The 57397-nt window shown below is 71.7% G+C and carries 52 protein-coding genes (2 of these 52 running past the window's edge); 26 read left to right on the top strand and 26 right to left on the bottom strand.

The window, feature by feature from the left end; genetic code table 11:
• The 3 genes from ACQP1N_RS28890 to ACQP1N_RS28900 form a co-directional block, all read left to right on the top strand.
• Positions 1-299, top strand: partial view of a helix-turn-helix domain-containing protein gene (locus ACQP1N_RS28890; protein WP_433227651.1) — the 3' portion only. 559 nt of this gene lie to the left of the window's left edge; the window shows 299 of its 858 coding nt (coding positions 560-858); its start codon lies beyond the left edge, outside the window; it ends in the stop codon at positions 297-299.
• Between the two features lie 13 nt (positions 300-312).
• Entirely contained in the window at positions 313-531 is a 219-nt protein-coding gene (locus ACQP1N_RS28895) for a DUF397 domain-containing protein (protein ID WP_433227652.1), read from the top strand.
• A gap of 66 nt (positions 532-597) precedes the next feature.
• The gene (locus ACQP1N_RS28900) at positions 598-813 is read left to right on the top strand and encodes a DUF397 domain-containing protein (RefSeq protein ID WP_433227653.1); all 216 of its coding nucleotides are present in this window, start codon (positions 598-600) and stop codon (positions 811-813) included.
• Between the two features lie 68 nt (positions 814-881).
• Here the strand turns inward: ACQP1N_RS28900 and ACQP1N_RS28905 are convergent, their stop codons facing one another.
• The 10 genes from ACQP1N_RS28905 to ACQP1N_RS28950 all read right to left on the bottom strand — a co-directional run bounded on the left by ACQP1N_RS28905 (position 882) and on the right by ACQP1N_RS28950 (position 9788).
• Complete coding sequence (locus ACQP1N_RS28905; protein WP_433227654.1) at positions 882-1760, bottom strand: protein kinase; 879 nt, start codon at positions 1758-1760, stop codon at positions 882-884.
• Complete coding sequence (locus ACQP1N_RS28910) at positions 1699-2556, bottom strand: radical SAM protein (protein ID WP_433227655.1); 858 nt, start codon at positions 2554-2556, stop codon at positions 1699-1701. The genes ACQP1N_RS28905 and ACQP1N_RS28910 overlap by 62 nt, the downstream gene beginning before the upstream one ends.
• A gap of 160 nt (positions 2557-2716) precedes the next feature.
• Complete coding sequence (locus ACQP1N_RS28915) at positions 2717-3565, bottom strand: helix-turn-helix domain-containing protein (protein WP_433227656.1); 849 nt, start codon at positions 3563-3565, stop codon at positions 2717-2719.
• Positions 3566-3586: 21 nt separating this feature from the next.
• Entirely contained in the window at positions 3587-4102 is a 516-nt protein-coding gene (locus ACQP1N_RS28920) for a DUF6879 family protein (protein WP_433227657.1), read from the bottom strand.
• Positions 4074-4328 (bottom strand): hypothetical protein, encoded by a 255-nt coding sequence (locus tag ACQP1N_RS28925; RefSeq protein ID WP_433227658.1) that lies wholly within the window; start codon positions 4326-4328, stop codon positions 4074-4076. Before ACQP1N_RS28925 ends, ACQP1N_RS28920 begins: the two co-directional genes overlap by 29 nt.
• A 148-nt stretch (positions 4329-4476) precedes the next feature.
• Positions 4477-5421: a LysR family transcriptional regulator gene (locus ACQP1N_RS28930; RefSeq protein ID WP_433227659.1), complete on the bottom strand. Its 945-nt coding sequence runs from the start codon at positions 5419-5421 to the stop codon at positions 4477-4479.
• A 285-nt stretch (positions 5422-5706) separates the two neighbouring features.
• Positions 5707-6666 (bottom strand): DNA-3-methyladenine glycosylase family protein, encoded by a 960-nt coding sequence (locus ACQP1N_RS28935; RefSeq protein WP_242608616.1) that lies wholly within the window; start codon positions 6664-6666, stop codon positions 5707-5709.
• A 5-nt stretch (positions 6667-6671) separates the two neighbouring features.
• Entirely contained in the window at positions 6672-7739 is a 1068-nt protein-coding gene (locus ACQP1N_RS28940; RefSeq protein ID WP_067805832.1) for a sugar phosphate nucleotidyltransferase, read from the bottom strand.
• A 32-nt stretch (positions 7740-7771) separates the two neighbouring features.
• Positions 7772-8920, bottom strand: a complete 1149-nt coding sequence (locus tag ACQP1N_RS28945) for a glycosyltransferase family 4 protein (protein WP_433227660.1) — start codon at positions 8918-8920, stop codon at positions 7772-7774.
• 163 nt (positions 8921-9083) lie between these two features.
• The gene (locus tag ACQP1N_RS28950; protein ID WP_067805834.1) at positions 9084-9788 is read right to left on the bottom strand and encodes a class I SAM-dependent methyltransferase; all 705 of its coding nucleotides are present in this window, start codon (positions 9786-9788) and stop codon (positions 9084-9086) included.
• 66 nt (positions 9789-9854) lie between these two features.
• On the opposite strand from ACQP1N_RS28950, the gene ACQP1N_RS28955 reads away from it, so the two are divergent.
• The gene (locus tag ACQP1N_RS28955; RefSeq protein ID WP_433232832.1) at positions 9855-10823 is read left to right on the top strand and encodes a lysylphosphatidylglycerol synthase domain-containing protein; all 969 of its coding nucleotides are present in this window, start codon (positions 9855-9857) and stop codon (positions 10821-10823) included.
• Entirely contained in the window at positions 10820-11143 is a 324-nt protein-coding gene (gene trxA / locus ACQP1N_RS28960; protein ID WP_067805837.1) for a thioredoxin, read from the top strand. Before ACQP1N_RS28955 ends, trxA begins: the two co-directional genes overlap by 4 nt.
• Here trxA and ACQP1N_RS28965 read toward each other — a convergent pair.
• The 3 genes from ACQP1N_RS28965 to ACQP1N_RS28975 all read right to left on the bottom strand — a co-directional run bounded on the left by ACQP1N_RS28965 (position 11124) and on the right by ACQP1N_RS28975 (position 15347).
• On the bottom strand, positions 11124-12206 hold the full coding sequence (locus ACQP1N_RS28965; protein WP_433227661.1) for a glycosyltransferase family 4 protein: 1083 nt from the start codon (positions 12204-12206) through the stop codon (positions 11124-11126). The two genes, trxA and ACQP1N_RS28965, sit on opposite strands and share 20 nt — an antisense overlap.
• Before the next feature lie 4 nt (positions 12207-12210).
• Positions 12211-13146, bottom strand: a complete 936-nt coding sequence (locus ACQP1N_RS28970) for a glycosyltransferase family 2 protein (RefSeq protein WP_242608622.1) — start codon at positions 13144-13146, stop codon at positions 12211-12213.
• Positions 13147-13286: 140 nt separating this feature from the next.
• A complete protein-coding gene (locus ACQP1N_RS28975; RefSeq protein WP_433227662.1) occupies positions 13287-15347 on the bottom strand; it encodes a hypothetical protein in 2061 nt (686 codons plus the stop codon).
• 137 nt (positions 15348-15484) lie between these two features.
• Between ACQP1N_RS28975 and ACQP1N_RS28980 the strand changes: the two genes are divergently transcribed.
• The 8 genes from ACQP1N_RS28980 (at position 15485) to ACQP1N_RS29015 (ending at position 27974) form a co-directional block, all read left to right on the top strand.
• Positions 15485-16327 (top strand): TIGR03089 family protein, encoded by an 843-nt coding sequence (locus ACQP1N_RS28980; protein ID WP_433227663.1) that lies wholly within the window; start codon positions 15485-15487, stop codon positions 16325-16327.
• 111 nt (positions 16328-16438) lie between these two features.
• Positions 16439-17860 (top strand): LCP family protein, encoded by a 1422-nt coding sequence (locus tag ACQP1N_RS28985; RefSeq protein WP_433227664.1) that lies wholly within the window; start codon positions 16439-16441, stop codon positions 17858-17860.
• A 12-nt stretch (positions 17861-17872) separates the two neighbouring features.
• Positions 17873-19033 carry an acyltransferase family protein gene (locus tag ACQP1N_RS28990; RefSeq protein ID WP_433227665.1) on the top strand — a complete coding sequence of 387 codons (1161 nt, stop codon included), beginning with the start codon at positions 17873-17875 and terminating at the stop codon, positions 19031-19033.
• 16 nt (positions 19034-19049) lie between these two features.
• Positions 19050-20204: an acyltransferase family protein gene (locus tag ACQP1N_RS28995; protein ID WP_433227666.1), complete on the top strand. Its 1155-nt coding sequence runs from the start codon at positions 19050-19052 to the stop codon at positions 20202-20204.
• 101 nt (positions 20205-20305) lie between these two features.
• On the top strand, positions 20306-22501 hold the full coding sequence (locus tag ACQP1N_RS29000; RefSeq protein ID WP_433227667.1) for a bifunctional glycosyltransferase/CDP-glycerol:glycerophosphate glycerophosphotransferase: 2196 nt from the start codon (positions 20306-20308) through the stop codon (positions 22499-22501).
• 97 nt (positions 22502-22598) lie between these two features.
• Positions 22599-26003, top strand: coding sequence for a bifunctional glycosyltransferase/CDP-glycerol:glycerophosphate glycerophosphotransferase (locus ACQP1N_RS29005; protein WP_433227668.1), 3405 nt, complete (start codon positions 22599-22601; stop codon positions 26001-26003).
• A gap of 46 nt (positions 26004-26049) precedes the next feature.
• Positions 26050-26796, top strand: a complete 747-nt coding sequence (locus ACQP1N_RS29010) for a hypothetical protein (protein ID WP_067801055.1) — start codon at positions 26050-26052, stop codon at positions 26794-26796.
• Positions 26793-27974 (top strand): glycosyltransferase family 4 protein, encoded by a 1182-nt coding sequence (locus ACQP1N_RS29015; RefSeq protein WP_433227669.1) that lies wholly within the window; start codon positions 26793-26795, stop codon positions 27972-27974. The genes ACQP1N_RS29010 and ACQP1N_RS29015 overlap by 4 nt, the downstream gene beginning before the upstream one ends.
• Here ACQP1N_RS29015 and ACQP1N_RS29020 read toward each other — a convergent pair.
• A complete protein-coding gene (locus tag ACQP1N_RS29020) occupies positions 27971-29455 on the bottom strand; it encodes a hypothetical protein (protein ID WP_433227670.1) in 1485 nt (494 codons plus the stop codon). The genes ACQP1N_RS29015 and ACQP1N_RS29020 overlap by 4 nt on opposite strands.
• A 130-nt stretch (positions 29456-29585) precedes the next feature.
• On the opposite strand from ACQP1N_RS29020, the gene ACQP1N_RS29025 reads away from it, so the two are divergent.
• Positions 29586-30590, top strand: a complete 1005-nt coding sequence (locus ACQP1N_RS29025; protein WP_067801061.1) for a CDP-alcohol phosphatidyltransferase family protein — start codon at positions 29586-29588, stop codon at positions 30588-30590.
• Between the two features lie 63 nt (positions 30591-30653).
• On the opposite strand, the gene ACQP1N_RS29030 is transcribed toward ACQP1N_RS29025, so the two are convergent.
• The 5 genes from ACQP1N_RS29030 to wecB all read right to left on the bottom strand — a co-directional run bounded on the left by ACQP1N_RS29030 (position 30654) and on the right by wecB (position 36221).
• Positions 30654-30821 (bottom strand): hypothetical protein, encoded by a 168-nt coding sequence (locus ACQP1N_RS29030; RefSeq protein WP_174548869.1) that lies wholly within the window; start codon positions 30819-30821, stop codon positions 30654-30656.
• A 60-nt stretch (positions 30822-30881) separates the two neighbouring features.
• On the bottom strand, positions 30882-32033 hold the full coding sequence (locus ACQP1N_RS29035) for an RNA-guided endonuclease InsQ/TnpB family protein (RefSeq protein WP_207393949.1): 1152 nt from the start codon (positions 32031-32033) through the stop codon (positions 30882-30884).
• 174 nt (positions 32034-32207) lie between these two features.
• Positions 32208-34337: a glycosyltransferase family 1 protein gene (locus ACQP1N_RS29040; protein WP_433232835.1), complete on the bottom strand. Its 2130-nt coding sequence runs from the start codon at positions 34335-34337 to the stop codon at positions 32208-32210.
• A 53-nt stretch (positions 34338-34390) separates the two neighbouring features.
• Positions 34391-35146: a hypothetical protein gene (locus tag ACQP1N_RS29045; protein WP_433227671.1), complete on the bottom strand. Its 756-nt coding sequence runs from the start codon at positions 35144-35146 to the stop codon at positions 34391-34393.
• Positions 35139-36221, bottom strand: a complete 1083-nt coding sequence (gene wecB, locus ACQP1N_RS29050) for a non-hydrolyzing UDP-N-acetylglucosamine 2-epimerase (RefSeq protein WP_242608617.1) — start codon at positions 36219-36221, stop codon at positions 35139-35141. The genes ACQP1N_RS29045 and wecB overlap by 8 nt, the downstream gene beginning before the upstream one ends.
• A 42-nt stretch (positions 36222-36263) precedes the next feature.
• Between wecB and ACQP1N_RS29055 the strand changes: the two genes are divergently transcribed.
• The 3 genes from ACQP1N_RS29055 (at position 36264) to ACQP1N_RS29065 (ending at position 40235) form a co-directional block, all read left to right on the top strand.
• Positions 36264-37706 (top strand): glycosyltransferase family 4 protein, encoded by a 1443-nt coding sequence (locus tag ACQP1N_RS29055; protein WP_433227672.1) that lies wholly within the window; start codon positions 36264-36266, stop codon positions 37704-37706.
• A gap of 19 nt (positions 37707-37725) precedes the next feature.
• Positions 37726-38988 carry a nucleotide sugar dehydrogenase gene (locus tag ACQP1N_RS29060; protein WP_433227673.1) on the top strand — a complete coding sequence of 421 codons (1263 nt, stop codon included), beginning with the start codon at positions 37726-37728 and terminating at the stop codon, positions 38986-38988.
• A 119-nt stretch (positions 38989-39107) separates the two neighbouring features.
• A complete protein-coding gene (locus ACQP1N_RS29065) occupies positions 39108-40235 on the top strand; it encodes a glycosyltransferase family 4 protein (RefSeq protein ID WP_433227674.1) in 1128 nt (375 codons plus the stop codon).
• Positions 40236-40242: 7 nt separating this feature from the next.
• Here the strand turns inward: ACQP1N_RS29065 and ACQP1N_RS29070 are convergent, their stop codons facing one another.
• Positions 40243-42114: a PQQ-binding-like beta-propeller repeat protein gene (locus tag ACQP1N_RS29070; RefSeq protein ID WP_433227675.1), complete on the bottom strand. Its 1872-nt coding sequence runs from the start codon at positions 42112-42114 to the stop codon at positions 40243-40245.
• A 138-nt stretch (positions 42115-42252) separates the two neighbouring features.
• Between ACQP1N_RS29070 and ACQP1N_RS29075 the strand changes: the two genes are divergently transcribed.
• The 5 genes from ACQP1N_RS29075 (at position 42253) to ACQP1N_RS29095 (ending at position 47507) form a co-directional block, all read left to right on the top strand.
• Entirely contained in the window at positions 42253-42849 is a 597-nt protein-coding gene (locus ACQP1N_RS29075) for an HD domain-containing protein (protein WP_433227676.1), read from the top strand.
• Between the two features lie 31 nt (positions 42850-42880).
• Positions 42881-43378: an SRPBCC family protein gene (locus tag ACQP1N_RS29080; protein ID WP_067801076.1), complete on the top strand. Its 498-nt coding sequence runs from the start codon at positions 42881-42883 to the stop codon at positions 43376-43378.
• Positions 43379-43426: 48 nt separating this feature from the next.
• The gene (locus ACQP1N_RS29085) at positions 43427-44155 is read left to right on the top strand and encodes an acetoacetate decarboxylase family protein (RefSeq protein ID WP_242608619.1); all 729 of its coding nucleotides are present in this window, start codon (positions 43427-43429) and stop codon (positions 44153-44155) included.
• A 145-nt stretch (positions 44156-44300) separates the two neighbouring features.
• Positions 44301-46736 carry a HelD family protein gene (locus tag ACQP1N_RS29090; protein ID WP_433227677.1) on the top strand — a complete coding sequence of 812 codons (2436 nt, stop codon included), beginning with the start codon at positions 44301-44303 and terminating at the stop codon, positions 46734-46736.
• A gap of 129 nt (positions 46737-46865) precedes the next feature.
• Positions 46866-47507: a TetR/AcrR family transcriptional regulator gene (locus ACQP1N_RS29095; RefSeq protein WP_067801081.1), complete on the top strand. Its 642-nt coding sequence runs from the start codon at positions 46866-46868 to the stop codon at positions 47505-47507.
• Positions 47508-47537: 30 nt separating this feature from the next.
• Here the strand turns inward: ACQP1N_RS29095 and ACQP1N_RS29100 are convergent, their stop codons facing one another.
• From ACQP1N_RS29100 to ACQP1N_RS29115, 4 genes are all read right to left on the bottom strand, one after another.
• Entirely contained in the window at positions 47538-48392 is an 855-nt protein-coding gene (locus ACQP1N_RS29100) for a glycosyltransferase family 2 protein (RefSeq protein ID WP_067801084.1), read from the bottom strand.
• 95 nt (positions 48393-48487) lie between these two features.
• Positions 48488-49339 carry a CDP-alcohol phosphatidyltransferase family protein gene (locus ACQP1N_RS29105; protein WP_433227678.1) on the bottom strand — a complete coding sequence of 284 codons (852 nt, stop codon included), beginning with the start codon at positions 49337-49339 and terminating at the stop codon, positions 48488-48490.
• On the bottom strand, positions 49329-50402 hold the full coding sequence (locus ACQP1N_RS29110; protein WP_067801087.1) for an iron-containing alcohol dehydrogenase family protein: 1074 nt from the start codon (positions 50400-50402) through the stop codon (positions 49329-49331). The genes ACQP1N_RS29105 and ACQP1N_RS29110 overlap by 11 nt, the downstream gene beginning before the upstream one ends.
• Before the next feature lie 46 nt (positions 50403-50448).
• The gene (locus ACQP1N_RS29115; RefSeq protein WP_433232837.1) at positions 50449-51180 is read right to left on the bottom strand and encodes a sugar phosphate nucleotidyltransferase; all 732 of its coding nucleotides are present in this window, start codon (positions 51178-51180) and stop codon (positions 50449-50451) included.
• Between the two features lie 371 nt (positions 51181-51551).
• Here ACQP1N_RS29115 and ispD point away from each other — a divergent pair, with 371 nt between their 5' ends.
• Together ispD and ACQP1N_RS29125 are read left to right on the top strand one after the other, a co-directional pair.
• Positions 51552-52253, top strand: a complete 702-nt coding sequence (gene ispD / locus ACQP1N_RS29120; RefSeq protein WP_067801090.1) for a 2-C-methyl-D-erythritol 4-phosphate cytidylyltransferase — start codon at positions 51552-51554, stop codon at positions 52251-52253.
• Positions 52250-52999, top strand: a complete 750-nt coding sequence (locus tag ACQP1N_RS29125; RefSeq protein WP_067801093.1) for a glycerophosphodiester phosphodiesterase — start codon at positions 52250-52252, stop codon at positions 52997-52999. The genes ispD and ACQP1N_RS29125 overlap by 4 nt, the downstream gene beginning before the upstream one ends.
• Before the next feature lie 3 nt (positions 53000-53002).
• On the opposite strand, the gene ACQP1N_RS29130 is transcribed toward ACQP1N_RS29125, so the two are convergent.
• Both ACQP1N_RS29130 and ACQP1N_RS29135 read right to left on the bottom strand, forming a co-directional pair.
• Complete coding sequence (locus ACQP1N_RS29130) at positions 53003-53743, bottom strand: hypothetical protein (protein WP_433227679.1); 741 nt, start codon at positions 53741-53743, stop codon at positions 53003-53005.
• 125 nt (positions 53744-53868) lie between these two features.
• Complete coding sequence (locus tag ACQP1N_RS29135; protein WP_131732393.1) at positions 53869-54921, bottom strand: glycosyltransferase family 2 protein; 1053 nt, start codon at positions 54919-54921, stop codon at positions 53869-53871.
• 270 nt (positions 54922-55191) lie between these two features.
• Between ACQP1N_RS29135 and ACQP1N_RS29140 the strand changes: the two genes are divergently transcribed.
• On the top strand, positions 55192-56859 hold the full coding sequence (locus ACQP1N_RS29140; RefSeq protein WP_067807356.1) for an LCP family protein: 1668 nt from the start codon (positions 55192-55194) through the stop codon (positions 56857-56859).
• Positions 56860-56909: 50 nt separating this feature from the next.
• Positions 56910-57397: the 5' portion of a thioesterase family protein gene (locus ACQP1N_RS29145; RefSeq protein WP_067807359.1), read on the top strand. It continues 343 nt past the right edge of the window; only the first 488 of its 831 coding nucleotides appear in the window; its start codon is at positions 56910-56912; the stop codon falls past the right edge of the window.

Genomic DNA, 57397 nt, shown 5'->3' on the forward strand with positions numbered 1-57397 from the left:
AGATCATGCGAGAACAACTCCGGCGGCTCGTCAGCGACGCCGACCGCCCGAACGTCACGATCCAGGTGCTCCCGGCATCGGTCGGCGAACACCCCGGCCTCGATGGCGCCTTCATCATTCTGAAATTCGCAGCGGAAGAGGACCCAGATGTCGCCTCTACCGAGGGGCTGCACGGGGTCGTCTACCTCGAAGATCAACGTCTGGTGACACGTTGTAATGTCGCTTTTGAGCGCCTTCGCGAGTTGGCGCTCGACCCGCAGGAGTCAGTGGCGCTCATCGGGGCCACTGCCGAACAGTAAAGGTCCAGTCCACATGCGCAGTCCGGTCGATCTGTCCGGCGCCGCCTGGCGCAAGAGCAGCCACAGCACCGGCGACGCCAACACCTGTATCGAGGTCGCCACTAACATCCCCGCTGTCGTAGCCGTCCGCGACAGCGTCGACCCCACCGGCCCAGCACTAGTCTTCAGCCCAACCACCTGGAGAACGTTCACCGACAAGCTCAAGAACAGCGAACTCCACCACGGCACCTGACCCTCGCACCGCAGGAGTCAATGGCGCTCATCGGAGCCACTGCCGAACAGTAAAGGTCCAGACCACATGACCCAGATCGACCTGTCCCGCGCTGACTGGTTCAAGAGCAGCCACAGCGGAGACATAAACAACGCCTGCGTCGAGGTCGCCACCAACATCCCCGCCATCGTCGCCGTCCGCGACAGCACCGACCCCACCGGCCCCGCCCTCGTGTTCTCCCCAACCGCCTGGAAGACGTTCACCCACAAGCTCAAGAACAGCGAACTCCACTCCAACGGCTGACCCTCGCACCCGAACGAACGAGGCCCCCGCCATCGTCGTGGCGGGGGCCTCCACATGCGAACGCGCGGCTATGGACGTGATCCATCGCCGATGCCCGCCCGGTGACGCGCCCACGCGCGGCTGGCCGTGGCCATCGCGCCGAGCCACGTGGCGTCGGGACGCCGGTCGGCGAGCGTCCCGTACATGGACGCGTTGGCGTCGGCGAACGCATCGATCCCCGCGGGATCGGCGCCTTTCCACGACGGACAGGCGGACGCCCATCCTTCGGCCTGCTCAGGGCTGTGCCCTGCCGCGACGAGTTGGATGACCAGGAGCGCCGGGTCGATGAAAGCGGCGCCCCGGGTGGGCCACGCCCAGTCGACCGCCCATACCCGGTCGCCGATGATGATGTTGGACGGGTGGATGTCGGTGTACAGCAGTGTTTCCCCGCGCAACAGCTCAGGCTGGTCGGTGTACCGGTCCCACCGGGTCTCATGCCAGTCTGCGGCGAGTTCCGGTAGTGGCAGATCACCGATGCGGTTCAGCAACTCCACCACCATGGGCAGGTCGGCCGAGCCCGCTGTCAGGTCGGCGTGACGGCCTCTGACGATCTCGAAGCCAAGCGCGATCCACTCCGGGCTCTCGGCCTGCCATTGCACAGCCGGGGAGATCGGATGCACCCACGGGTTGATGAGCCCTTCCCGGACCAGGGAATCGCGCCGGCCGCCGGGACGGTTGCGAACGGCCTTGACGAACCATGCGCCTTTCTCACCGGTCACCAGGGCGGTGAGGTCCGAGGAGAATCCGCGCTCGGTCGGCTCGACGGAGATGAGCGCGCCCGTGTGCGGGTACAGCGCCTCAGCGAGTCGGGCCGGGCCGGGAAGATCATTCAACTTGGATCTCCTGTCAGGTGCGCGGGTTGCATTCGCTTCCCGGATGTCCCGGGGTGCATTCCTGATCGGGGTCACAAGCACCCGTGCGGGGGACAGCGCGAATAGCGGCGATGGCCTCGGCCATAGCGGTCCCGCCGACGATAGTGGCCAGCGGTTCCTCATGGACATTGCCCACGCTCATCCACCCGGACATCGCGCACGGCGAGACCTCACCGTGCGGACCGATCGCGGCGCGGCCTTCCCCGCACCGGCCGCACAACTCGGCGGCGGTCGGCGCCTGGTCGGCGTCGGCACGGCCGAACGCCCGTACCCGGTCGACGCGGATCCGCGCGACACCGATCGCGTTCAGGTCGTGGCAAGCCCGCTCGGCCCGGTCGCGGTCGCCGGTGTCGATGACGCCGACGCGCAGCGAAACCCCGAGTTGGACGGCGCGGATGATGTTCGAGCGGGTACGAGCATGGGACGGACGCCGAGTGACGGCGTTGTGTTCGGCCGGGTCGGCGGAGTAGTACGACGTCGCCACCGATACCCCATCGCGCTGGAACAGGTCCCACCAGCAAGCGGACACGTGAACGAGGTTGGTGTACACCTCGACGGACAGACCGAGGTCAAGGGCGTGCTCGGCCAGGGAGACGGCGTCCGGGTGCATCGTCGGCTCGCCCCCGATGTACTGCACGCGGCGGACTCCCCAGGCGGCGGCCTGGTCAAGGACGCGAACCCAGTCGCCGCGGGCCATGGTGCCACGGTCGCCTGTCGGGCCGGAGTCGTTGAAGCAGTGAACGCAGCCGAGCTGGCACATGCGGGTCAGGTCGAGCCAGAGCATGTCAGGCGCCGTCCGCCTGGCCTGCCCGGGTTCCAGGGTGATGGTCACGATGTCCTCCAGCGGCGCGCCTCATCTGTGGTGCGGCGGCCCCGGGTGCGCGCCTCCAAGCCGGGGCTACAGAGATCAAGGCCGTCCATGTCGTCTGCCACAGAGCGTCCACCGGGCGCAGCGCCACAGGCCAGGAGTGTGACCGAGTGTGACATGCGAATCAGCCGAGCTCGCTGATCGCCGAAGTGATCAGGGCTCGTGCGTCCGCGCCGATCACCGCCATCTTGGCCAGTTCTTCGAACGCCTTCGCATAGATCGCGATCTCTCCTGGAGCGGTCACCGTGATGAGTGCGGAGGGGAGTTCTACCTGGACGTTCTCGGCGTCGAACATGGTGAAGTCGGGACGTGGAGCAGCGATGCGCGTCGTAGCGAAGGGGATGACGCCGAGCGCCACCGAGGGCAGCGCCATGGCGGTCAGCAGATGGCCGAGTTGCCCGGCCATGATCTCGGTGCCGCCGAGCCGGTAGCGCAGCACGCTCTCCTCGATCAGGAAGGCGAAGCGGTGGTCTCCCTCGGTAAGGACCTTTTGCCGTTCCATGCGCACCGCGACCGCCGACTCGACATCGTCCGGGAGGTCGCGGAACCGCTGGATCAACCCGAGGAGTGCGCGGGTGTACTCGGTGGTCTGGAGCAGGCCGGGCACGACCCGGGAACAGTAGACGCGCATGTGTCGGCACTCGTCGAACTCGGCCTGCGCCGACTCCTGGAGATGTCTGAGGCCAGTGCGCTGGAGCCGCTTCCATTCGACGTAGCCGCCTTGGACGTCACGGAGTCGGGCTATGAGGTCCTCGGCCTCGTCCGCGACGTTACAGATGCGGCACCAGGTGCGGATGTCACTCCTGGAGGGCGGGCGCGCCACGTGCTCGATCTGGGAGACCTTCGTACGGTGCCATCCGGCTTTGCCTGCCAGCGCCTTTCCGGTCAGGCCGGCTTCAAGCCGGATCTCACGCAGGCGCGCGGCCAGCTCTTCACGGGCGGCCTGTACAGAAGACGACGGTGAAAAGGACATCGGTCGTAACGACGGGCACCGTCACCGCGGCTCGAACTCGGCCTGATCAACGGCCCGCGACCAAACCGCTTCGAACGCGGCAAGGCACAGGTTGATGACCGACGGATCTTCGCTGAACTCCTCGTCGAGGGCGTGTCCCTCCCCTGAGAAGTGATGGAACCGCACCAGCCGGTCGTCGAACACCCAGAAGTCGTTGCCTGGCAGCGCCAGATCGGAGGCACGGCACCGGGAGAGCCAGCGGACCTGCTCCCCGGCCGGAACATTGTGCAGACTGGTCACGGCATGCTCGAAACGGATGTAGTCGGTGACAGGCTCCGACACGAGCCGGGCCCTGCGGACGGTCACGCCACGGGCGACCGCCCCACGGATGAGGCCGAACCACGCGGAGCCCGCGCCGAACCCTTCGAGGGCGCCTGTCTCCCGCCACGCCAGGAACTTGGGGTCATCCGGGGTGTAGGTGTCCCGCATCTCAAGATGGATCGCGGAGCCTTTCGTGGAAGTGAGCAGCTCAGCGAAGCTCGGGACGTTCCCTGGCATCAGGTACCTCCAGTGCCTGCAAGATGATCTCCCGCATCCGTGCCGGGAGTCTCACCACAGTCTCGTAGTCCGCGACCGTGGTGTGCTCGGCCACCTTGGCAAGCGTTTCGTGATCGGTCATCGTCCACCCCACGAGAACGAAGTCGCCGGTGTCGGTGTCCACGAACACCGCAGGGCACTTGTCCTCGTTGGTCTCGGGGTCGATGCCGATGCACAGTAATTCCATGGTGCCCTCCATGGTCGGTGGTGTGCCCAATGGTGACAGGTTCTTTGACCCTTACCCGCAGAGCCCGGCCGGTCAAGCGGTTCGGTGGCCGGATCGGGACCTTCGGCCGGCGCCTGCCGCTGATCGGAACCTGATGCCCGCGACCTGATCAGGGTGCGCCGCGGACGCAGCTGGGACGGCGTTCCACCAGGGCGTCCGCCGACTTGCGCAGTTCTTCGAGGACGGCCCGGACCGACGGCCGCACCTCCGCGCCGACGCGCGTCCACATGACCATGCGGCGGTCCACCGGGGCGTCGGCCACGTCGCGGACGACGATGCCCTCCTCCCGCTCGGCGAGCGCCAGGTCGGGGATGAGGCAGACGGCGCCGCCCGCCGCGACCATCGCGAAAACGATCAGCAGATCGTTCGACCGGTACCGGACGTCGGGCCGGAAACCGCCGAGCTCGACACAGGTCCGTTCCAGCAGATCGGCATGGTTCGTCCCGACATGTCCCGTGACCCACGGGCAGTCCGCGAGGTCGGCCAGCCGGACCGGCGCCCCGCTGCGGGCGAGCGGGTGATCCTCGGGCAGCGCGACCCGCATCATCTCGGTGACGAGCACCTCGGACGTCAGCTCGGGACGCCGGGGACGCGGCAGATGCGAGTACTCGTCCGTCAGCACGACATCGATCTCCTGGAGGACGAGCGCCTGCAGAACCCGGTGGAACTCCTCGTCCAGGACGTCCACCACGAGTTCCGGATACGCCTTCGCCAGCCGCGGCAGGGCGGGCGCCAGCACGTGCAGCAGCGCCGTCTGGAATCCCACGAGCCGCACCACCCCGGCGACCCGGCCGCTCGCCGCGACCGTCGCCTCCTCCGCGCGCTTGGCCTGCGCCAGCAGCGTCTCGGCGTGCTCGGCGAGCACCTCGCCCGCCACGGTCAGCCGCAGCCGCCGCCCGGCCCGCTCGACCACCGGGACGCCGACGTCCCGCTGCAACTGCGCGAGTTGCTGCGACACCGCGGACGGGGTGTATCCGAGGGCGTCGGCCACGGCACCGAGCGTCCCGCGCAGCTTGAGCTCGCGGAGCACGCGCAGCCGCCCCAGATCCAACATAGTGAAGCGATTCTTACACAATCCCTGCAGTAATCGTCGCTGGACCTGAATGTTGGACGGAGTCAAACTGTAGCTGCGGCGGAAAGGGCGGAGACCCCGCCTCACCCGATCGCACCGCGCGCGGGAACGCCACTGCGATCCCAAAGGACAAGAACATGCTGCTCGTGCTCGCCCTCATCATCGCCCTCGCCGTCCTCGGCCCGCTGTTCGGCGCGGACAGCCGCGACGGCCTCGACTGGACCCCGGACAACTTCTGGCTGCGCCGCCGCCGGGCCCCCGAGCCGGTCAGAACGACCGGTAGTCGCGGACCGGCAACCGGGGGCCGCGCCTCGGCGGGCGCCTCCCGGACGATTCCAGCAGCCGGATGACCCGGTACCGATGACCGGCGTAGGGCTCCAGCAGTTCGAGCATCCCGGCGTCGTCGACCTTCCGGCCCGCCAGTGCCAGGCCCACCAGGGCGGGCAGATGGTAGTCGCCGACGGAGACGGCGTCGGGATCACCGGCCGCCCGCTGCCGGATCTCGGCGGCCGTCCAGACCCCGATGCCCGGCAGCGACCGGAGCCTCGGCCCGCTCGGCTCCGCCTCCAGCCGCCCCGCGACCCGTGCCGCCCCGATGATCGTCCGGGCCCGGACGGCCTCCAGCCCGGACCGATGCCACTCCCACGAGGGAATCCGGACCCACACCTCCGGCGGCGGGGGCACCCGCATGCGCGGCGCCCCCGGCGCGGGCTCCCCGAACCGGCGCAGCAGATACCCCCAGCCCCGCCAGGCCTCCTCCGCGAGCACCTTCTGCTCCATGACGGCCGGCACGAGCGCCTCGAAGACCCGCCGGGTCCTCCCGATCCGCAGCCCGGGCCGCTTGCGCACCTGCTCCCGGACGACGTCATGCCGCGCGGCGAACTCCTCCGGGACGTCATCGGCCCCCAGTAGCTCCGGCACCCCGTCCAGGAGCCACTCGGCCCCCGCTCCCCAGGCGGTCGCCTCGACGGCGTCCCCCGCCCACCGAAGCCGCAGCGTCCCCGGCCCCCCGGGCGTATGGGACGCGCGCCAGACGGCCCCGTCCCGCTCGACCCGGAACGCCGGATCATGCGGCCCCCGCCGATGCGGCGACAGCGTGCCGAGAAGATCCAGCGGCCACGGCGGCCGCCACTCCCGGACCCGGCCGGGGAGACGCCCAGCGGTCTTCTCCCCGGCCGCCCCGGCCTTCGCCGGGGACCCGGCAACGGGGTCGCTCCCCTGCCTCATCTCCGTCAGGTGTCGGTGGAGAAGCGGATGGCGGTCGGGGGGAGTTTTATGCCCGGCCACACGCGGAGGCCGGTGCGGAGTTCGTTGCCGGGGCCGACCACGGCGCCGTCGCCGAGGACCACGCCGTCCAGCACCGCGCCGGGACCCACGCGGGCGCCCCGGCTGAGGACCGAGTCGCGGACCGTGGCGCCCTCGGCGACGAACGCGTCCTCCAGGAGGACGCTGCCGAGGACGGTGGCGCCCGCTTCGATCACGGCGTGGCGGCCGACCGTCGTACCGCCGCGCACGACGGCGCCCGGAGCCACGCGGGCGCCGGGGAGGGTCAGGCGCTCGCCCGGTTCGCCGGGCATGGCGGGTGAGGCCAGGGCGCCCAGGACGAGGTCGCGGGAACCCTGGATGAACGCTTCGGGCGTGCCGACGTCCAGCCAGTAGGCCGACTCGACGTGGCCCATCACGGTGACGCCGGACGAGATGAGCGACGGGAACGTCTCACGTTCGACGGAGACGACCTCGTCCTCGGGGATCGCGTCGATGGCGGAGCGGCGGAACACGTAGCAGCCCGCGTTGATCTGGTTCGTCACCGGGTGGGGCGTCTTCTCCAGGAACGCGGTGACGCGGCCGTCGGCGTCGGTGGGCACGCAGCCGAAGCGGGACGGGTCGTCGACCTCGGTCAGGTGGAGGGTGACCGCCGCGCCGGACTCCTCGTGCAGCTTCACCTGGGCGCGCATGTCGTGGCCGGACAGGATGTCGCCGTTCAGGATCAGGACCGGGTCGTCCGGGCCGCAGGTCAGCGCGCGGGCGGCGTTGCGGATGGCGCCGCCGGTGCCGAGCGGTTCCTTCTCGCTGACATAGGCGAGGTCGACGCCGTACGCGTGGACGCCGAAGGCCGCCTCGAACATCTCGGCGCGGTAGGACGTGGCGAACACGATCCGCTCGACGCCCGCCGCGTGTGCGCGCGCCAACTGGTGGGCGAGGAACGCCACGCCGGCGGTGGGGAGCAGGGGTTTCGGGGTGGAGATCGTCAGGGGGCGCAGGCGGGTGCCCTGGCCTCCCACCAGGAGGATCGCTTCCACTCGGTTCCTTTCTCCACGCGGTTGGAGCGAGCCTAGTGGGTGCGGGAGGCGGCGTACTGCTCGACCGCGCGCCGGTATGAGGCCATGTGCGCCGCCGCGGACGCCGACCAGGAGAATTCGCGGGCGCGGGTCTGCGCGGCCTCGGCGAGGTCGGCACGGCGAGCCGGGTCGTCGATGAGGGAGGACAGGGCGTCCGCTATGTCGGCCGGGTCCGGTTCGGTGTAGGCGACGGCGTCACCGCCGACCTCCGGGAGGGGGCCGCGGCGCGTGGTCAGGACGGGCGCGCCACAGGACATGGCCTCCAGGACGGGCAGCCCGAAGCCCTCGCCCCGGCTCGGGAGCGCGACGACGAGGGCGCCGCCGAACAAGCCCCGGAGGGACGGCCACGGCAGGTAGCCGGGCCGCACGACGCGCAGGTCCAGGGGGACGGTGGCCAGGGCCGCGTCGACCTCGTCGTCCCAGCCGCCGGCGCCCGCGAGGACCAGCGCCGGGGCGTCCGGGCGCCCCGCGCAGGCCCGGACCCAGCCGCGGATCAGGTTCGGGACGTTCTTACGCGGCTCCAGCGCCCCCAGGTAGGCGATGTAGGGGCGGCCGTGCAGGCCGAGACGGCCGGAGACCTGCTTGATCTCCGCCTCGGACGGACGGTGGAACACCTCGTGGTCGACGCCGTGGTAGGCGACGTCGATGTGCGCCGGGTCGGCGCCGAGGACGCGCACCAGTTCGTCACGGGTCGCGCGGGACGGCACGATCAGCCGGGTCGCGCGGCGCGCCGCGGTGCGGGTCGCCGACTTGACGTAGGACGTGCGAACCGGGTCGTGCGGCTCCGGCTCGGCGAACAGCGTGACGTCGTGGATCGTCACGACCGTCGGCAGGACGGCGCTCACCGGCATCGTGTAGGTGGGCAGGTGGATGACGTCCGCGCCGACGCGTTCGGCGACGTGCGGCAGCCCCGACTGCTCCCACGCGAGCCGGGTGGCGCGGTGCGCCAGCGCCGCCGGGCCGGCGACGACCCGGGCCCCGGGAACGAGGTCCCGGTAGCGTTTCTCGTCCGCCCGCTGGCAGGCGACGGCGAGGTCGGCGCCCTGCGCGTGCAGGGCGTACAGCAGCCCATCGACGTACCGGCCGAGCCCGCCGCGGTCGGCCGGCACGGCGGTGGCATCGAGCAGAATCCGAGGCGCCACGGTCCACTCCCCCATCCAGCGCGGTGGCGTAGATCACCCTTTACCCTCCGAGCCTACGCCCGCCGGGGACACGCTCGGGTGATCTCATTCCACGTAAGTCACAGGGGCCCCTACCCCATGGTCATCGCTTCATTGTGGGGACCGCCCCCCACACCCCCGGCAACTACCTCTTACGCGCCTGAACAAGCACGATGCTGCCGCGCTCATTCGGGGCCGTGCGGTCGGCGAGCGCGACGAGCGGGGCCAGCGGCGCGGCGGCGTTGAAGCCGACCTTCCCGCCGTGGGCGGACAGCGACAGGTAGAGCCGCTCCGTGGCGGCCGTACGGAACTGGTAGCTGTACCTGACCAGGTCCAGGCCGCGCTCGTCCATCAGCTTGCGCAGGCTCTCGTGGGTGTAGGTGTGCTGGACGTGGTACTTGGCCTTGTGCGCGTCCCGCAGTTTCGGCCAGGCGTCGGCGCGGCTCAGCACGTCCGCGGACATGAAGATCTGGCCGCCGGGCTTGAGCACCCGCGCCATCTCGTCCAGGGACCTGCCGCCGTCGTCGAAGTGCTCGATCGCGCACACCGACAGGACCGCGTCGAACGAGCCGTCCGCGAACGGCAGCCGCAGCGCGTCGCACTCGATGAGCGCGGGTGCGTTCGCGAGCGTCCGCCCGTAGGTCATCTTGCCGCGGGCGAGGTCGATGGAGACGGCGTCGGCGCCGCGTTTGCGCGCCCGCCCCGCCCAGTAGCCGTCGCCGCCCGCGACGTCGAGGACCCGCTTGCGGCGCAGGTCCCGGCCCATCCAGCCGAGCAGCGTCCCCGCCTCGCGGTACCGGCACACGTGCACCTGGTGGCCCATGAAGGCGACCACATCGGAAATCTTCATCGTCCCCAACTGTAGGCGGAGCGGACGGCCGCAAGGTCACGTTCGCCTACGCTGGGGCCCGTGAAGATGAAGGTCGTCGCCGTCCGGGGCCTGCGCGTGTTCCTGGTGATACTCGCGCTGGCGTTCTGCGGCTACAGCGTGGCCTCCCAGTGGGACGCGACGGTGCGGGCGTTCCAGCAGATGTCCTGGGCCGCGCTGGCCGGGGCGCTGGCCGCGGGGCTGGCGGGCCTCTTCGTCTGGATGCTCGGATGGCGGACGTTCCTCGCCGGTCTCGGCTCGCCGCTGCCGGTGCGCGCCATGTTCCGCATCTCCGGCATCTCCCAGCTCGGGAAGTACGTCCCGGGCAAGGTGTGGGCGCTGGTCACGCAGATCGAGATGACGCGCGAGCACAAGGTGCCGCCGGAGCGCAGCTTCGGGTCCACGATGCTGGCGGTGGCGACGTCCACGGCGTGCGGGCTGGCGGTCGCGGCGGTGACGCTGCCGCTGACGTCCAGGGCGGCCCGCGACGAGTACTGGTGGCTGTTCCTGTCGGCGCCCGTCCTGATGATGCTGCTGCATCCGAAGATCGTGACCTGGGCGCTCGGGACGATGCTCAGGCTCATCCGGCGCCCGCCGCTGGAGCACCCGGTGAGCCTCGGCGTCACGCTCCGCGCCATCGGCTGGACGGTCCTCGGCTGGGCCCTGTTCGGCGTGCACACCTGGCTGCTGTGCGTGGCCGCCGGCGGCGACGGCAAGGGCCTGCCGTTCATCGCGACCGGCGCCTACGCGCTGGCGTTCGTCGCCGGCTTCGTCGTCTTCATCGCGCCGGGCGGCATCGGCGCGCGGGAGGCCGCCCTCACGCTGGTGCTGACACCGGTGCTGCCGGCCGGCGCCCCCGTCGTCGTCGCGATCGCGTCCCGGGTGCTGCTGACCGGCGCCGACCTCATCAACGCCGGTGTCGCGCTCCTGCTCGGACGTACCGCGCCGGACACCGGGAATGAACAGGACTCCAAGGAGCTTGTGCGGGGGACGCAGCCGACGAAGGAGGCACCATGACGGCCCCGATCACCGTGACCGACGCGACGTTCGCGGACGAGGTCCTGAACAGCGACATCCCGGTGCTGGTCGACTTCTGGGCGGACTGGTGCGGGCCGTGCCGCATGATCGCGCCCATCCTGGAGCAGATCGCCGAGGAGCAGGGCGGCAGGATCCGGATCGCGAAGCTCGACTACGACGCGAACCCCGTCACCCCGAACAAGTACGGCGTGCTGGGCCTGCCCACCCTGCTGCTCTACAAGAACGGCGAGGTCGTGGAGCAGATCGTCGGCGCCAAGCCGAAGCGCGCACTGCTGAAGGTCATCGAGCCGCACCTGTGAGCGCGTCGATATAGGCGGTCCAGAGCGGGCCGTGGTCGACCGGGCGGACGCCGGAGCGCAGGCGCTCCGGCTCCCCCGGAGCGTAGAAGCGGCGGAGGGCGGCGGCCAGGGACGCGGCATCGTCCGGTGCGCAGATCAGGCCGTCCACGCCGTCGCGGATCTGCGTGCCGAACCCGCCGACATCGGTGGCGATGACCGGCAGGCCGTGCTCGTGGGCCATCCACACGTTCTGCGAGGAGGTGGCCGACCGGTAGGGCATGACGAGCGCGTCGGCCGCGGCGAACAGTCCCGGGATGTCGGCCGCCGGGACGTATCCCGGACGCAGTTCGACCCGCGAGGTCAGGTCCAGGGAACCGATCAGCTCGCGGGTCTCGTCCAGGCCGCCCCAGAACTCGCCCGCGACGGTCAGTGCCACCTCGTCCGGGCCTTCGGCGAGGGCGCGCAGCAGGACGTCCAGGCCCTTGTACGGGCGGACGATCCCGAAGAACAGCAGCCGCCGGCGCACCTTCCCGGCGGCCGGCGCGGAGGCGGCGGCGACCGGCAGGTGCGCGGCCATCTCCGCGACCCGCACGGGACGGGACGTGAGCGTCCGCGCGATGTCCGCCTGCGCCTCGGTGTGGACGAGGACGCCGTCCACCTTCCGCAGCAGCCGCCTCATCAGCGGCTCGTCATACGGCTTGCGCTCATGCGGCAGGACGTTGTGGCACAGCGCCACCACCCGCGTCCTCCCCCGCAGACCGGCGAGTATCCCCAGGTAGGACGGCACCTGAACGGTGCTCAGCAGCACCAGCACGACCAGGTCGGCCGAGCGCAGCGCGCGGCCGGTGCGCCACCAGCCGTCCGGGCGGCGCCAGTCGAGCCGGTGCCGGGTGGCGGGGAACGGCTCGCCCTCCGGTTCGGCGATCGTCTGCCGCCCCGGGTACAGGAACCTCGGATACTGGGCGCGCCACGACTCGATGACGACCTCGTGCCCGGCCGCGGCCAGCCGGTGCGCCAGCTCGGTCGTGTGCCGGGCGCCGCCGCCCTTGTACGGGAACGCCGGCCCGACGATCGCGATGCGCATGCCGCTAGACGTCGCCGCGCGAGCGGACGATCAGGTCGGCGAGCAGCGCCAGCGACGCGATGATCAACCCGGTCACGAAGATCATGATGGTGTTGTTGGCGAAGTAGCCGAAGTGCACCACCATGTCGAACACGCCCTTGAGCAGCCCGATCACGATCAGCCACAGCGCGGGCGGCATCAGCACCTTGAGCGGGTTGAAGTACATGACCATCCGCAGCACCTGCAGGATGTAGCGGTAGGCGTCCTTGGTGAAGTGGAACTTCGACTTCCCGGCCCGCTTGGCGTAGTCGATCGGCATGTACCGGACCGGGTGCTGGTTCGACAGGAACGCGATCGTGATCGTCGTGACGCAGGAGAACCCGGGCGGCAGCAGCCGCAGGTACGGCAGCGACACCTCGCGGCGGAACGCGCGCAGCCCCGAGTTCAGGTCCGGGATCTTGGTGTTGGTGAGCCGCTCGGCGACCTTGCGGATGAACCACTTGGCGGGGACCCGCAGCACCTTGTGCGTCCCCTCCTCGGTGGTGCGCGCCCCGACGACCTGGTCGACGGACGGGTCGGTGTCCAGCACGTCCACGAGCTCGGGAATCCGCTCGTTCGGGTAGGACATGTCGGCGTCCGTCCACACGACGATGTCGCCGCGGGCCTGCTGGGAGCCGATGCGCCGGACGGTGCCCGAGCCGCTGTTGTGCTGGAACGCCACGATCCGCATGTTCGGGAAGCGGGGCTCCGCCTCGCGCAGCCGGGCGAGCGTCTCGTCGGTCGAGCAGTCGTCGACGGCCAGCAGTTCGTAGGTCTTGCCGCTGGCGTCCATCGCCTCGCAGATGCGCTCGACCTCGTCGATCACATGGTCCTGCTCGTTGTAGCAGGGCAGGACGATCGTGACGTGGACGGGTCCGGACGCCGGCTCCGCGGGCTCGGGCTCGGCCGCGGGGGCGGGCACCGAGGCGGGCTCGGCGGGCGCGGTCTCGGACGTCGGCTCGGCAGACTGGGTGCTCACGCAGCGCGAGGATACTCGCCCTGGCTCACCTAGGCAGACGTATCCCTTCCGGGAGACGGCCCCCAGAGCCCCCGGACGGGCCGTCAAGACGCGGCGGGCTCGGCGATCCACACTTCCATGAACAGTCCCCACGTCGCGCCCGGCGGCCCGGTGAGAGTGCGGCCGTCCTGCCGCGTCCGCACCGAGAGGACCCGGTGCGGCGTCCCGTACGGCGCGACCTGCTCCGGTTTCGCCGCCATGAGCACCGGACGGCGCCCGGCCGCGAACACGCCGGCGACGACCCGCTTCACGTCGGCGGACGTGGTGCCCCCGGCCGTACGCGCCGCGGGCAGCCCGCACATCCCGCGCACGACCTGGAGGAACCGGTCGGCGGTGGACTGCTCGATCACCACGACCGAGCCGCGCGCCGGCAGTTCGTCGCACATCTCCTCGACGGCGCCCACCTCGTGCTGCTCCGTGCGGGTCATCAGGAGGCCGCTGGACGTCAGCACGATCGGCACCAGCATCAGCGCGACACCGGCGACCGCGCCCCCGCGCACCAGCCCCGGCCCGTACCCGAGGCGGCGGACCCGCCGCGCCGCCCAGGCCGACGCGAACATCGTGAACAGCAGGAGGCCGGGGATCACGAGCCCGATCAGCCGCCGGGACGCCCACGGATGGTCGGGCGTGATCCCCGGCCGGATCAGCACCTGCGCGGTCGTCCAGACGATCACCGCGTAGGGCAGCAGCCATTCCGGCGACCGCCCGCGCAGCAGCCGCCGCGCCAGCACCGCCGCGCCCAGCGTCGCGAACAGCAGCGCGGGAAGGCCGATGTACCAGATGACCCAGTACAGGGACAGCTCGGAGTACTGCCGGGTTCCGTCCAGCGGGAGCCGGTGGACCCCCTGGACCAGCTCGATGAACCGGACGTTCAGCTCGTCGTCCTTCGTGGCCGGCACCCGGCGGACGGTCTGCACCAGCGGCCGGACCGCGAAGCCCGCCATCACCAGCACGGTGAGGACGGCGGCGGCGCCGGGCAGCCGGCCCCGCGCGACCGCCGGGCCCGTCCGGCGCAGCCACGCCCCCGTCCGGTCCCAGCGCAGCAGCACGACCATGGCGGCCGTCGCGGCGAACACCGCCGCGCTGATGGCCGCCAGCGGCCTGAGCGACGATCCGAGGTAGGCCAGGTACGGCCGGGACAGCGTGAGGCCCTCGGCCAGCCCGGCGCCGGCGCCGAGCAGCAGCCCGCCGGCGAGCCAGTACCCGGTGCCCCGCCGGAGCCCGATGAGAAGGCCGGCGAACGCGAGCACCGGCAGGATGTCCCGCAGCCCGTCGATGCGGACGAGCACGATGAGGCCGAGCGCGGCGCCCGCCAGGAACGCCTTCAGGCCGGCGCGCCGCCCCTCCTCCCGGCGGACGTCGTACATCAGCGAAAGCCCGCCCAGCAGCAGGATGATCGCGGGCAGTTCGCTGAACGTGCTGCGCGAGACGTAGAGCATCGGCAGTGTCAGCGCCAGCAGCAGCGCCCCGGCGGGCGCCCAGCGCGGGCCGGCGAGCCGCGCGACGAGCCCGGCGAACGCGAGCACGCCGCACGCGCCGAGCAGCGGCGCCATCAGCAGGATGCCGTGGGTGCCGCCGAGCCAGCCGCCGAGCGCGAGGACCAGCGGCATCCCCGCCATGAACTGCGGGACGATCGCGCCGCCGTCCTGGTAGAAGGCGGGGCTCGCGAACCGCAGTACGCCGTCCGCGCCGCCGAACGCCTCCCGCGCCTGCGGGATCGGCAGCGACCCGTGCTCGGTCAGCCAGACCGCGAACTGGACATAGGACGCCGGGTCGCGCCGGACGACGATCTGCTCTGCGCACATGACCACCTGGAGCACCAGGAACGCGGCCGTGATCGCGAGCACGCTCCCGGTCGTCCACCACGGCACCGCGTCCACTCCGCCGGAAGCATTGAGGCCGCCGCGCGGTCCGGGCGGCAGGTCACGCGGACGTGACCGCAGGCCGAGCCACAGCGTCACGGCCGCGGCCGGCACGAACAGCGCGATCGCCGGGACCGGCCGGAACACGCCCGCCATCAGCAGCGGCAGCGCGACCGCCAGCCACGCCACGACGAGCAGCGCCGGGGCCACCGTGACCCGGACGAGCAGCCGACCCGCGTTCATCGTCCCGTCCCGTGCTCGTCGGCGCAGTGCCCCGTGGCCTGCGGTTCGTTCAGGGGGTGGTCATCCACTCGTGCGGAGCGTAGCGGCACCGGCCGGGTGCTGGACCCCCGGCGATCACGCGGGCATACGCTCTGGCCATGAGCGCACACGTCGACGGCGCGGCCACGCCCGCGGAGCTGCTGCGGCGGCGGGTGGCCGGCGACCCGTCCAACCCGTTCGTCACCTTCTACGACGACGCGACCGGCGAACGCGTCGAACTGTCCGCGCGGACGTTCGACAACTGGGTCGCCAAGACGGCGAACTTCCTGGTGGACGGGCTGGGCGCCGAACCGGGCAGCCGCGTCGTGCTCGTCCTGCCGCCGCACTGGCAGACCGCGGTGTGGCTGCTGGCGTGCTGGTCGGCGGGGCTCGTCGCCGAGCCGGTCGACCCGGAGGCGGTCAGCGGACGGGACGGCGCCGAACCGATCGGGTCGTCCGGACCGTACATCCTGGCGGCGGCGCAAGAGGTGCTGGACGATGTGGTCGCCGATGAGGCGGCGGAGGAGATCGTCGGGCTGTCGCTGCACGCGCTGGGCGGTCCGCTGGCCGACTGCCCGCCCGGAGTGACCGACTACGCCGACGAGGTCCGCACCTACGGCGACAGGTTCACTCCAGGGCCGGAAGTGACGCCCGATGCTCCTGCGCTGAGTGTGACAAAGGACACATTGAGCGGGGCGGACCTGGTGGACACCGCCCGCAGGGCCGTCGAAAAACACGAGCTGGACGCGCGCGACCGCCTCCTGGTTGACGTGCCGTTCACCACACTCGACGGGGTACTGATGGGCTTGCTCGCACCACTAGCCTCGGGTGCTTCCGTCATAATCCAACGAAACTTTGATAAAGCCGCCCTAGATCGACGTCTGACCGTGGAGCATGTGACGGTGGTGGCCGGTCCACCCGGACCGAATCACGCATCCGGCTCCCCGTACCGGCTCGCCTGACCTACGCTCTCCTTGCCCTTGTCCCGTAACCCGACCCCTGAAAGCGGGCGATCCCCGTGTGGGGCTGACCCCCACACTCCCAAGAACCGCTGAGACCCGGACCACGGAGCGATGAACAGCAACCCGATGTACATGGAGTACGTCGACGACGCCGATCCGCAGCCGGCGCCGCGACGCGGCTGGCGCATCCTCGGATGGGTGTGCATCGGGCTGTCGGCGGTCATGGTGGTCGGCTCCCTCACCGCCTACGGCCTGTACCGCCAGGCGTTCGGGAACATCTCGCACGAGGACGTCAACGCCCAGCTCGGCCCCAACCGGCCGAAGAAGCTGAACAACGCGATGAACATCCTGGTGCTCGGCTCCGACACCCGCGCGGGCGCCAACGCCAAGTACGGCCGCTCGCTGAAGAACGAGCCGCCGCGGTCGGACACGATGATCCTGCTGCATCTGTCGCCCGGCGGCGGGCAGGCGATCGGCATCAGCTTCCCCCGCGACCTGATGGTCCGGATGCCGTCCTGCAAGAGCCGCAAGGGCACCGTGATCCCGGCGCAGACCCGCGCCCAGATCAACTCGTCGTTCACCAACGGCGGCGCGGCCTGCGTCATCAAGACGATCGAGAGCCTGTCCAACATCCGCATCGACCACTTCATGCAGGTCGACTTCAACGGGTTCAAGACCATCACGAACGCGGTCGGCGGCGTCCCGGTGTGCCTGCCGAAGGACGTCAACGACCCCAAGTCCGGGCTCCGGCTGAGCAGGGGCAAGCACGTGATCAAGGGCGAGACGGCGCTGTCGTACGTGCGCGTCCGGCACGGCCTCGGTGACGGCTCCGACACCGACCGCATCAAACGCCAGCAGAAGTTCATGGGCGCCCTCGCCAACAAGTCGATGAGCGCGGGCACGCTCAGCAACCCCAAGCGCCTCCTCTCGCTGATGAACGCGGTCACCAAGTCGCTCACCACCGACAAGGAACTGACGCCGCAGGTCATGATGGACATCGCCCAGGAGATGCAGGGCATGACCTCCGGCAAGCTGCGGTTCGTGACCGTCCCGTCCGGGCCCGACCCCCTCGACCCGAACCGGGTGGCGCTGAGCGCCGCCGCGCAGCCGTTCTTCAACGCCGTCCGCAACGACAAGACCGTGCCCAAGGAGCCCAAGCCGGGCACGTCGAAGATCCCGCCCAGCCAGGTGCGGGTGCGGGTCTACAACGGCAGCGGCATCGACGGGCAGGCCGGGCGCGTCGCCGACGACCTGGAGTCGCAGGGCTTTCAGGTCACGGTCGGCGGGAACGCTCCCGCCCCCACCGCGACCACCAAGGTGCTGTACGGCACCGGAGCCGACCAGCAGGCCCAGACGCTGACCGCGCTGATCCCGAGCAAGCCGCAGCCGGCCGTGCGCACCACGGGCGGCACGCCGGGCGTCGTCGACCTGGTCGTCGGACGTGACTGGACGAACCTGAAGAGCGCCGGCGGCGGCATCCCCAAGCAGCAGGGTGAGATCCGCGCCAGCGACGACATCTGCAAGGAGAGCTGACCGGGCGGCCCCATGACCTACACCTCCAGCCCCTCCGGAGCCGACACGGCCCCGCCCCCCGCACCGCCGGCCGGCACGGACCCGGCGCCACCCCCCGCCCCGGCGGCGCCGGGCACGCCGGCCGCCATCGGCGCCGCGGCGGCCGCGCAGGCGGCGCGCCCGCGCAGGCAGCGCGACCCGTTCTTCGACAACGCCAAGTACTTCGCGATCCTGCTGGTGGTGGCGGGCCACTCCCTGGCCAACCTGCTGAACGTCCCGATGGCCAAGGGCCTGTACATCTTCATCTACACGTTCCACATGCCGCTGTTCATCGTGATCACCGGCTACTTCTCGCGGAACTGGACGTTCTCCGGCGGCAAGGCGCGCAAGCTCATCATCAACGTCGGCGTCCCGTACGTGGTGTTCGAGGTCGCCTACTCGCTGTACGACTGGCTCGCCGGCCGCAACGAGCTGGAGATCAGCCTGCTGAACCCGTACTACCTGACGTGGTTCCTGATCGCGCTGTTCATGTGGCGGCTGTCCACCCCGGTCTGGCAGCAGATCCGCTGGCCGCTCGCGGTGGCGGTGCTGTTCGCGCTGCTGTCGTACATGAGCGACCTCGGCGGGACGTTCGACATCCACCGCGTCTTCGGGCTGCTGCCGTTCTACGTCCTCGGGCTCACGCTGCGGCCGGAGCACTTCGAGCTGCTGAAGAAGCCGATCGCGCGGCCGATCGGGGCGGTGGTGCTCGCCGCCGGCCTCGGCGGGACCTACCTCGTCATGGACCACATGTCGCGGAACTGGATCTACTGGAAGCACGCGCACTTCGAGCTCGGCGTCGGCAACTTCTACGGCACCGTGATGCGGCTCACGATGTTCGTCTGCGCGACCGTGTTCGTGGCGGCGTTCCTCAGCCTGGTCCCCCGGCGGCAGTACTGGTTCACCCAGCTCGGCGCCTACACCCTCTACGCCTACCTGCTGCACGGGTTCGTCACCCGGCTGCTGAACTTCACCGGCTGGTGGGGCGCGGACTGGATGCACACCCCGCCCGGCGTCATCATCGTGATCTGCGGTGCCCTGGTCGTCGGGACGGCACTGTGCTCCAAGCCCGTCGTCCGGTCGATGAGCTGGGCGCTGGAACCAAAGATGACCTGGGCCTTCACCCCCCTCCGGCGGCCGGGCCGACCGGGCTAGAACGGCGTTCTCCACCATGACCGACCTCATCCCGCCCCCGCGCACCCCCGAGTCCGCCTCGGCGCCGGGCGCCACCCCGCCGTCCGCCGCCCACCCCGGCGTCACCGTCCCCGACGGCACGACACCGGCGGGCGGGGCGCGGGCGCCCCGCGGCCGCGACGCGTACTTCGACAACGTCAAGTTCTTCCTGATCATGCTGGTCGTGCTCGGGCACTTCTGGGAGGTGTTCCGGAACGACAGCCATGCGGCGAACGCGGTCTACACCTTCGTCTACGGCTTCCACATGCCGGTATTCGTTTTCGTCTCCGGCTACTTCTCCCGCGGATTCATGCGGTCGCCAGAAAAATTCCGGGGTATTTTCCCGACACTGGTCGTGCCGTATGTGATTTTCAACGTGCTCTACCGCTTGCAGCTGGTGTTCATCAACGGCAATGACTTCCGGCTGCACGAGCTATTTCGCCCGCAGTTCCTGATGTGGTTCCTGGTCGCCCTCGTGCTGTGGCGGCTGAGCGCCCCGCTGTGGACGCACCTGCGGCACCCGGTCGCCGTCGCGATGGCGCTGAGCCTGATCGCCGGCAGCTGGAGCTTCAACTCCGACTCGACGCTGTGCCGGGCCGCGGGGCTGCTGCCGTTCTTCGTCCTCGGCCTGACGATCCGGCGCGACCGCGTCGAGGCGCTGCGCGGCCCGGGATGGACCCGCTGGGCCGGCACGGCCGTGCTGGTGGCGGCGCTGCCGATCGCCTACGTGTGGCAGCTCGGCAGCGTCGTCCCGAAGGTGGAGCGCGGTGTCCTGCTGTGGAACCGCGGCTACGAGCACATGGGCTTCAACGCCGTCGAGGGCATGGCGTACCGGCTTGCCGCGCTCGGCATCGCCGTCGTCCTCGGCATGGCGTTCCTCGCCGCCGTCCCGCGTGGCCGGGCCTGGTACACCAAGCTCGGAACGCGGACCATGTACGTCTATCTGATGCACGGCCTCGTGGTGAAGACGCTGGACTATGGCGGCTTCTTCAACGGTCACTTCTTCCAGACTCCGCTCGGCCTGGTCTCAGTCACGGCCGGCGCCCTCGCGCTCGGCCTCCTGCTCGCCACCGTCCCGGTGCAGCGCCTCACCCACTGGGCCGTCGAGCCCAAGGGGCGCTGGCTGCTCAAGCCCTCACATGGCGGGACATAAGATCTACCTAAGATCTGCGGGTATAGTCCAGATTCACCGAATAGCTGATTGGCCCACGCGTGAGCATTGATGACGACATCTCCTTGAGCATCATCGTGCCCGTGCACAAAGTGCAGGGGTACCTCCGCCAATGTCTGGACTCGATCCTCGATCCGGACCTGCCGAACCTTGAGGTCATCGCGATCGACGACGCCTCACCGGACGGCTGCGGGGAGATCCTCGATGAGTACGCCGAGCGCGACCACCGCGTCCGGGTGCGGCACCTCACCGAGAACGTCGGTCTGGGGGAGGCGCGCAATGTCGGCTTCGACATGGCGACCGGCGACTACGTGTGGTTCTTCGACAGCGACGACCACGCGACCGAGGGCGCCGTCCGGGCGATCCTCGACCGGCTCGCCGAGACGCGCCCGGACGTGCTGATGTTCGACTACGCGCGCTCCTACTGGAACGGGCGGGTCAAGCGCAGCATCATCAACCACCTGTTCCGGGAGCCGCCCGCGCCGGAGGTCTTCACGCTCGCGGACCGGCCGAGCCTGCTGGAGATGTTCACCTCGATCTGGAACCGGGCGATCCGCCGCGAGTTCATGATCGAGCACGGGTTGCGCTTCAACAGCGGCTACTACGAGGACGTCAGCATCACCTACCCGGTCCTCATGGCGGCCGAGCGGGTCAGCTTCCTCGACCGGGTCTGCTACATCTACCGGCAGCGCCGCCGCGGCGCGATCACCAAGACGGCGAGCGCCAAGCACTTCGACGCCTTCGACCAGTACGACCGCATCTTCGCGTTCATGGACCGGCTGGGCCCGAAGATGGATCCGTTCCGGCCGCTGATGTTCAACCGGACGATCTGGCATCTGCTGGTCATCCTCGAGCGCGCCGACCGCGTGTACCCGTCGGAGAAGCCGCGCTTCTTCGCCGAGATGTCCAAGACCTACAACCGGTACAAGCCGGCGGGGCACGTCCCGCCGGACGACGAGCCGAACCTCGCCGAAAAGCACCGCGCGATCGAGCGGAACGACTTCAAGGCCTGGGAGCGCATCAACTCCCCGACGCTCACCGCCAAGGCGAAGAAGAGCGGGCGCAAGGTCCGCAAGCTGCAGAAGCGCAGCGTCGTCCGCTCCAAGGAGCTCGCCAAGGAGCGCTACTACCGGCTGCGGCGGCGGATGCCGATCGAGGAGGACCTCGCCGTCTTCGCCGCCTACTGGTACCGGGGGTACGCCTGCAACCCGGCCGCGATCTACGAGAAGGTCCGCGAGCTGGCCCCGCACATCCGCTGCGTGTGGATCGTGAAGCCGGGCGCGCGCAAGACGATGCCCGAGGGCGTGGACTACGTGGTGGCCGGGTCGGCCGACTACTACCGGACGATCGCCGCCGCGAAGTACTTCGTCAACAACGTCAACTTCCCCGACTACCTGGTCAAGCGGCCGGGGCAGATCCACCTGGAGACCCAGCACGGCACGCCGCTGAAGAAGATGGGCCTCGACCAGATGGAGTACCCGGTCGGCGCGAACGACATGGACTTCAAGGCCCTGATCGAGCGGTCGGACCGCTGGGACTTCCTCGTCTCGGCCAACCCGCTGTCCAGTGAGGCGTGGGAGCGGGGCTTCCCGTGCCACTACGAGATGCTGGAGATCGGCTACCCGCGCAACGACCGGCTGGTGCGCGCCACCGCGCAGGAGCAGGCGCGGCTGCGCGACGAACTCGGCATCCCCGAGGGCAAGACGGCGATCCTGTACGCGCCGACGCACCGTGACTACCAGCGCCACTACAACCCGATGTTCGACATCGGGCGGTTCGTCGACCAGCTCGGCGAGAACCACGTCCTGCTGCTGCGGGCGCACTACTACTACAAGATCAAGAACATGGCGGCGGACCTGGGCTGGCCGGAGGGCCGGGTCCTCGACGTGTCCAAGCACCCGTCCGTCGAAGACCTCATGATCGCCTCGGACGCGCTGCTCACCGACTACTCCTCGATCATGTTCGACTACGCCAACCTCGGCAGGCCGATCGTGATCTACGCCAACGACTGGGAGACCTACAAGCTCACCCGGGGGGTGAACTTCGACCTCACGGAGTTCCCGCCCGGCGTGGTCACCTATACCGAGCCCGACCTCATCGAAGCGTTCGTGTCCCGGGCCCCCTGGGGGAGCGCCGCGGAGAAGAACCTCGCGGCGTTCCGGGCGCGGTTCTGCCCGTGGGACGACGGGCACGCGGCCGAGCGGGCCGTGCGCCGCGTGTTCCTCGGTGAGACGCTCGCGCCGGTGGCGTCCGGCTCCGGGGCGTCCGGCACGCCGTAGCGGCGGCGTACCGGACGCACATCACCTTCTCCCCTACCCCCTACCATCCCGCGACCGGACCGCCGTTTCCGGTTCGCCAGTGCTCGAAGGAGTGGGCATGGCCCCCCGCAGGATCAGTGTCATCGTGCTCGCGCATGGCGCCGGGGAGGGCCTCGGCGACGCCCTGGAGTCACTCGCGGCCCAGACGTTCCGGGACCTGGAGGTCCTGGTCATGGACGACGGCACCGGCGCGGCCGCGCAGGCACCGCTGCCCGACGACCGGTTCCGGATCGTCCGGCAGGGCGCGCTGAGCCGCGGTGCGGCCCGCAACCTCGGGGTGGCCGAGAGCGAAGGCGAGTTCCTGCTGTTCGCCGACGACGGCGACCCGATGCCCCCGGAGGCGATCGAGACGCTCCTCACCGCGCTGGAGAAGTCCGGGTCGGAGCTGGCGAAGGGCCCGGACGCGTTCCGCAAGTGGACCGGCCAGGTGTCGCAGTGGAAGGCGTGGAGCGACACCGCGGCCCCCGCGACGGGCACCGACCTGCGCCGCAGCCCGGACCTGCTGAGCGACCGCAGGATCACCGGGACGCTGCTGCGCCGCTCGTTCTGGGAGAGCGCCGGGCTGGAGTTCCCCGACCTGACCCGCCACGACGACCTGCCGGTCATGGTGCGGGCGCTGCATCTGGCGAAGTCCGTCGACGTGGTGCCGGACGTCGTCCTGCACCGCCAGTCGAAGCGCCATGAGCCGACCACCGAGCCGCAGGAGATCGCGGACGGCTTCGGCGCGGCGACCCTCGCGACGACGTGGGTCGCCGAGCGCGGCGATGCCAAGGACCTGCGCCGGCTTCAGCTCGCGCTCGTCTCGACCGAGCTGAAGATGTTCCTGGACGTCATGCCCGACCTGTCCGGCGACGAGCGCGAGCAGGTCGTGGCGCAGGCGGCGGCGTACGCCAAGGGCGTCTCGCCGAAGGTGTTCGCCGAGGCGCCCGCGCTGACCCGGCTGAAGTGGCACCTCGCCCAGGCCGGTCACACGATGGAGCTGGTGAAGGTCGTCCGGTACGAGCGCGGCAAGTCCTCGCCGTCGATCGTCCGGGACCCGCTGCGCCGTTACGTCGTCTACCCGTACTGGAAGGACGCCAAGCTCGACGTCCCCCGTGACGTGTACCGGGCGCGCGACGAGGTCAAGATGCGGGGCCGGGTGCACGCGGTGCGCTGGGAGGGCGACCGGCTCGTCGTCACCGGCGAGGCGTACATCAACTCGGTCAGCTCGCGCCGCCGCTGGACGTCGATCAAGACGGTGACGCTGCGCAACGGCCGCCGCAAGATCGTCATGAAGGCGCGGCAGACCCCGAAGCCGGGCAAGTCGTCCGGCGGCTGGACCGGCTTCGAGTTCTCGCTCGACGCCGGGAAGCTGAAGGAGCACGGCGACTGGACCGAGGGCACCTGGGAGGTGCACGCCTCGGTGCTGAACGCGGGCGTGTTCCGGCAGGGCCCGGTGCGCGGCGGCGGCTCGGGGACGGGCGCGCACCCGCCCTACCGGTACGTGGCCGACGATGTGCGCATCGTCCCGAAGGTCGTGGACGGGCTTCTGGTCGTGCAGGTGGAACGTGTCAGGGAGCGGGCGACGGAGCTGCGCTGGGAGGACGGCGCGCTGCTCATCGAGGTCGAGTCGGCCGGTGTCCCGCCCGCGGAGCTGCTGCTGACGCTGGGCGACTCGCGGGTGCCCGTCCCGGTGGCGGCCCGGGCCGGCGGCTGGACGGCCCGCATCGACCCGGCCGCGCTCGACGTGGACATCGAGCCCGACTCGATCGACGACACCCGTGACTGGACGCTGTCCGCGGACGGCCGGCCGCTCGTCCTCGCGGAGGGAGTCGAGGAGGCACGGCGCACGTTCGGCGCGCTGGAGGTGAGCACGGGCCGCGACGCGAGCGGGTACGTGCGGGTGCGGCGGACGACGGTGCGCCTGTCGGTGGACGACTGCGTGCTGCGTCCCGACGGGACCCTGTCGCTGACGGCGACGCACCCGGCGCACGCGTCCGGGCAGATCGTGGTGCGCGGCCGCGGGCGCCGCAAGGAGTACGCGTTCGACCTCCTCCCGGACGGTTCGGGCAGGCTGCGCGCCGAGGTCCCGGTCGCGGCCGTGCCGAGCGTCGCGGGCGTCCTGCCGCTGCGCCCCGGCCGCTGGGACGTGCTGTTCCGCCCGCCGGGCGAGCAGGCGCTGACCGTCCGGCTGACGGACGCCGCGCAGCGCGCGCTGCCGGGCCCGCTGGAGGTGGCGCGGCGCGGCTACGCGCTGGAGACCAAGGACGGCCGGCTCGTCGTCGCCGTCACCGGGGACGTGTCCAGCGAGGAGAAGAGCGCGGGCGTGAAGTACCGGGAGGAGGCGCGGCGCGGCGTGGCCCGCGAGGGGCTGCGCGACGCGGTGCTGTTCTCCTGCTTCAACGGGCGGCAGTTCTCCGACAGCCCGAAGGCGATCCACCAGGAGCTGCTGCGGCGCGGCTCGGACCTGGAGCAGCTGTGGGTCGTCAACGACGCGCAGGTGGAGCTGCCGGACACGCTGCAGGCCGTCCGGCTGAACGGCAAGGAGTGGCAGGAGGCGGTGACGACGTCCCGCTACATCGTCACCAACCACCGGCTCGGCGACTGGTTCCAGCGGCACCCGGACCAGATCGTCCTGCAGACCTGGCACGGCACCCCGCTGAAGAAGATCGGCAGGGACGTCAAGGAGGTCCACTTCGCGTACGCGCCGGGGATGAAGTCGGCGCTGCAGAGCAAGGACAAGCAGGCCGGCCCCGCCGTCCCCGAGTGGAGCCACCTGCTGTCGCCGAACCCGTTCAGCACGGAGATCTTCCGGCGCGCGTTCGCCTTCAAGGGTGAGATGCTGGAGGTCGGCTACCCGCGCAACGACCTGCTGTACAGTCCGGACACGGACGCGGTCGCGCGGTCCGTCCGGGCGCGGCTCGGCATCCCGGAGGGCAAGCGGGTCGTGCTGTACGCGCCGACGTGGCGCGACGACCAGTACTACAGCCGCGGCCGGTACAAGCACGACATGCGCCTCGACCTGGACCGCGCGCGCGCCGTCCTCGGTGATGACCACGTCCTGCTCGTCCGGCTGCACAGCAATGTGGTGGACGGCGTCCCCGAGGACCCGGACGGGTTCGTCCGCGACGTGTCGCTGTACCCCGACATCACCGAGCTGTACCTGATCTCCGACATGATGATCAGCGACTACTCGTCGGTGATGTTCGACTACGCCAACACCCGCCGCCCCATGCTGTTCTTCACCTACGACATGGCCGACTACCGGGACCGGCTCCGCGGCTTCTACTTCGACTTCGAGGCCGAGGCGCCGGGGCCGCTCGTGGAGACCTCCGACGACCTGATCGACGCGATCCGCGACGTCGACGCCGCCGTCGCCGGCCACAAGGAGCGCTACGACGCCTTCGTCGACCGCTTCTGCCCGCTGGACGACGGCCACGCCGCCGCCCGGACCGTCGACCGCGTCTTCGGGCCGGCGGACTGAGCACGGGAGGCCGGGCACCGTGGACGCTGTAGCGAACCATTGCCGGGTGGGCGCCGACGACCGCCTGCTCGTCCGCTGGCCCGCCCCCGTGCCGGACGGGCACCGGCTCGTCCTGCGGCACCGCGCGTCCGGCGAGACGCGGACGGAACCCATCACGGGCGGTCGGCACTCGGTGGAACTGGACGTCGGTGATCTGGCGTCCGGCACCTGGACATTGGTGATCGAGGCGGGCGGGCTGGACCGTCCGCTGCTGACCGATGACCCCGGCTTCTCCCTGGACGGGCTGCGCGCCTACGCCGACCGGCCTCGCGAGAGGGCCGTCGGCGTGGTGCGGACGCCGGAGGGGCGCGTCAAGCTCAGGGTCCGCAAGGTCACCCCGCACGCCGAGGTGGAGGCGGTCCATCCGCGCGACGGCGAGATCAGGATCATCGGGCGGCTCGCCTACACGGGCCCGCGGCCCGGGGAGAGCGCGCGGCTGGTCGCGGCGGCGCGCGAGAGCGAGGCCCGGCTGGTCCGGGACGTCCGGCTCGGCGGGACCGCGTTCCAAGCCTCCCTCGCCGTCCGCGACCTCGCGGCGGCGGAGCCCGCGCTGTGGGACCTCTGGCTGGACGTGGGCGACGTTCACGCCCGGCTCGTGACCCGGCTGGACGACGCGCCCGGCAAACGCGGCATGCTCTCCTATCCCCGGCAGGTCGCCGAGTCGGGCGGGCGGGAGATGGCCGTCCGGCCCTACTACACCGACAGGGACCAGCTGGCGATCTCGTGCCGCCTCGTCGGGGCGGAGGCCCCATGAAGATCACTTTCCTGCTGCTGGAGGCCTTCTCCATCGACGGCACCGTCCGCTGCACGTTCACGCTCGCCGAGGAGCTGTCCCGGCGGCACGACGTCGAGATCGTCAGCGTGCTGCGGGACCGGGACCGGCCGCTCCTGCCGCTGTCGGACCGTGTCCGGCTGCGCTCGCTGGTCGACCTGCGGCCGGAGGCCAAGATCGCGTGGCCGAACGCCGGGCGCGCCGAGCGGCTGATGCCCGAACCGTCCGCGCTGATCCCGCCGCAAGAGCGCAGCTACAACAAGTTCAGCGCCTGGACGGACGACAGGATCGGCCGTTTCCTGCGGCGTCCGCGCACCGACGTGCTGGTCACGACCCGGGCCGGGCTCAACCTGCTGGCGGCGCGGTTCGCCCCCCGCAGGGTCGTGGTCGTCGGGCAGGAGCATCTGCAGCTCGGCATCAACGAGCCGGAGATCATCGACGAGTTCAAGGAGTGGTACCCGCGGCTCGACGCGCTCACCACCCTCACGGCCGCCGACGGCGCGGACTACGAGGCCGCGCTCCCGGCCGGCTCGTGCCCGGTCCACACGATCGGCAACGGGCTGCCCCACCGGCTGTATCCGCGCTCGCGGCAGGAGAACAGGGTCGTCGTCGCGGCCGGCCGGATCGTGTGGATCAAGGGCTACGACCTGCTGATCAGTGCGTTCGCGAAGGTCGTGGAGAAGTATCCGGAGTGGAAACTGCGGATCTACGGGGACGGCCCCCGGCGCGAGGAGCTGCGCCGCAAGGCCACCCGGCTCGGGCTGTACAACAACGTCCTGATGATGGAGCCCACCGACGACATGGAGGGCGAGTTCGCCAAGGCGTCCGTCCTCGCGATGTCGTCGCGGGCCGAGCCGTTCGGCATGACGATCATCGAGGCGTTCGCGTGCGGGCTGCCCGTGGTCGGCTTCGACTGCCCGCGCGGTCCCCGCGAGATCATCACCGCCGGCCATGACGGGCTGCTCGTCCCGCCGGAGGACCCCGACGCGTTCGCCGAGGCGCTGATCCGGCTGATCGGCGACGAGGAGCTGCGGCTGCGGATGGCCGGGCACGCGCTGGCGTCGGCGGAGCGCTTCGACATCTCCGTCGTGGCGGAGCGGTGGGAGAAGATGCTCACCGAACTGCGCGCCGCCCCCCGCCGCGCCTCAGGACGCCGCTAGGTGCCCACGTCGATCTTGGCGCGGGTCTGCCGAAGCGCCGGTTCGTCCTGGCCGGAGGCGGGCCGGGCCGGGGGGAGGAGGGCCAGGGCGAGCGCCACGCACGCGAACGGGACGGCGGGCAGGACATAGCGGTAGTCGAAGTCGGCGGTCGCCGCCGGGATGACCAGCAGCGCCAGGCTCGTCCCCCAGGGCAGGAGCGCGCCCGTCCCCCAGTGCGTGAAGGGACGCAGCGGTCGCCACCTGCCCCCGCACCGGACGTGCAGGAACGCCCCGGCGAGCCCGGCGAGCAGCAGGACGCCGACGAACGTGCCCGGCATCCACACCCGGTGCTGGTAGGCGAGCACCTTCCCGGCCCACGGCTGGACGACCCTGGGCTCGCCGTTCGGGCCGTAACCCGCGGCGACGAGCGCCTGCTTGTCACTCCACGACTCACCCTTGTGGAACTCGTACTCCAGATAGGTCCACGGCGTGGGGTACGGCTTGCGGTCCCATTCGAACGCCATGAACGTGTCGTGGACGACCACCCTCGCATAGTCGCCGGGCTGCTTCTTGATGGCCGCCCACGCGAACTCACTGGCAAGCCGGTTGCCCTCCTCACCGGTGACCCATCCGGGGATATCGCGGAACGGGGAGTCCTTCGTCCACATGACGGCGAAGGCAGGGGAGATATTCGGATTGCTGCGCCTCGGGCACATGATGCGGAGTTCGGGGCGGGGCTTGATGATCTGGCAGTCGGCGAACGAGGCGGTGCGCCCGTAGAGCCAGATCCCGCCCGACTTGCTCATCTGGAACTGGCCGTACTCCGCCTGGAACCAGAACATGTAGCCGACGATCGGCAGCGCGAACATCACGGCCGCCGAGGCGCAGGCCCGCCAGCCCGCCCGGCGCAGCAGCATCGCGACGAGGATCACCGCGATCAGCGGCAGGCCCGCCGACCTGGTCAGCGCGGCGAACGCCGCGAACATCCCGGCCAGCGCGCCGAGCCACCAGGTCGACCGGCGCCGCCACAGCACCGCCGCCACCGCCGCGAGCAGCAGGAACGTGAACAGCGAGTCCGACAGGAGCATGTGCTCAAGGGCGATCTGATGGACGGGCATCAGCACCGGAACGGTCAGCGCCGCGGCGAGCAGGGCGGGCAGCCAGACGCGCCACGCCCACCGTCCGGGCCTGTCCGGCGGCCAGGCCGCCCGTCCCGCGCGCAGCACCAGGACGTACACCAGGACACCCGTGAGAACGCCGATGGCGTGCTGCACGGCCACCACGACGGTAAAGCTGTGGAACGGTTCGATCAGCCGGAGCAGAAACGGGTATCCACTCGGACGCGTCTCGCCGGGACGCAGGTTCATCGCGTCCTTCAGGTAGCTCGGCGAGTCGCCGGACCACGATGGCGCCGGATACCCCAGGACCACGATGACCCGGATCCAGATCGCCGCCGCGAGAACGCCGGCGAACGGTACATGGGCGATAAGTCGGACGCGCACTCGCCCCAGCGTACCCATGAAAATGATCACCATGTGCCGAGGTCCCGATCACGGATCCGCGACAATGCCGGTGCCCTGAACCGGACAGCCGATAACATCGGACCGCTCATCACGATGAAAGGGAACCTCCATGGCGAACTTCACGCTCGACGACGTTCGGCAACGGACGTACAAGGCGCGTGACGCCTGGTGGACCGTCCTGCTGGTCGATCCGCTCGCGTCCCGGCTGGTCAGGTTCACGGCCAACCGGACGCGCGTGACCCCGAACCAGCTGACCGTCGGGGCCCTCGTCCTCGGCCTCGCCGCCGGCGCCTGCTTCGCGGTGGCGTCCTGGCCCTGGCTGCTCGCCGGCGCGGCGCTGTACCACCTGTCGTTCACGCTCGACTGCATGGACGGCAAGATCGCCCGGCTCAAGGGCACCGGCTCGGTGTTCGGCGCCTGGCTCGACTACATCTTCGACCGCGTCCGCGTCCTGGCCTGCGCGATCGCCCTGATGGGCGGCCAGTACGCCGCGACCGGCAACGTCGCCTACGTCTGGACGGCCGTCGCGGTCGTGTTCCTCGACATGCTCCGCTACATGGACGCCTTGGAGATCTACAAGGTCCGCACCCAGATGCGGACCACGCTGGACGCGGCGCGCGAGGAGGCCACGGCGCTCGAACGCGCCGCCCGCCGCGCCAACGGCGAGATCCCCGACGCCGACGAGGACCTCCGCTCCGCCGAGGCGCTCACCGTGGACCCCGACGTCGACATGGAGAACCGCGTCGTCGGCGACGACCCGACCATCGCGGCGCTCCAGCAGGGCTTCAACCAGCGTTTCCCCTGGTACGCCCGCATTCGGAACGTGCTGACGGCGGGCCGTATCCGCCCGCACCTGATCAGCGGCATCGAGTTCCAGATGGGCGTCTTCATCGTCGGCCCCATCGCCGCCGCGATCGTCTCCGGCGCCATCATCCCGGTCGTCGCGGTGAGCGCCGCCGGCCTGCTGGCCTTCGAACTCGTCATCATCTACAAGTTCTGGCTGTCCAGCCGCGACTACAGCCGCAGCCTCACCAAGCTCAACGCCAAGATCGAGACCTACCGTGCCGGGCTGCCCGCCGAGCAGGCCGGGATCACGGTCGGCAGCTCCGGCTGACCCGATCACCGCGCCCTTCATCTCCAAGGCCCCCGGCACGTATGCCGGGGGCCTTCGCTTCGGTCAGCGCCTGCGGGCGGTGACCAGGAGGTACTCCCACTCCATGGCCGGCGCTCCCCCGTTGTGCCGGTGGGCCAGATCGGTGAGCGCGTGGTCGAGCGCGGCGACCTTCTCGGGATCGTCCGCGATGTGCCGGTAGACGGCGATGGTCGGCCCGTAGTTGGTCGTCAACTTCTCGACCCTGGAGGGGCCGGGCTTGCAGCTCTGACCGCCGCACCTGGGTGGCACGGGTCAGGCCGCGTCGTCGGCAGCGTGACTCACTGCCCAGCCCGCCGCGCCGCGTGCGGCGATGTTGCGGGCTGCGTTCACGTCGGCGTGCTCAGCGAAGCCGCATGACGTGCATGCGAAGGTGGCCTGGGCGGGCCGGTTCTGCTTGTGGATGTGGCCACACGCCGAGCACCCCTGCGAGGTGTGGCGCGGGTCCACGAATACCACCGGTACCCCGGCGCGCATCGCCTTGTAGGCGATGAACGCGCCCAGCTGGGCGAAACTCCACGAATGCAGCGCGACCCGCTGGGGCTTGCGTAGCCGGACCCGCGCCCGGATACCGCCCAGATCCTCCAGGGCGATCCCTTGCGCGGTGCGTTGAGCCTCGGTCACGACCTGCTTGGAGATGCGGTGGTTGGTGTCGGCCACAAAACGAGCCTCGCGGCCCGACAGCTTGCGCAGCAGCCGCTTGGCGGACTTGGTGCCCTTGCCCTGCAGCCGTGCGCGAAGCCGGCGGTTGCGGTGCCGGACCTGGTTGATCCGCCTGCCGGAGTGCACGGTGCCGCCGGAGGTGGTGGCAATGTTGACAATGCCCAGGTCCACCCCGCAGAACCCGTCCGGCACGTACTCGGGAGCCTGGGGGACGTCGCAGGTGGCGTACAGGTAGAAGCAGCCGCCGCGCCACACCAGGTCCGACTCGCCCCGCCGATGCGCGGCCAGCATCTTGGCCTGCTCGGGCGAACAGGCGAAGCCGATGCCTTTGCGCCTGCCGCGCACGGTCCAGATGCTGACGGTGCGGGCATCGATCCGCCAGGACAAGGAGCGGTCGTCGAAGGGCTGGGCGGCGTCCTTGCGGAACCGGACCGGCGTGTTCTCCACCTGGGTGCGGCGCCACGAGCCGACCGGCCCGTAGTTGCCGGCCTTCAGGTTCTGGGCGAGGGTGGCGTAGGCCCCGGCGGCTTTGCGGATGCAGTGGATCGCCGGCTGGGCCGACAGGCCCATCGCCTTCAACTCACCGTACACCAGCCGCTGCAACGCGGTCCTGTCTTTCACACCGGTCGCAAACGCCCGGCGGGAGGCGTGCCCGGCAGCCTGGTTGCACAGCTTCAGCGTCTCCCGCAACGCCGCCTCGGTGGCGGCGTCGGGGAGTAGTTTCACCTGCACCACCAGCTTCACACCCGCACCATAACACCCTGTACCCATATCAACACGATGGGTTTAAGATTTATGTGTCGGGTACGACAGGAGCGCTGGAGGTCCAGGGCCCGAACCCCTCCGCCGGGTCCCGGACCTGTTCAGCCTCTCCCCCTTCGCCGCCGTTCCCCGCCCCGCCACGTAGGGCTCACCTCCTCATGGGGCTCCGGTGAGGAGGTCGGTCCATTGGCGGCAGACCTCGGGGAGGGCGTAGGCGGTTCGCAGCTGGGTCCGGGCCAGGTCGCCGTCTTGTTCCCAGCGGCCGAGGGAGACGGTCGCCGCTATCGACGCGGCCATGGCGGACGGGGATTCGTGGATCCAGCGGGGGTTGTAGATGGTGTCGGCGCCGGGCCAGCCGAGGAGGGCCGGGACGGCGCCGGAGGCCATGCCTTCGGCGGGGGCCAGGTGGAAGCTCTCGTCGTCGCTGGTGGAGAGGACGAAACCTATGCGGCGCAGCCAGGAGGCCACGTCGCGGCCGTAGTCGTCGAAGACGACGCCGCCGGAGAGGAGGCGGGAGCGCCGGATGCGGCGGAAGACCTTTTCGTAGTGGGCCCGCTCCTCTTCTTTCTGCCAGATCCACCAGTACTCCCAGGGGAGTTTGGATTTGACGAAGAGGGTGAAGCGCGGGTCGTCGCGGCGGAGGTCTTCCAGGACGTCCAGGGCGAGGTCGAGGCGTTTGCGGGACGGCGCCATGCCGATCATGCCGAGGTGGTGTTCGGCGCCGGGAAGCTTGGCGCGGTCGAGCTGGGCGTCGTCCACCCAGTTCGGGATGGTGACGACCTTCGAGGCCGGCCAGCCGGTCGCCTCGCGGGTGAGCCGGTTGTAGTGGGGGCTTACGCAGATGACGTGGTCGACCGCGTCGATGTCGAGCTGCTTCGGCCAGGGCGCGTACAACTCGAAGCGGTGGAGCCGCACGACCAGGCGCTGGCCGGGACGTTTGTGCTCGGCGAACCAGAGGGCGTTGGGGCCGCACCATTCGCAGATGACGACGTCCGCCCACTCGGCCAGGTCCCGGCTGCGTTCCTCGTCGTGGGCCTTCAGCGCCGCCCAGTGGTCCACGCGGACCTCCATGTCGGGGCGGGAGCGCAGGTGGTCGAGCAGGCGGGTGAAGAACTTCAGGTCGTGGCCCGCGACGCCCACGCGGAGGCGGCGGCCCTTGACCGCCAGGACCTTCTCGGAGGGTTCGGGGAAGGCTTGGGACAGGTGGCCGCGGAGGCGGCCGGCGGCGGCGTCCAGGGTGAACCCGGCGGCCGCCGTGCGGCAGCGGCCGGCGGCCAGAAGGTAGACGTCCGGGCTCTTGCCGACGAGGGTCAGGGCGTCCAGGACGTCGTCCTCGGTGGCGACGAAGAGCGGGTAGTCGGTGCCGAGGAGCCCTTCGTGCATGGGTGTCCGGTTCAGGACGACGGGGACGCCGAGCGCGCCGCACTCCAGGACCTTCGTCGACAGTTCCAGGCTCGCGTCCATGGACGGGGCGCGCCACGAGAGCCCCACGTCGCAGGACGCGGTGAGCCGCATCGCCTCGGCGCGGGGATGGCCGCCGTGCCAGACGACGCCCTCGCCCGTCTCCAGTGCGGCCCGCATCCGGGTCGCGAAGCCCGCGTCGGCCGGGTCGTCGTGCACCTTGTCGCCGATCATGTGGAGTTCGGCGTCCACGCCGCGCACGGCGAGCAGGCGCGGAAGCGAGGTCATCTCGTAGGTGTTCCAGCGGGGCGCGAACTTGCCCGTGTAGACCAGCCGGAGCGGGCCGCCGGGGGCGCCGGGAGGGCGGGCCTCCAGGCCGGCCGGCAGCACGACCACCGGCGGGAACAGGACGCTCTTGCCCGACGTGGCGGGGACGGCGCTCTCCAGGAAGCCGCGCAGTTCCTCGGTCTGGCAGAGCAGGACGTGGGAGGCGTCGGCGATGCGGCGGAGTTCGCCCTTGGCGGAGGCGCCGAACTCGGCCGCCGATTGGGGGACGTCGGTCAGATAGGTCCAGAGGCGTCCGGCGAGGGGGCCCATGGCGACCCTGCCGGCGACCTGGCGGCCCCGGACGACGATCAGGTCGTGCGGGTCCCCGGCGTCGATGCGGGCGAGGATCGTGGCGGCGTGCCGCGGCACCATGGCGCCGGGACCGTCGAACAGCCCCTCGGCGTGCGGGCTGCGGACGGTCACGCCGGGCAGGGCGCGCAGCGGGTCGACGAGCCGTCCGGTCTGAACGGGCGCCTTGAGGACCAGGGTCACCTCGCAGCCGGCGCGGGCGAGGGCCTGGACCATCCCCTGGACCCAGATCGCCGATCCGTCGATCATGTTGAGGTCGACGTCACCGTAGACGAGGGCGCGTGGACGCACAGTGATTCCTTTCAACGGGCTGCCCCCGCCAAGCGCGCAGAGTTCCCGGTGGGGGGACGACCCCCCGCACCCCCCGGCAACCGCATTGAGGCGAGCAGTTCGGCGAGCCGGCCGGGGACGGTGGCGGTGGCGTCCCAGGTGAGGGCCGCCAGGGTCGCGGGCGGTGTCCGGCCCCACAGGACGCGCGGGAGCGAGCGGGCGGCGGCGATCTCGCGGATCTCGTGCAGCGCGCGATCCCGGTCGTACATGCCGGGTACGCCCAGGTACGCCCAGGGTCCGCCGGGTTCACCGGCCGCCGCGTCCACGACGAGCAGGTCCACATCGGCCGAGCCGAGGACGATCGCGGCGTCGTGCGGGTACAGCGGGACGACCTTCGCGTGCCCGGCGAGCAGCGCCGCCGTGGCCGGGCTCAGCACCCCCGCGATGATCAGGCCGTCGCAGGGTCCCGCGACGAGCAGCCGGTTCTCCGGACGGTCGACGCGGTCGGGATGGACACCGCCGCCGGCGGGCGGACCGGACGCCGGCACGGGGGCGTTCCTCCTGCGCCACAGCCGGTACAGGTCCTTGGGCAGCCGCCGGCCGCGCTTCGGGTTGCGCGCGGCGCCGGCGACCAGGCGCCCGAACTGAACGGCCGTCGAGGTCTCCAGCGCGGCGAGCCGCCGCTCCAGCTCCGCCAGCCGCGCCTCGCGTTCCCGCAGCGTGGCCTTCAGCCGTCCGAGCTGCTGATACGCCTTGGCTTCCCTGGCGGTTTCCGTGGTGTCACTCACCCAGATACTCCATGATCACTTCGGCGATGCGGGGGCCGGCGTGGCCGTCCCACAGGGGTGGTCTCCGGTCGCCCGCCGGCACGCCCGCCTCCAGCGCCTTGCGCGCGGAGGGCACCAGTTCCTCGAACGTGACGAGGCGGTTCGTGCCGTGGGTGATGGTGATCGGCCGTTCGGTGTTCGGGCGGACGGTCAGGCACGGCACGCCGAGGATCGTCGTCTCCTCCTGGAGCCCGCCCGAGTCCGTGACGACCGCCGCCGCCCCCCGCACGGCGGCGAGGAAGTCGGTGTACCCGAGCGGCTCCAGGACGTGCACGCCCGGGTGGTCGTCCAGCCCGGCGGCCAGCAGGTTCGCCCGGCCGCGCGGGTGGACGGGGATGACCAGATCCGCGAGGTCGGCGACGCCGTGCAGGTGCCGGACGAGGGTGGCCGCGGTCTGCGGCGCGTCCACGTTCGCGGGCCGGTGCACGGTCGCCAGGACGTACCGTTCCGGCAGCCCGTGCCCGGCCCGCACCCGGGCGGTGTCGAAGGAGTCCAGGTTCGCCAGCAGCGTGTCGATCATCGGGTTGCCGACGAGGTGGGCGCGGGACACCGGCACGCCCTCGGCGGCCAGGTGCCCGATCCCCTCCGGGCTCGTGACCAGGCACAGCGCGGACAGCTGGTCGGTGACCCGCCGGTTGACCTCCTCCGGCATGGTCATGTCGAAGCTGCGCAGCCCGGCCTCCACATGGGCGACCGGGATGTGCAGTTTGGCCGCGACGAGGGCGGCGGCGAGGGTCGAGTTCACGTCGCCGTACACGATGACCAGTGCGGGTGAACGGCTCGTGAACTCCCCCTCCAGCCCGATCATGAGCGCGGCGGTCTGCTCGGCGTGCCCGCCGGAGCCGACGCCGAGGTTGACGTCGGGTTCGGGGAGGCCCAGTTCGGCGAAGAAGATCTCCGACATCCGCGCGTCGTAGTGCTGGCCGGTGTGGACCACGGCCTGCTCGGCGCCGGCGGCCCGCAGCGCGGCGATCACCGGGGCGGCCTTGACGAAGTTCGGCCGCGCTCCGAGAACGTGCACGATGGGTGCCAACACGATTTCCCTTCTGTTCACCGGGGTCGCTTAGCGTCCGGCCCCGTGGTCGACCAATCGGTGCTGAAGAAATCCGTCTACCTGGCCGGGCTCGCCGGGCGGCAGCTGCGCGACGATCCCCGGCGGGCGGCGCGGCTGGCCGTCCGGCTGGTCGCGCGAACCCCGTTCGGTGCCCGGCTGCGGCGGTCCCGGCTGGCCGTCCCACGGCCCCGGGACGTCCGGCGCGAGACCGCGGATCTGCGTGCCCTGCTCGCTCGGCCGGCGGCGCCGTCGCGGCGCGGGCCCCGGCCCGGGAACGGCGTGCTGCAGTTCGTGACGAACGCGCTGCCGGCCACGAACGCCGGCTACACCGTCCGGACGCACCGGATCGCGCTCGCCCAGCGGGAGTCGGGACTCGACACGCACGTGGTCACCCGGCTCGGCTACCCGCTCAGCCGGGGCGCCGGGGACGCGCGGGCGAGGGTGGACCTCGACGGCGTCCCGTACCACCGGCTGCTGCCCTGGCTGCCGCCGGGAGATCCGCGCCGCGCCGTCGAAAAGAGCGCCGACCTGGCCGGACGGCTGGTGGCGGAGCTGCGGCCGGCCGTCCTGCACGCGGTCAGCGACCATCGGAACGCGGCCGTCGCGCTGGAGGTGGGACGCCGCCACGGCATCCCCGTCGTCTACGAGGTGCGCGGCTTCCCGGAGGATTCCTGGCTCTCCCGCGACCCCGCCCACCGCGAGACCGATGACTTCTACCGGCTGACCCGCGAGGTGGAGACGCGCCGCATGGCCGAGGCGGACGCGGTCGTGACGCTCGGCGAGGCGATGCGGGCGGAGATCGCCTCCCGCGGCATCCCCGCCGAGAAGATCCTCACGGTGCCGAACGGTGTGGACGAGACGTTCCTCCGGCCGCTGCCCGACCCGGGTGACCTGCGTGGACGCCTCGGCATCCCGGACGGCGCCACGGTCGTCGGCCTCACCTCCTCGTTCTACGGCTACGAGGGCATCGACACGCTCATCGACGCCGCCGCCCTGCTCCGCGACCGGGGAACCCCCGTCACGCTGCTGCTGGTCGGGCACGGCCCGGAGCGCGCCGCGCTGGAACGGCGCGCGGCCGGGCACGGGATTCACGCCGTGTTCACCGGCCGGGTGCCGATGGAGTCCGTTCGCCGATTCCACGCCGTCCTCGATGTGTTCGCGGTTCCGCGCCGGGCGGACCGTGTCTGCCAATTGGTGACGCCTCTGAAGCCGATCGAGGCGATGGCCGGAGGAATTCCCGTTATAGCCAGTGATGTCATGGCCCTCCGGGAAATCGTGGAACCCGGCGTGACCGGCGAGTTAACAGTTCCGGAAGACCCGGAAGCATGGGCGAATTGTCTGGAAGATCTGGCTTACAGTCCGGAACGGAGAAAGAAGATCGGGCGGTCGGCCCGGGAATGGGTCGCGGCGGAACGCACCTGGCGCGCCGTGACCTGGCGATACCGGGCCGCCTACCGACTCACCTAGACCGAAGGGAGCCGGCCGCGTGGATCTCGTGGTCATCGGGCTCGGCTATGTGGGGCTGCCGCTCGTGCGGGAGGCCTGCCGGGCCGGCCTGCGCGTCGGCGGCCTGGACCGGGATGCGCGCGTGGTCGCCGGGCTCAAGGCCGGGCTGTCGCACATCGACGACGTCTCGGCCGCCGAGGTCGAGGAGATGCTGGCGGCCGGGTTCGTCCCGAGCCTGCGCGAGAGCGTCCTCGACGGCGCCCGCACGGTGGTCATCTGCGTGCCGACACCGCTGTCGCCGGAGGGCGGCCCGGACCTCGGCGCGGTGCGCGGCGCGGCCGGGACGGTCGCCCGGCACCTGGAGCCGGGGACGCTGGTGGTGCTGGAGTCGACCACCTACCCGGGCACGACCGAGGAGGTCGTCCGGCCGATCCTGGAGACGTCCGGCCTGGTCGCCGGGGAGGAGTTCCACCTGGCGTTCTCGCCGGAGCGGATCGACCCCGGCAACCCGGTCTACGGGGTGCGCAACACCCCGAAGATCGTCGGCGGGCTGAGCCCGGCGTGCGCGTCGGCGGCGGCGGCGTTCTACGGCAAGTTCGTCGACCGGATCGTGCAGGCCAAGGGCACCCGCGAGGCGGAGATGGCGAAGCTGCTGGAGAACACCTACCGGCACGTCAACATCGCGCTGGTCAACGAGATGGCGGTGTTCTGCAACGAACTCGGCATCGATCTGTGGGACGCGATCGACTGCGCGTCCACCAAGCCGTTCGGCTTCCAGGCGTTCCGGCCGGGGCCGGGCGTCGGCGGGCACTGCATCCCGATCGACCCGAACTACCTGTCGTACAAGGTCAGGTCGCTGGGCTACCCGTTCCGCTTCGTGGAGCTGGCCCAGGAGATCAACGACCGTATGCCGCGGTACGTCGCGGAACGCGCGCAGCAGCTGCTCAACCGGGAGGGCCGCGCGCTGAAGGGCGCCGGGGTCCTGCTGCTCGGCGTCACCTACAAGGCCGACATCGCCGACCAGCGCGAGTCACCGGCCCGCCCGGTGGCGCGGCGGCTGGCCCGGCTCGGCGCGGACCTGGCGTTCCACGACCCGTTCGTCACGTCCTGGGAGGTCGACGGCGCGCGGGTCCCGTACGCGGGGGACGACCTCACGGCCGCGCTGCGGGCGGCCGACCTCGCGATCATCCTGGCCGACCACGCCGCCTACGACGCCGGGATCCTGACCCGGCACGCCCGGCTGCTGTTCGACACCCGCGGCCGGACGCGGAACGCCCGGGCGGGGACCGTGGAACTCCTTTAGCGGAGCGGGCCGAGTCGCCCGGCACCGTCCATGCCAGGGACAGCGGGAATTCATCGGCCATTTCCATCGGCACCGGAGACTCGGCCCAAAGACGATGATTCCCGTACGGAGTGAGCGTGATGCGGGTCTGTGTTTGCACGGTGGTGCACCATCCCGAGGACGCACGTATTCTGCACCGGCAGATCCGCGCGCTGCTCGATGCCGGCCATGAAGTCACCTATATCGCCCCTTTCCGGGCATGTAATGCGACTCCGTGGCGGCAGCTCAGCCCGGTGGACGTCCCGCGGGCCACCGGACGCCGCCGGCTCCGGGCACTGCGCGCCGCGCACCGGGCGCTCACCGAGCACGCCGCCTACGCCGACGTGATCCTGCTGCACGACCCCGAGCTGCTGGTGTCCCTGCCCCGCGAGGTCCGGCGGCGGACGGTCGTGTGGGACGTCCACGAGGACACCGCCGCCGCCCTGTCCGCCAAGGGCTGGCTGCCCGGTCCCGCGCGGCCGGTGCTGCGTCCGGCCATCCACCGGCTGGAGCGGCGCAGCGAACGGCGGCACCGGCTGCTGCTCGCCGAGGAGGGCTACCGGTCCCGGTTCCGCGAGGAGCACCCGGTCGTGCCCAACACCACCCACGTCCCCGACCTGCCGCCCCGGCCGCCGGACGGCCTGCGCGCCGTCTACGTCGGGCAGCTCTCGCGGGCGCGCGGCGCGCTCGACATGATCGAGATGGCCCGCCAGCTGGCCGCCGAGGGCGTCCTGGTCGAGCTGATCGGCGCGGCCGACGCCGACGTCCGGGACGCGCTGCGGGACGCGCGGCACGCGGGCATCGTGCGCTGGTACGGGTTCGTCCCGAACGACCGGGCGCTGCGGATCGCCGAGGGCGCGATGGCCGGGCTCGCGCTGCTGCACGACGAGCCGAACTACCGGCACTCGATGCCCACGAAGGTCGTCGAGTACATGGCCCGCGGCGTCCCGGTGATCACCACGCCGAACCCGGCCGCGGTCGGCATCGTCGAGCCGGCCGGCTGCGGCCTCGTCGTCCCGTTCGGCGACCCGCAGGCCGCCGCCAAGGCCGTCCTGCGGCTGCGGGACGACCCTCATCACCGCACCGAACTGGGCAAACGCGGCTACGAGGCGGCCCGCGCGCGGTTCCACTGGCCCGTGCACGCCGCGCGCTTCGTCGCCCAGCTGGAGGCGTGGGCGAACCACTCCGCCGACCCCGTCCGGGAGCCCGAGCCCGTCTCCGAGCGCTGACCGCCGGTCAGGCCGGGTGGCGCAGCCGGTACGCGACGGCCCGGGCGATGCGGGCCGCGGCACCCGGCGGGCGGTTCGCCTCCACCACCAGGACGTACCGGCCGACCCGCAACGCGATCATGCCCGCGGTCGGGCCGATCTCGTACGCCTCGTCGCCGCCGATGTCACGGCGCCGCCGGGCCTGCGCCTGCGTGGCCTGCAGGGCGTCCAGCATCCGGGACGCCGCCTCGTGCGTCTCGGCCACCCAGCGGACGCTGAGGGTGAGGCCCCGCACGGGCGGATCGGCGTCCTCCTCCGTGCTCCCGGGCGGCTCGGCCCCGGCCGACTCCGACGCCATCGGCTTCGGCGCCGGGCGCCTGCCGCCGCCGTCCCCGGACGCGCGGCCCTTGCGGTGCGGCTCGTACGTGCACGACACGGGGTGCGGCAGCCCGACCGATCCGGCGGAGGCGCGGCTCGGCTCGGCGGCATAGCCGGTCATCCGCGCCGCCGCCAGGTCGGGTTTGGTGAGCAGCGCGCAGGCGTCCGGCCAGTCCGCGACGGGCACGCCGCCGAGTTCGGGCGGGCCGGTGCCGGTGAGCCCGCCGCGCAGCACGACCAGCCGCGCCGCGCCGTCCGGGCGGGGCGCCGCCTGCGCGACGGCCACGTACAGCAGCCCGCCCGCCGCCGCCAGCCACGGCCGGACGCCCGGGAGGTCCGGGTCCATCGGGAACGGCGCGGGCGCGGTCGTGGTGCCGCCGTCGCCCGGTGCCACGATGTCGACGCCGGCCGGCAGCAGGCTCTCCGACAGCCGGGGGCGCAGCGCGAAGATCTGCCCGCCGGCCTGCGCAAGCGCCGCGTACGCGGGGACGTCGCGGCCCCATTCGACCCGCCCGGACGACACGTCCACCGCCTCCATGCGGGTGGCGTCGGAACGGGACCCCTCCGGGTGGTAGACGATCACGAGCCGGCCCGGCGTCAGCACACCCGGGCACATCAGGTCGCCGCACACCCCGTCGCCCTTCCAGACGCCGAACCGGCCGCCGTTCTCGCGGAACGCGCGCAGCGCCGTGCCGTCGGAGGCGAGCGTGACCCCGTCCAGCATCGACACCTCGGGCGACTCCCCGGAGCCGAGGCGCTCGTCCCAGCGGACGGTGCCCTTCGCCGGGTCGACCGCGAGCAGCCGGCTGCGCCGCCGCCCCTCCTCCCGGCAGTCCAGGCCGAACGCGGCGAGCGTCTCCCGGCCGTCGGAGGGGTGCGCGCCGCCCTCGAACAGCCGGCAGCCGTGCGGCAGCGCCAGCCGCCACACCCGGTTCCCGGTCACCGCGGAGACGCCGAACAGCGTCCGGTGGGGCTCGTCGGTGGTGAGCAGGACGTCGGATCCGGCGGGCCAGCGCAGCGTCGTGCGGGACACCGCGGCGGGCCGCTCCCCCTCCCGCCGCCACAGCAGCCCGCCGGACAGCGCGTCGAACGCGACCATCGCCCGGGCACCGCGGTCGCCGTCCCGCTCGAAGTGGGCGACGAGCCGGGACCGGGTGGAGGTCCAGCCGAGCAGCGTCCAGCCGGACCTGCGGTAGCTCCAGCGGTCGCCGCCGGTCCGCGCGTCCCGCACCTCCAGGCCGCGGCCGGACGCGGTCACGACCTGCCCCTGCGCGACCTCGTAGGCGACGCCGTCGTAGCCGGCCACGGCTCCGTGGTGCGTGCGCGTCGTCCGCTCCCAGCTGACCGCGAGCGGCCCCGGCGGCGGCCCCACCTCGCTCTGCGGCCTGACGGGCTCGCCGGTCACAGTGTGCCGCACCTGCCACCATTCGGCGCGCAGGACGCACCTGTCGACGAGCACGACGCACAGCGCCACGGCGACCGCCGCGGAGACCAGCCCGAGCGCGACGCGGACCCTGCCCACGGACTCCGGTCGGCCACCAGGCCGCTGCCGGCTCCCGACCACGACCGCGCCGCCTCCCCTCCGCTGAATACCGTGTACCTGGACGACACCCACCATGCCGTGTGCATGGACGCCCGCGCGACAGAACGGAGAGGAACCGTGGAGCTCTTCACCCGCTGGCACACCTGGGACACGGCCCGCGCGGACATCACCGCGTCCGCCGCCCCCCTCGACGCGGACGCCCTGGACAGGGCCGTGGCCGCCGCCCGGCGCTGGCACGGCGACCAGCAGCGTCCCACGGGCGCCCCCTACCTGGAACATCTGCTGGAGGCCCTCGAAGTCCTGGTCCGCGGGGCCGGGGTGACCGCGCCCGCCGTCCTGACCGCCGCGATCCTGCACGACGTCGTCGAGGACACCCCGGCGACCCTGCCGGACGTGGAGGCCGAGTTCGGCCCGGAGGTCACCGAACTCGTCGACTGGGTCACCAAGCCGCCCGCACCCGGCGCCGGACGCCAGGCGAAACGCGCCGCCAAGGCCGCCTACCTGCGCCGCCTGGGGGACGCCCCGCCCGAGGCGATCCTGGTGAAACTCGCCGACCGCGTCAGCAACGTCCAGACCCTCGACAGGATGCCCCTGGACTTCCAGCGCCGCTACTACGCCGAGACCCTGACCTACATCATCCCTCTGGCCGACCCCCACCCCTGGTTCAGCACCTGGTACGCCTCCTGGCGGACCCGCTTCGCCCACCTGTTGTGACCGGACGGTCATGGAATGGGAGGATGCGGCCATGGAGCGCGAGTGGGTCGTTGAGGAGAGCGTGGCCGTCTCCGCCGGAAGCGAGGCGGTCTACGCGGCGGTCGCGGACCTGCGGCGGATGGGCGAGTGGAGCCCCGAGGTGTTCGCCGTCCTGGTGCGCGGGCGGACGATCGCGCCGGGGACGCGGTTCATCGGGTTCAACCGGATCGGGTGGCGTGTGTGGTTCACCACATGCCAGGTGACCTCGGCCGTGCCGGGCAAGGCGTTCGCGTTCCGGGTGTCGAGTTTCGGCATGCCGGTGGCCCTGTGGGGCTACCGCGTCGAGGACGTCTCGGACGACCCGTCCACGCCCCGGACGCGGCTCACCGAGTACTGGGAGGACCTGCGCCGCGACAACCGCGGCGCCGCGTTCGTCTCGCTGCTCGGCAAGGTCTTCACCGGCGTCCCGGCGCAGGGGCGCGCCGCCGTGAACCGCGCGGGCATGCGCGCCACGCTCGACCGCGTCCGGACGGCCGTGGAGAAGGGCTGAGACCACCGGTTCTTGGAAGTAAAACGAGAACCTGTTCTACTGAGTGGTGTGACGAGCACCGTGCATGCGATCCAGGGCAGGCGCGTCGCGCTGCCGGTACGGATCCGCGACGCCGCCGTGGCGTCGGCGATGTTCGCCGTGCCCGCCCGTGCCGCACAGGCCGTCATCGCCTACTCCGGGCTGGACGTCGCCGAGCCGCTGCCCGGCCGGGCGATCTGCTCGCTGGCGTTCGTCCGGTACACCGACGGGGACCTCGGCCGGTACCACGAGTTCGCCGTCGCGTTCCTGGTGCGCCCGCCCGGTACGGCGCCCGCCGGGCCGCTCGGGCGGCTGCGCGGCATCGGGGCGTTCATCCACTGGCTGCCGGTCGACCAAGAGTTCACGCTGGAGGCCGGCCGGTCGATCTGGGGGTTCCCCAAGGAGATCGCCGACATTCCCCTGAACCTGGCGGGGCGGGTGAAGCGGTGCGCGGTCCGGTTCGGCGGACGCACGGCGATCGAGATGGCGGTGAGGCCGGGCGTGCCGATGCCGGGCGTCACCGCCGCGCCGGAGGTCGCGGCCTACTCGTGCATGGACGGTGTCACCCGCCGGACACCATGGACGCTCACACCGTCCGCCGTCCGGGCTCGTCCGGGCGGCGCGAAGGTCTTCCTGGGTGACCACCCGGTGGCGGAGGAGCTGCGCGGGCTGGGGCTCGATCGGGCGCGGGCGCTGGGCAGCGGCACGGCCCGGCACGTGGAGATGGTCTTCGAAGGCGCCGAGGAGGTGCGCCGGTGAGGCGGACGGCGCCCGGCACGGACGCCTTCTCTTCGCCCGGATGTCCGCTCCGCGCCGAACCCGGGCGGAGCGCATAAGCTGTCTCCTCCGCCCCTTCGGGTGCCGGGAACGTCCCCGGCGCGAACACGTGCGAGGAGCAACCTGCATGTCGTCCCAGGTCACCGGGCGGCCGACCGGCCCCGGCGGCACGGTGAAGGATCAAGAGATCGCCGTCGAGCAGCGCTATGTCGACCTGGCCTACACGCGCCTGGAGGAGATGCGCGCGGACGCCCAGGCCATGATCCGCGAGGGCTACCGGCAGTCGCTCGCCGGCACCAAGGGCTCGCTCGTGGACCGGGACGCGATGGTCCACCAGGCGGCCCTGCGCGCCCAGGCGCTCGACGTGGCCGACGACGGCCTGGTGTTCGGCCGGCTCGACCTGGCGTCCCGCGAGGTCCGCTACATCGGCAAGATCGGCGTGCGGACCAGCGAGCACGACTCCCTCGTGATCGACTGGCGGGCGCCCGCCGCCGAGGACTTCTACCGCGCCACCCCCGAGGACCCGCGCGGCGTCGTCCGCCGCCGCGTCCTGCACTCGCGCGGGCACACGGTGATCGACCTGGAGGACGACCTGCTCGACCCGGAGGCCGCCGACGGGATGACGGTCGTCGGCGACGGCGCGTTCCTCGCCTCGCTCGCCCGCACCCGCGAGGGCGCGATGCGCGACATCGTCGCGACGATCCAGCGGGAGCAGGACGAGGTGATCCGCGCGCCCGCCGACGGGACGGTCCTGGTGCGCGGCGCGCCCGGCACCGGCAAGACGGCCGTCGCGCTGCACCGCGTCGCCTACCTGCTGTTCCGGCATCGGCGCCGGTTCGGGTCGCGCGGCGTCCTCGTGGTGGGCCCCAACCGCCGCTTCACCGCCTACATCGAGCGGGTGCTGCCGTCGCTCGGCGAGGGCTCGGCGACGCTGCGCTCACTCGGCGACCTGGTCGACGGCGGCACCGCGACCGTCCACGACACGCCCCGGCTGGCCCGCGTCAAGGGGGCGGACGCGATGGCGGCGGTCCTGCGGCGCGCCGTCGGCGACCACGCGCCGGGCGCCCCCGACGAACTGCGCGTCGTGTTCAAGGGCGTCGTCGTCACGCTCGGCCGGACCCGGCTCGACCGGATCAGGAACGACGTCCACCGGCGCAGCCGCGGCAGCGTCAACGCGGCCCGCGGCCGGGCCGCCGAGATGCTCCTGGACGCCCTCTGGGCCCGCTTCAACGACGTCGGCGGACCGGAGGCGGCCGAGGCCGAGGAGGGCGCCGAGACGGGCCTGTGGAACGCGATCCTGGCCGCCGACGGCCTCGCCTCCCTCGACGAGGAGCCCCGGCAGGGCAGGCAGAACGGCGACCCGAAGCGCGCCCAGTTCGACGCCCGGGTCCGCGAGCAGCGCTCGTTCACCGACTTCCTCGTCGCCTGGTGGCCGATCCGCCGGCCGCTGGAGGTGCTGCGCTCGCTCGGCGACCCGTCCCGGCTGCGCCGCGCCGCCGGCCGCGACCTCGACCGCGCCGACATCGAGCCGCTCGCCGCGTCCTGGGCCGGGGACGACGCGCCGCTCAGCTACCAGGACGTCGCGCTCCTGGACGAGCTCGACGCGCTGCTCGGCTCGCCGCCCCGGCCGTCCCGCCGCCGCAAGGCCCCCTCCGAGGACGACCCGTTCGTCGTGGACGGCGTCAACATCCTCACCGGCGAGGAGGTCGTGGACGAGACGTGGGAGCCGGAGATGCAGGAGCTGACCACCTCCATCGAGCGGCTGGAGCGGGCACGCCGGGTGGACGACGGGGTGGTGGAGGAACGTCCCGAATACGCCCACATCGTGGTGGACGAGGCGCAGGACCTCTCCCCCATGCAGTGGCGGATGCTCGGCCGCCGCGGCCGCCACGCCAGCTGGACCATCGTGGAGGACCCGGCCCAGAGCGCCTGGGAGGACCTCGACGCCGCCCGGCGGGCCATGGAGAGCGCCCTCGGCGGCGAGAAGCCCGCACGGGGCCGCCGCCGCACCCGCACCCGCAAGCCCGCGCCCCGCACCCGGCACGAGTACGAACTCACCACGAACTACCGCAACTCCACCGAGATCGCCGCGGTGTCGGCCCGCGTGCTCGCCCGCGCCCTGCCCGACGCCCGCCCCGCCCGCGCCGTCCGCACTTCCGGAATAGACCCGATCATCCGCCTCGTCCCCGAACCCGACCTCCCCGCCGCCGCCCGCGCGCAGACCGAACGGCTCCTCACCCAGGTCGAAGGCACGATCGGCGTGATCGTCCCCCTCTCCCCGGACGAATCCGGCGTGACCGCCGCGTCCGGCGGAACCGTGGCGTGGACGGAGCGGGAGCGGGAGCGGCTCGGAGAAGGGCTGCCCGAGCGCGTGCAGGTACTGGACGTCCTGGAAGCCAAGGGCCTGGAGTTCGACGCCGCCGTGATCCTGGCGCCGGAGACCGTCGCCGCGCAGTCACCGCGCGGGCTGCGCGTCCTGTACGTGGCGGTGTCCCGCGCGACCCAGCGGCTGACCGTCCTCACCGCCGACCCGCAGTGGCGCGACACGCTGCTGGCCGATTGAACACCGGCCGAACTGCACCCTCGGCTGATCCGCCGAAGGCGTAGCCGCCGCACGAGGGGGAGAGCCGCCCGCCCGCGAGAGTTAGGCTGACGAGGCCCCCTTTCGCACGCACGGGTGAACGGAGATCCGATGAGCGGCCGGAACCCCGCGCCCAAGCGCAGTTACGGCGGCCGCTCGGCGGAGGAACGCCGGGCCGAGCGGCGGGAAAGGCTGCTGGCCGCCGGGCTCGAACTGTTCGGGACGCGCGGCTACGCGGCGACGTCCATCGAGCGGCTGTGCGCGACGGCGAACGTCTCGACCCGCAACTTCTACGAGGAGTTCTCCGGACGCGAGGAACTCCTCACCACCCTGCACAGCACCATCAACGAACGCGCGGCGCAGGCCCTCGCCGCCGCCTACGCCGAGGCGGCGGACGCCGATCTCCGGGCCCGCGTCGGACGCGCCGTCCACGCGTTCGTCACCGTCACGGCAAGCGACCCCCGCTGGGCCCGCATCGCGTTCGTCGAGGTCATCGGCGTCAGCGCCGGGCTGGAGCGGCACCGTTTCCGCTGGCGCGCCCGGTGGGAGGACGCCCTGATCGAGATGGTCCGCGAGGCCGTCGGCCGCGGCGAGGCCATCGACCGCGACTACCGGCTCACCATGATCGCCATCATCGGCGCGGTCAACAACCTCGTCCACCACTGGTCCGCCCGCGACCAGGACATCCCCCTGGACGACATCACCGCCGAACTGACGAGGCTCATCTGCGTCTCCCTCGGCGTCAGGCCCTAGAACACCTTCCCTCCACGGGCCCTTCGCGGGTCAGATGATGGGGGGACGTCCCGTGCGGGTCATGCGCCAGGCGGTGCGGTAGGAGATGGGGCGGCGGGGACCGGCGGGTTTGCGCCAGCCCTCCACGAAGCCCCTGAACCACGGCTTGAGGGCGCCCGGCCTGCGTTCGCGCAGGACGGTCATGCCGACCCACACGGCGAGGTAGGTGAGCGCCAGCGGCCACGGGAGGTTGCGGCGGGCCAGCCAGACGCGGTTGCGGGCGTTGTAGCGGTAGAACATGTCGTGCCGCGTCGGCAGGACGGCGGGGTGGAACATGACCGCGGACGCGTCGTAGACGATGCGGTAGCCGGCGTTGAGGATCTGCCAGGCGAGGTCTGTCTCCTCGTGGGCGTAGAAGAAGTCCTCCGGGAGGCCGCCGCCGGCATCGAACGCGGTACGGCGGATCGCGCAGGCGCCACCCAGGAACGTGGTCACCGCGGACGAGCGTTCCGGGTCGCCGGCGCGCAGCCGCGGAACGTGCCGGCGTTCACCGCGCCCGCCCTCGGGGTCGCGGACGCGGAACGAGACGACGCCGAGGTCCGGTTCGGCGGAGAACCGGTCGCGCAGGTGCACGCCGAGGCGGGTGGAGCGGTACCAGCCGTCGTCGTCCAGGAACAGGATCACATCGCCGCTGGACGCCTCCACACCCCGGTTGCGTCCCGCCGGGATGCCGACGTTCGCGGGCAGGCGGATCAGTACCACGCGCTTGTCTTCGAAGACCGGGTCATCCCCTGGTGACCAGTCGCCCGCGACACCGTTACCGACGAGCACGACCTCGACGTCGACATGTTCCTGGTCGAGGACGCTGCGAACCGCACGAGCCAATTCCGCAGGCCGATTGCCCATGGTCAAGACCACGACTGACAGCGGAACATCCCCGCTTGCGCGGGGCCCAAGATCTTGCTCTCGCGGGTCCACAGCGTCCCCGTCTACGAAGGATTTCACTTCAGCCTCCGGGAGGCCAGGATGCTGACCAGGTGGAGCAGGGTCTGCAGCACCGCGACGGCGGCCACCGCGACCGTCAGGACGCGGACCGCGGCCGGGGTGGCGGTGCCGAGCACGGTGTCGATCACGGCCGCCGCGACGATCAGCAGGGAGAGTTCGACCGCACCGATGATCCGGTGGAAGCGCAGCATGGACACGGCCTGCCGGGCGAGCGCGATGCCGGTGGAGCGGGGACGCAGCGCCCGGTCGCCGCCGGACGGGTCGGCGGGCAGCCCCGACTTGGCCCGCGCGACGACCACGTTGTCGGTCTCCGCCTTGATCAGCGCGGCACCGAGCGCGGCGAGGAGACCGAGCTCCACCCAGCCGCCGTTCTCCCAGCCGCCCTGGGCCATGAACCCGAGCCCGACGAGCAGCGACACCTCGGACAGGTAGTGCCCGATGCGGTCGAGGAACACCCCCGCCACCGACGTCTGCCTCAGATAGCGGGCGACCTCACCGTCCACGCAGTCGAGCAGCAGGTAGACCTGGATGAGGACGGCACCGCCGATCGCGGTCCACAGCTCGGTGACGGGCAGCGACACGACGACGCCCGCGACGACGCCGCTGAGCATCATCAGGTAGGTGAGCTGGTTCGGGCTGAGGCCGAGCCGCAGCGCGATCCACGCGAAGTAGGGGGACAGGTCCCGCATGTAGAGGCGGCCGGCCCAGTGCTCCTCGTTGCGCCGGTCCTTCAGGCCGGGCGGCTGCCCGTACCGGCGGATGTCGGCGACCTTCGCGCCCTTGCGGTGCGGACGGTGGTCGCCTGGAGGTTCCGCGGAGTCGCTCTGCCCGGGGAGTTCAGCCCCCATGGGCCTGGACATACTCTTCCACCGCCTTGCGGGTCTCGTCCTTGTCGAGGCTGAGATATTCCAAGATCGTGTAGCGGCCCGGCCGGGTCTGCGGCGCGTACAGCACGGCCTCGGCGAACTGGTCGACCGTCAGCCCGATGTCGCCGGGCAGCCGGGGCAGGTCGTGCCGGCCGAGGCAGGTGAGGACCTCGCGCAGCCGGTCCTCACCCGTCCCGAGGCGGGTCGCGCGCAGGTGGTAGCAGAACGCGGTGCCGATCCCGGCCAGCTCGCCGTGGTTGGCGGTGCCCGGGTACAGGTGGTCGATGGCGTGCAGGATCTCGTGGTCGCCGCCGCTCGCGGGACGCGAGTCGCCCGCGAACGCCATCGACATCCCCGACAGCACCAGGCTCTCGGCGAGGACGGTCAGGAACCGGTCGGACTCGATCGACTCCGGTTGGTGCAGCAGCGCCTCGGCGGCGGTGCGCGCCACGGTGAGCGCCATCCGGTCGACCCGCTCGCCGCACTCCTGCGCCGCGAGCAGCCAGTCGTCCACGGCGGAGAAGTTGCTCAGCACGTCCCCGATCCCGGCGCGGACGAGCCGTTCGGGCGCGGCGCGCACGTAGTCGAGGTCGACGATCATCGCGAGCGGCATCACCACGCCGAACGAGCCCTTGCCGCCGTCGTGGACGAGCGAGGCGACCGGCGAGCAGATCCCGTCGTGGGACAGGTTCGTCGCGACCGACACCATCGGGATGCCCGACAGCGTCGCCGCGTACTTGGTCGCGTCGATCGTCCGGCCGCCGCCGATCCCGACGACGGCCTCGTACGACCCGGCGCGCAGCTTGGCCGCCAGCGCGACGGCCGCGTCCACGGTGCCGCCCTCGACCTGGTACACCTCGCAGGCCGACAGCGACGGCCTGACATGCTCGGCGATCTGGTCGCCCTGGCCGGGACCGACCGCGATCGCCACCCTCCCCTCGGTGACGATGCGCCGGTCGGCGAGCAGCTCGCCGAGGGCCGCGACGGCACCGCGCCGCACATCGATGGAGAGCGGCGCGTTGAGCATCCGCGTCAGCAGGGGCATGTGCCTCCTCGCTCGGGTCGTCCCGCGTTTGCCGGCCCGGACGGCGTCAGTAGCCCTTGGCGATCCGGCGGGCCTTCTCCAGGTCGTCGTGGTTGTCGACCTCGACCCACTCGACCTCGCCGATCGGCGCGACGCCGATGCGTCCGCCGCGGTTCACGTGCTCCTGGTAGCCGTCCTCGTAGTACAGGTCGGGGTCGCGCTCCCAGGTGGCCTTGAGGGCGTCCGCCAGCGGCCCGGCGACGGCGGGTTCGATCAGGGTGGCGCCGATGTACTCGCCGTTCGCGGTGAACGGGTCCATCAGCTTGGTAATGGTCTTCAGGTGGCCCTCCCCGTCGAGGATGACCTTCATCTCCTCGTCGGCAAGGGTCTTCACATCGTCCACGGCAAGGAGGATGTCCGGTCCGCGGTTCGCCAGCAGCGTCTTCTCGACGCTCACCGGATGGACCGTGTCGCCGTTGACCATGAGGACGCCCTTGGAGAAGTGCTCCCGGGCCAGCCACATGGAGTAGGCGTTGTTCCACTCCTCGGCCTTGTCGTTGTGAACCAGCGTGATGCTCACGCCGTACCGTTCCTCAAGGGCGGCCTTGCGGTCCTCGACGGCGCCCGCGCAGTAGCCGACGACGATGACGACGTCGGTCAGCCCGACCTCGGCGAGGTTGCGGAGGGCGATGTCCAGGATGGTGGTCTCGCCGTCCACCGGAACCAGGGCCTTGGGGAGGGTGTCGGTGTAGGGCCGCAGCCTCCGGCCCGCACCCGCCGCCAGCACCATGCCGATCATGCTTCCTCTTTCTCCAAGGTCGACTACCACGCCGCCGCCACCGCGACCGATCCGTGCCCGCGCGACGACGCTCCCGCCGCCGGGCAGGACGCCACCGTAGGCGGCCGGCGCGGCGTACGCGAACGGGAGCGGGCCGAGCCCCTCGCGGGCACGGTGCACGACATCGTCGTGGCGGAGCGCGAGGACCGTGACCGGCACGTGGCCGAGCGGCGCCGATACCGCCTGTGCGAACCCGCACGGCGAGGTAACCATACTCGATCCCGCGCGCTGGGGGCGGGATCGAGCCGCTCCCGCGGCCCGCCCCGGGAACCGTCCGGTACGTTGAGCGTGGCCGGGTGCCCGGAACGGATTGTCGGGGAGACCGAAGAGACATGGCGACGCGGACGGTGGCGGTGGTCCTCGCCGGCGGGGTCGGCGAACGCATGGGCGCCGGACGCCCCAAGCAGCTCGTGGAGGTCGGCGGGCGGCCCATCCTGGCGCACGCGATCGGCGCGTTCGACGCGCATCCCGGCATCGACGAGATCATCGTCGTGATGGCGGCCGGGCATCTGCGGGACGCCGCCGCGATCGCCGCGCCGTTCCGCAAGACGGCCGCCGTGATCGAAGGCGGCGACACCCGCACCGCCTCCACGGTCGCGGCGCTGCGCGTGCTGGACGGACGTCCGGACGACGTCCGCGTCCTGTTCCACGACGCGGCCCGCCCGTTCGTCGACCGCCCGACCATCGACCGCGTGCTGGACGCGCTGGACGCGCACGAGGCCGTCGCGGTGGGCATCCCGTCGTCCGACACGATCGTCGTGGTGGAGGACGGCCTGGTCGTCTCGATGCCGCCGCGGGCGGCACTGAGCCGGTTCCAGACCCCGCAGGGCTTCCGGCTCGGCACGATCCGCAAGGCGTACGAGCTGGCGCTCGCCGACCCGGATCTGCGGGCCACCGACGACTGCGGGATCGTGCACCGCTACCTGCCGGGCGTCCCCATCCGGGTCGTCGAGGGCAGCGAGCGCAACCTCAAGGTCACCCAGCCCCTCGACGCCGTCATCGCCGAACATCTCGCCACCGAGGTGAACCCTTGATCTTCGCGAACACCCCCACGGTCATCGGCCATCGCGGCTACGGGTCGGGCGATCTCACGCCGCCCGGCGCCGCGGCCCCGGTCGCCGAGAACACGCTGCCGTCCATGCTGGCCGCCGTCGAGGCGGGCCTGTCGTGGGTCGAGATCGACGTGACGCGCACCGCCGACGACCACCTCGTCCTGCGGCACGACCCGACGACCGCGACCGGCGACCACCTGGTCGACCTGCCCGCCACGGCGAGCGGCCTGCCCCTGCTCACCGAGATCTTCGACGCGCTGCCGGCCGACGTGGCGGTGGACGTGGACGTCAAGACCGTCCTGGAGGACGCGCTGGACGAGCCGTCCCGCCGCACCGGCGCGCTGCTCGTCCCGGTGCTGAAACGGGAGGCGAGGCGGCGTCCGCTGCTCGTCACCTCGTTCGACCCGTCGCTGCTGACGTTCCTGCGCGAGGAGCTGCCGGGCGTCCCGCTGGGACTGCTGACGTGGCTGCGGTTCCCGCTGTGGCACGCCGTCCCGGCCGCCGCCGGCCTCGGCCTGGACGTCGTCGCCGTCCACACCGGGTCGTGCGGCATCGACCACCCCGACACGCGGCTGCGTCCGCTGGAGCGCTGCGTGGACGTGGCGCACAAGGCGGGCCTGGAGACGGTCGCCTGGTGCCCGTCGGCGCAGGCGGCGCCGGCCTACGCGGCCGCCGGGTTCGACGCGATGGTGGTCAACGACGTCCCCGGCGTCCTCGCGGCCGTCTGAGGGCTACTCCTTACCGCCGTACACCCGCGTCCACTCGCCGGGCCCGTCGTCGTCCGGGCCGCTGTCGATGGACGGCTCGGGCTTGCTCTCCCCGCGCGGCGGCGCGGGAGATCCGGCCGGGAGCGGAGGCGGATTGGACGCGGCGGGCGGAGCGGGCGGCGCACCGTACTGCGGCGCCCCCTGCCACGACGGGCTCTGCACCGGCGGCGCCTGCGGCGCTCCCATGGGCGCCGGAGCGCCTGGCATGGGCGGCGGGCCCATCGGCGCGGGCGGCGGCCCGCCGAAGGCCGGCGCGGCACCGGCGGCGGCGCGGGCCCTCCACCGCGACGGCGCCAGCGACGCCACGAGGAGCAGCACGCCGAGCAGGAAGAAGACACCGGACGGCCCGAGCATCGCGTAGCCGCGGTCCAGATCCCTCGGCAGGACGCCGACACCGGGATGGCTCAGCGCCCAGCGCGGGGAGAGGAACCAGATGACCCCGATGACCGTGTACACGGCCCCGGGGACGAGTGAGGCGACCGGCGACAGCCGGGAACCCGCCGCGAGGCCGAGCAGGACCATCGCCACCAGGAAGACCGCGATGGTGATCCACAGCTCTTTCCCGTGATAGCCCTGGAACCTCGCGAGGGTGTAGGCGTAGATCATCCTCAGCTTGGATCCGCCGTACAGCAGGCACAGGGCGGTGACCGGCGTCAGGACGAGGCCGGTCAGCACACCGAGGCCATGGCGCGCTCCGTTGGACATGGTCACCCTCCCGGGCTCGGGGGCGGCGGGCAGATCCCGCCAAACCTAATCCCGGGACTGACGGGAGCGCACGCCGGTTCGAGGCGGAATGTGTCCTCTGCCCGCTACCGGACAGCCCCCGCCCGCTACTGGACGGACTCGCCGGGTTTGGCCGGGGCGGGCTGGCCGAGCCGCGGCGGGCTGGTCAGGAAGCCGACGCCCCACGTCACGTGCATGGTGGCGAACACCAGCGGCAGCCGCATCCAGGCCGCCGGCGGCAGCCCGCGGCCCTCCACGGCCGCGCCCGCGACCATCAGGGCCGCGTACCCGCCCGGCAGGATCCAGCCCGGCCAGAACCCGAACAGCCCGGCGGCCGCGCCCGCCGCCATCGCGACCACGGCGATCGGCGGCGCGAGGTAGCGCAGGCTCAGCGTCCCCTGGTGCTCGCGTCCGACGACGCGCCGCCAGCGCCCGGTGTGGAAGTACTGCTTGGCGAGCGCCCGCAGGTTGGGACGCGGGCGGTAGGTGACGCGCATCCGCGGGGTGAAGTAGACCCGGCCGCCGGTCTGCCGGATGCGGTGGTTCATCTCCCAGTCCTGGGCGCGGGTGAACGTCTCGTCGTAGCCGCCGACCCGGTCCAGCGCGCTGCGGCGGAACGTCCCGAGGTAGACGGTTTCGACCTCGCCCGCCTCGCCGCCGGTGTGGAACCGGGCGTTGCCGACGCCGAGCTTGGACGTCATCGCGCACGCCACGGCCTTCTCGAACGGGGTGATGCCCTCGGCCGCCATGATCCCGCCGACGTTGTCGGCGCCGGTCTCCTCCATCGTCTCGACGGCGGCCCGGACGTAGTCGGCGGGGAGCAGCGAGTGCCCGTCCACCCGGACGATGATCGAGTACTGCGAGGCCTTGATCGCGATGTTGAGGCCCTGCGGGGTGCGCCCGGTCGGGTTGGCGACGACGAGGACGCGCGGGTCCCCGGCGGCGAGCTCGCGGGCGATCTGCTCGGTGCGGTCACGGGACGGCCCGACCGCGAGCACGAGCTCCAGCTCGCCGGGGTACTCCTGGCTGAGGATGCCGCGCACGGCGTCGGCGAGGTGACGCTCCTCGTTGAGGACCGGCATCACCACCGATACCGCGGGCCAGGTGCGTTCACCGGAGTCGGGACGGGTCTTCACGGCGTACCGGGTTTCCTGGTTCATGGCGCGATGGGCATGGGGAGACGAATTCATGTGGGCTCGCGGACGCACGCCGTCCGGAGACCGGAGGCGGGCGCCCCTTCCTCTCTCTTGCTCGCTTGCCTGACGCAGCCCACGCCACCCAGGTTCGCGTGCGGGCCGCCGGGGTGTGGTCAAGACGGCGCCACGTTACTGCAAGGACACGAGCTCCAGGTAGCCAACGGACGGGTGTCCCCCACTTTAGAGTGGTGGGGACTCGCGGCAGGACGTGATCTTCGGGAGGCGGCGGCCGGCATGGCAGACGGGCACGACTCGGGTCGCGGCGACCGGCGCTCGCCGGAGTCCGATCCGCTGGAGCGCTATTTCCGGCCGCGTCCGGGCTCCCACGCGGCGGCGGACGACGGTGACGCGGGCATCGAGGGCGTGACGATCGACGGGGTGCCCGCGCCGCGGGTGGCGGTGGAGAGCCCGCGCGGCCCGCGCCGTCCCGGCCGGACGCTCAGCCCGCGGGCCGCGATGAGCGCCCGCCGGCAGAAGCGCTTCCTGACCCTGACCGGGACGATGTCGGCGTTCGTGCTGCTGACCTCGGGCGGCGCATGGGCGTTCCAGAACTACGTCACCGGCATGATCGACAAGGTGTCGGTCGGCGGGCTCGGCAAGGGCAAGGACGCCCCGAAGGGCGCGATGACGATCCTGGTCGCGGGCGTCGACCGGCGCGAGGGCCTGACGAAGGCGCAGCAGAAGGCGGCGAGGCTGGGGCACGAGGCCGGCGAGCGCTCGGACACGATGCTGCTGGTGCACGTGTCCCGCGACCACGAGAGCGTGTCGGTGGTGAGCCTGCCGCGCGACTCCTACGTCACGATCCCGGCGCACAGGTCGAACGGGTCGGAGGGCGCGAAGGGGGCGCGGGTTCCGGCCCGTGCGGGCAAGCTGACCTGGGCGTACCAGTTCGGCGGCCCCGACCTCACCGTCAACACCATCAAGAGCGTGACGGGCATGTCCATCGACCACTACGTCGAGGTGAACTTCTACGGGTTCGTGCACATGGTGGACGCGCTGGGCGGCGTGGACGTCTGCACCGAGCAGGCGGTGAACGACCCCAAGAGCGGGTTGAGGCTCCCGGCGGGCAAGTCGCACGTGGACGGCTTGAAGGCGCTCGCGTTCGCCCGGGCCCGCTACACGCTGACCGGCGGCAGCGACCTCGGCCGCATCGACCGGCAGCAGCAGTTCATGGCGGCGATGCTGAAGCAGGCGCTGTCGACGAAGACGCTCGGTGACCCGGTGAAGTCGACGAAGTTCCTGAACGCGGCGCTGAAGTCGCTGCGCGTCGACGAGAAGCTGGCCGACAACCTGCCGAAGCTCGCCGACCAGATGAAGGACCTGTCGACGGACGACCTCACGTTCTCGAAGGTGCCGCTGTCCAATCCGGACTACAACGTCGTCCTGTGGAACGCGCCGAACCCGCAGTCGACCGTCCAGTGGGACCGGGACAAGGCGCGCGACCTGTTCAGGAGGCTCCAGCGGGACGAGTCGCTGGCGCAGCCCACCGCGAAGCCGAGCGCCACCCCGACGGACAAGCCCGAGGACGAGCCGGCGGTGCCGCCGGAGGACGTCTCCGTCCGCGTCCTGAACGCGATCGGCACCCCCGGCCTCGCGACGAAGGCGGGCGGCCAGCTGCGGGACCTCGGCTTCAAGGTGACGGTCGTGCCGGGCGTGGCGCGGCGCGGCCTGCAGACCACGCAGATCCGGTACGGGACCGGCAAGGAGGACGCCGCCAAGACGCTCGCCGCCGCGATCCCGGGCGCCAAGCTGAAGAAGGTGTCGTCGCTGGGGTCACGTGTGCAGGTCATGGTCGGCGCGAACTGGGACGGCGTGAAGAAGGTGAAGTCGGCCCCGAGCACGTCGCCGCCCGCGTCCCCCCCGATCGAGACGGGCACGGCGACATCGAAGCTCTGCACCTGACCGGCCCCGCCCTGGAATAAAGTTCCGGTCATGGACGTGGGAGGGGCCGCATGAGCGGGGACGCGCCCGCCGAGGCGTTCTACGAGCCGCGCGGGGACGGCCGGTTCACCAGCACACCCGCCACCGCCGGCCCCTGGTCACCGGACCTGCAGCACGGCGGCCCGGTGTCGGCCCTGCTCGGACGGGCCTTCGAGCGGCACGCCCCCGTTCCCGGCACCCGGGTGGCACGGGTGACGGTCGAGATCCTGAGCCCGGTCCCCGTGGCCCCGCTGGAGGTGAACGTCCGGATCATCCGCCCCGGCAGGAGGGTCGCCCTGCTCGAAGGCGAGATCACCCATGAGGGACGCCCGGTGGTCCGCGCCTCCGCCTGGCGGATCATGATGGCCCCGTCCCACCTCGAACCGGTCGTGCACGCCCCCGCCCCGCCGTCCCTCCCCGAGTCGACACCACCGTTCGGTGCTTGGGGCGACCTCCACGTGGACGGCTACCTGGCCGCGATGGAGTGGCGGATGACCGACGGCGGCTTCGACCGGCCGGG

The organism is Actinomadura formosensis, from assembly GCF_050948385.1.
Taxonomy (GTDB): Bacteria; Actinomycetota; Actinomycetes; order Streptosporangiales; family Streptosporangiaceae; genus Spirillospora; species Spirillospora formosensis.

Coding starts and splice junctions, on each gene's coding strand:
- ACQP1N_RS28985 (WP_433227664.1), top strand. CDS start 16,439: ATGAACAGCAACCCGATGTACATGGAGTACGTCGACGACGCCGATCCG.
- ACQP1N_RS29115 (WP_433232837.1), bottom strand. CDS start 51,180: ATGATCGGCATGGTGCTGGCGGCGGGTGCGGGCCGGAGGCTGCGGCCC.
- ACQP1N_RS29005 (WP_433227668.1), top strand. CDS start 22,599: ATGGCCCCCCGCAGGATCAGTGTCATCGTGCTCGCGCATGGCGCCGGG.
- ACQP1N_RS29090 (WP_433227677.1), top strand. CDS start 44,301: ATGTCGTCCCAGGTCACCGGGCGGCCGACCGGCCCCGGCGGCACGGTG.
- ACQP1N_RS29095 (WP_067801081.1), top strand. CDS start 46,866: ATGAGCGGCCGGAACCCCGCGCCCAAGCGCAGTTACGGCGGCCGCTCG.
- ACQP1N_RS29130 (WP_433227679.1), bottom strand. CDS start 53,743: ATGTCCAACGGAGCGCGCCATGGCCTCGGTGTGCTGACCGGCCTCGTC.
- ACQP1N_RS28900 (WP_433227653.1), top strand. CDS start 598: ATGACCCAGATCGACCTGTCCCGCGCTGACTGGTTCAAGAGCAGCCAC.
- ACQP1N_RS29025 (WP_067801061.1), top strand. CDS start 29,586: ATGGCGAACTTCACGCTCGACGACGTTCGGCAACGGACGTACAAGGCG.
- ACQP1N_RS29065 (WP_433227674.1), top strand. CDS start 39,108: ATGCGGGTCTGTGTTTGCACGGTGGTGCACCATCCCGAGGACGCACGT.
- ACQP1N_RS29140 (WP_067807356.1), top strand. CDS start 55,192: ATGGCAGACGGGCACGACTCGGGTCGCGGCGACCGGCGCTCGCCGGAG.
- ACQP1N_RS28995 (WP_433227666.1), top strand. CDS start 19,050: ATGACCGACCTCATCCCGCCCCCGCGCACCCCCGAGTCCGCCTCGGCG.
- ACQP1N_RS28895 (WP_433227652.1), top strand. CDS start 313: ATGCGCAGTCCGGTCGATCTGTCCGGCGCCGCCTGGCGCAAGAGCAGC.
- ACQP1N_RS29135 (WP_131732393.1), bottom strand. CDS start 54,921: ATGAACCAGGAAACCCGGTACGCCGTGAAGACCCGTCCCGACTCCGGT.
- trxA (WP_067805837.1), top strand. CDS start 10,820: ATGACGGCCCCGATCACCGTGACCGACGCGACGTTCGCGGACGAGGTC.
- ACQP1N_RS29100 (WP_067801084.1), bottom strand. CDS start 48,392: ATGGGCAATCGGCCTGCGGAATTGGCTCGTGCGGTTCGCAGCGTCCTC.
- ACQP1N_RS28920 (WP_433227657.1), bottom strand. CDS start 4,102: ATGCCAGGGAACGTCCCGAGCTTCGCTGAGCTGCTCACTTCCACGAAA.
- ACQP1N_RS28935 (WP_242608616.1), bottom strand. CDS start 6,666: ATGAGGCAGGGGAGCGACCCCGTTGCCGGGTCCCCGGCGAAGGCCGGG.
- ACQP1N_RS28980 (WP_433227663.1), top strand. CDS start 15,485: ATGAGCGCACACGTCGACGGCGCGGCCACGCCCGCGGAGCTGCTGCGG.
- ACQP1N_RS28950 (WP_067805834.1), bottom strand. CDS start 9,788: ATGAAGATTTCCGATGTGGTCGCCTTCATGGGCCACCAGGTGCACGTG.
- ACQP1N_RS28990 (WP_433227665.1), top strand. CDS start 17,873: ATGACCTACACCTCCAGCCCCTCCGGAGCCGACACGGCCCCGCCCCCC.
- ispD (WP_067801090.1), top strand. CDS start 51,552: ATGGCGACGCGGACGGTGGCGGTGGTCCTCGCCGGCGGGGTCGGCGAA.
- ACQP1N_RS29080 (WP_067801076.1), top strand. CDS start 42,881: ATGGAGCGCGAGTGGGTCGTTGAGGAGAGCGTGGCCGTCTCCGCCGGA.
- ACQP1N_RS28925 (WP_433227658.1), bottom strand. CDS start 4,328: ATGGAATTACTGTGCATCGGCATCGACCCCGAGACCAACGAGGACAAG.
- ACQP1N_RS28930 (WP_433227659.1), bottom strand. CDS start 5,421: ATGTTGGATCTGGGGCGGCTGCGCGTGCTCCGCGAGCTCAAGCTGCGC.
- ACQP1N_RS28955 (WP_433232832.1), top strand. CDS start 9,855: ATGAAGGTCGTCGCCGTCCGGGGCCTGCGCGTGTTCCTGGTGATACTC.
- ACQP1N_RS29110 (WP_067801087.1), bottom strand. CDS start 50,402: ATGCCCCTGCTGACGCGGATGCTCAACGCGCCGCTCTCCATCGATGTG.
- ACQP1N_RS28975 (WP_433227662.1), bottom strand. CDS start 15,347: ATGAACGCGGGTCGGCTGCTCGTCCGGGTCACGGTGGCCCCGGCGCTG.
- ACQP1N_RS29105 (WP_433227678.1), bottom strand. CDS start 49,339: ATGGGGGCTGAACTCCCCGGGCAGAGCGACTCCGCGGAACCTCCAGGC.
- ACQP1N_RS28915 (WP_433227656.1), bottom strand. CDS start 3,565: ATGTCCTTTTCACCGTCGTCTTCTGTACAGGCCGCCCGTGAAGAGCTG.
- ACQP1N_RS29015 (WP_433227669.1), top strand. CDS start 26,793: ATGAAGATCACTTTCCTGCTGCTGGAGGCCTTCTCCATCGACGGCACC.
- ACQP1N_RS28965 (WP_433227661.1), bottom strand. CDS start 12,206: ATGCGCATCGCGATCGTCGGGCCGGCGTTCCCGTACAAGGGCGGCGGC.
- ACQP1N_RS29040 (WP_433232835.1), bottom strand. CDS start 34,337: ATGATCGACGGATCGGCGATCTGGGTCCAGGGGATGGTCCAGGCCCTC.